The sequence below is a fragment of the Pacificimonas flava genome (assembly GCF_000342165.1).
GTDB classification, from domain to species: Bacteria; Pseudomonadota; Alphaproteobacteria; order Sphingomonadales; family Sphingomonadaceae; genus Pacificimonas; species Pacificimonas flava.
In genome coordinates this window covers 1-57264 of sequence record NZ_AMRV01000001.1, presented here as the reverse complement: position 1 = coordinate 57264, position 57264 = coordinate 1, and the positions used below count along the sequence as shown (strand labels likewise).

Here is a 57264-nt window from a genome sequence, read left to right as displayed (position 1 = left end):
CGACGATGATTGGGTCACGATGAGCCAAGCGGGGCTCGACCCGGTTCATGCCGGGCGTTTTACCGTTCACGTCGCGGCTGATCGCGATCAGGTTCCAAAGGAGAATATTGGGCTTCAGATCGAGGCCAGTCGTGCTTTCGGCACCGGCCATCATGCCACCACCGCAGGATGCCTGCGCGCACTTAGCAATGTAAAGGAGCCGCCGCAGAACATTCTCGACCTGGGCACGGGAACGGGACTTCTCGCAATCGCTGCAACGAAGCTGTTTCCGGCGGCGCGCGTTGCGGCAAGCGATATCGATCCGGTCTCGATAGAGGTCGGGCGCGAGAATCTGGACGTGAATGCGGTTCGCGAAGGTGACGATGCAGGCAGCGTCAAGCTTGTCGTCGCGGACGGGCTGGACGATGAGAATTTGGCGCGCCGAGCACCCTACGATCTCATCTTCGCAAATATTCTTGCCGGCCCTCTGATCGACATGAGCGGTAGCATTGCCGGCGTGCTTGCTCCCGGTGGATCGCTCATTCTGGCCGGGCTTCTCACCGATCAGGCTGGCGACGTCCTTGCAGCCTATGAAAAAGCGGGCCTGACCCCAACAGACCACGATCCCAATAGAGGGTGGCCCATTCTCGTCATGACCCGCATTTCCTGAAGGACCCGCTCGGTTGATCCCACCGCCTTTCAGCGCGGCCCCATAGCATGGGCCGCATGCGGCAGGTTACGGACGCCAGGCGTGAAACAGCGGCGAAGCCGAGATGCCGTTCATCGAACGGCGACCACGGCGAACACGCTGAGACGCACGACGCGCACGAGCGGCAAAACCGAAATTTGTCATTTGCCATCTCCTGTCTTCTTTGACCCCCAGGCACTGCGACCCGGCGGCGATGACAGAAAGATGACGTTTTCAGGTCAGATTTTGCAGGCGCAACTTTTGCAACAGCGCCATGCAATTTTAACATATCCACCAAAAGGAAAATTTCACACTCACGAAAGCAGATTAGCTGCGCGTGATCGTTACCATCTGCTTCCGGTAACCGTTCACGAAGCAGCTCTCCACGCGTGTCGGTTCGGACGCGCATGAAACCTGTATCCCTCGCTTCAGCATCTCCTCGACCAGGACGGTCAGTTGCAGCTCTGCCAGTCGGGCGCCCACGCAGCGGTGGATGCCATAGCCGAACGCCAGTTGGCGGCGGGCATTTTCGCGGTCGGCGATGAAACGATCGCCATCCTCGAACATTTCCTCGTCCCGGTTGGCGGACGCATACCACATGACCACCTTGTCGCCCTTGCGGATGGTCTTGCCGCGAATTTCGTAGTCTTCCAGGCACGTCCGCCGCATGTGCGCCAAGGGTGTCTGCCAGCGGATCAGTTCCTGAACGGCGTTCTTGATAACCTTCGAACCTTCGCCCTCCCCGCGAAGCTTCTCCCACTCTTCCGGCCACAAGTGCATGGTGCGCGCCACACCGGTCATGGAATTCCGGGTTGTGTCGTTCCCGCCCACGATCAGCAGGATCAGATTGCCGATGAACATCTTCTCCGGCATGTGAGCCATGGCTTCGGACTGTTGCATCATCGAGATGAGGTCGCGGCCGGGATCCTGCTGCTTCTTATATTCCCACAGCCCCGCGAAATACATGCCCATCTCGTACATGACGTTCATGCGCTCCTGGGCAAAGTCCTTGTCCCGCGCGGCGTTGATATCTCCTGCATAATCGGACCAGCGCGTCAGACGCCGGCGCTCTTCCCAGGGAAAATCGAACAGCAGTGCCAGCATGCCGGTCGTCAGTTCGATGGACACCACGTCGGTCCAGTCGAATGGCTCGCCAACGGGCAGGCTGTCCAGCACCACTCCCGTCCGCTCGCGGATTTCTGGCTCCATGAACGTCATCTCCGACGGAGTGAACTTCGGGGACACGGTTCGGCGCTGGGGCGTGTGCTCGGGGGGGTCCATGGCGATGAACATCGGCATCCGGTCCTCCGCCTCGATTTCCGGATCGGCGTCGGCGACGGTGATGCCGCTATACTGCCAAGAGGACGAAAACACCTTCGGCAGGGCCTCGATCTCGACAATGTCTTTATATTTCGTCGCGTTCCAAAAGGCTCCGTAGCCGCTGTCCATGGTATAGTGCAGAGGGTCGGTCGCCCGCATCTCAGCAAACATTTCCGGCCACCGTCGTTCCAGCCAGACCTCGGACATCGTAGGATCGAACGCCAAAGTCTGTTCCTGCGGTAAGCTAGCCATGTACGAATCCTCCCAAATTCTTGAATCATAGTATCACTCAAATTGTTCGGAGCCGCAATCCCCCCTGCGGACAGGATGGAAACCATGACGAAGATACGCACGAGCGCAGCAAATATAGATCCGCAAGGCGGGCTTCAGTTTGCCGTCAGGCTGGACGGCCGCGGCGGCGGACAGCTCCTCAGCTGGGAAGACATCCGCAGGTGGGAGCGCGCGCAGGGTCCCCTCTGGATCCATGCCGATGCGGGGGCCGCCGACGTCCGCGAATGGTTGGAAAGTGAGAGCGGGCTTACGCAGGTGACCATCGAGGCGCTCTTGGATCCAGAGGCCCGGCCCCGTGTGTTCGCCGGGCGATCGGGCTATGTCGCCATCCTTCGCGGCGTGAACATGAACGAGGGTGCGGAGCGGGAGGATATGGTCGCGATGCGGCTCTGGTCCGATGGCGACCGGGTCATCACGCTGCGCCACGACTATCTTCGAACGCCGCGTGTGGTGCTCGATCAACTGCTTGCAGGTCAGGGGCCCAAGGGGGCGGCGACGCTTTACGAACATCTGATCGATCGCCTGATCGACTATTTCGGCAGCGCGATCGACGAATATGAAACCCGCATCGAGGCGCTGGAAACCGCATTGCTGAAGGATCCGGACGTGGACCAGGTGCGCGGCGACCTTTCCGAGCTTCGGCAGGACATCGTGTCGGTCAAGCGCTATGTTTCGCCGCAGCGCAATGCGCTGGGACGACTTCTGTCGGAGCCGCCCTCATGGCTCCAGGATCATGATCTTCTCCTTTTGCGGGAAAGCGTCGATCAGTTCGAACGTTATATCGAGGAACTGGACGAGTTTCGCGAACGCGCCCTGGTGGTGAAGGATGATCTCACGAATCTTCAGAACGAGAAGATGAACCGGAACATGTATATTCTCTCAATCGTCGCCGCGATTTTCCTTCCGCTCGGATTTCTGACCGGCCTTCTGGGGATAAACGTCGGCGGCATGCCCGGCGTGGATGATGGCAACGCCTTCTGGTTGACCTGCTTCATCCTCGGCATCGTCATGATCGCTGAGGTGGCGCTGTTCCGCCGTCTCGGCTGGCTCTGAACACAGCCTAAACCTGCCGCGGCTGAAAGCTGTCTGCCCTCGCCATGTGCCACCACCGCGCGTATTTCGTGGCGTCAGGATCCTCGATCAGTGCACCCGGCTCGACGAATTCGTAGACCCGGTCGATATTCCGCATCTTCGCAACGCTCACGCGCTGGCGCAGGTGAAACGGGCGGAAGTCGCGATGATCTTCGATCCCGGCGGAGGTCATGATGTCCCGCAGCGCCCTGATGGTGTTCTGGTGAAACCGCGCGACGCGAAGTTCCTTGTCGGCGACGACAAGCCCCCTTTGCCGCGCCTCCGACGTGGTGGCGACGCCGGTCGGACACTGATCGGTATGGCATTTTTGCGACTGGATGCAGCCCAGCGAGAACATGAATGCCCGCGCGGCATTGCACCAGTCGGCCCCCAGCGCGAACTGCATTGCAAGCGTGACGCTGGAATGGACCTTGCCCGACGCTGCCAGCCGGATCTCGTCCTTCAAACCGCAACCCACCAGCATGTTGCGCGTCATGATCAGCCCTTCGCGAAGCGGCAGGCCGACATGATCCGACATTTCCTGCGGGGCGGCGCCCGTTCCCCCTTCCGCGCCGTCGACCACCATGAAGTCCGGCCGAATGCCGGTTTCCAGCATCGCCTTTCCAACGGCCATGATTTCATGGGGAAAGCCGACGCAGAATTTCATTCCGACCGGCTTTCCGCCAGCGAGGTCGCGCATCTTCGCCAGGAATTCCAACAATTCGATTGGCGTGGAAAACACCGTGTGCGCGGCGGGTGAATAAACATCTTCCCCGGGCGGGACGCCGCGAATTTCCGCAATTTCGTCGGTCACCTTGGGCCCTGGAAGCATCCCGCCCTTCCCGGGCTTCGCGCCCTGGCTGAGCTTCAACTCGACCATCTTCACCTGCGGGTCGGCCGATTTATCCCGAAACATTTCAGGATCGAAGTCACCATCCTTCGTACGCGATCCGAAGTACCCGGTTCCAAGCTCATAGACCAAGTCGCCGCCCTGCCGGTGATATGGACTGATCCCCCCCTCACCAGAATCATGGTAAAAGCCGCCACGCTTGGCGCCCTTGTTCAGCGCCTCGATCGCGCGCGACCCTAGCGAGCCGTAGCTCATCGCGGAAATGTTCAGGCAGGACGCGCTGTAAGGCCTGGAACATTGGGAACTGCCGACATCGACACGCGGGTCGGCCGGAGCCCCGATCTTTGGCGCCATGGAATGAGAAAGGATTTCATAGCCTTCCTCATAAACATCAAGTTCCGTGCCGAAGGGTTGTGAATCCTGCTCACCCTTCGCCCGGGCATAGACCAGCGCGCGCTGGTCATGGTTGAAGGGCCGCCCCTCCAGATCGCCCTCCACAAAATAAGCGCGGGTAAACGGCCTCAAGTCCTCGAAGAACCAGCGTGCCCGCGCCGCGAAAGGATAATTTCGCCGTAAGGTATGCCTCGGCTGGAGGAAATCGTAGATCGCGATCACCCACAGGAATAGATTGACCGCCGCGATAACGTAGAAGCCTGACCAGACCCCACCCGCCCAGCCGAACAGGACCGCCATGATGGGCGGAAAGATCAGGAACAGGTTGCGCCGTACGGGGTCATCGCGAAGAAGAGCATCGTTCGCGTCATCGCTATAGGTTCTGAACTTCATATGCCTCTAACGGCCAAACGGGCCCTTTGGTCCGCGGTGTCCGGCGCTGCGATCCATGCCGCGACCTCTCCCTGCCGGCGCACAGGTCAGTTTGCCTGCGATACGATGCTCAGCCAGGCTGCTTCGTCGATGATCTCCAAGCCGAGCGATTCCGCCTTCTTCAGCTTCGAGCCCGCCCCCGGCCCCGCCACGACAATGTCGGTCTTGCCGGACACGGATCCGGAAACTTTGGCCCCCAGCCGTTCGGCCTGCGCCTTCGCTTCGTCTCGGGAGATCGCTTCTAACGTACCGGTAAAAACGATCGTCTTTCCGCTGACAGAGCTTGGCTTGCTTTCAAAGACTTCATCCTGAATGTTCATCACGGATATCAGGTCTTGCACGACATCGCGATTATGCGTTTCAATCCAGAAATCGGCCAGGGCGGCGGCCACTTCGGGTCCTATGCCGGCGACGTCGATATCGGCAGCAAGCGATTCATTCAGCCGTTGTCTCGCCTTGTCGTCACCCTCACCCAGAGTGGGTTCGAACGCATTCTTTCGCTGAGCGAGCGCGTCGAGCAGCGCCTCAAGGTCCGACCATGAGCGATAGGCCCGGGCGAGGTCCCTCGCGGTAATTTCCCCGACGTGACGGATACCCAGGGCGAAGAGAAACCGGGAAAGGGGACGTTCGCGGCTTTCCTCGATCGACTCCAGCAGGTTCCTTACGGATTGAGCGCCCCATCCCTCCAGCGCAGAAATCTCCGTCTCGCGACCCGCCAGCCGAAAAATGTCCGCCGGACTTCCCAGCCAGCCGCGTTCGAAGAACAAACGAATGCTTTGCTCGCCAAGGCCGTCAATGTCGATCGCGCGCCGCTGCACGAAATGCTTCAGGCGCTCGACGCGCTGCGCTTCGCAGGTCAGGCCGCCCGTGCAGCGCCGGTCGACCTCTCCGGGTTCCCTTACCGCCATCGCATTGCAAACCGGACAATGCTCCCATGGCATGAAGACCGTTAAGTCAATATGATCACTCTCTTCAGTAACCACCTTCAATATCTGAGGAATGACGTCGCCCGCGCGCTGCAGTTCGACCAGATCGCCTTCCCGAACATCCAGGCGCTCGATCTCGTCCTCATTGTGCAGCGTCGCACTGGTGACGACCACGCCGCCGACCGTCACGGGTTCTAGCCGTGCGACCGGCGTCAGCTTGCCGGTACGACCGACCTGCACATCGATGCGCTCGAGCCGGGTCACGGCACGCTCGGCGGGAAATTTGTGCGCAATGGCCCAGCGCGGCGCCCGCCCGACCTGGCCCAGCCGGTCCTGCCAATCGAGCCGGTCGACCTTGTAGACCACACCATCGATATCGAACGGCAGATCGCCCCGTTTCAGGGCCGTGTCCTCGTACATGGCGAGCGCTGCGTCCACATCGCCGAGGACAGGCCCAGTCGTTTCGAAGCCGAGCCTCTCCAGCCAGGCCATGATCTCGGATTGCCGGGTTCCCGGCCGCGCGCTGATTTCCCCCCAGCCATAGGCAAAGAAGCGAAGCGGCCGCGATGCCGTGATGGACGCATCAAGCTGCCGTAAGGACCCGGCGGCCGAATTGCGCGGGTTGGCGAACACCTTCTCTCCGGCATGCGACTGCCGAGCGTTCAGTTCCGCGAAGTCCGCCTTTCGCATGTAAACCTCGCCGCGCACCTCCAACACGTCGGGTACGTTCTCGAGCTGGTGCGGAATATCGCGGATCGTGCGGACATTCTGTGTGATGTCCTCTCCGACGCGGCCGTCGCCGCGGGTGGCGGCTTGCACCAGCGCGCCCGTCTCGTAGCGCAGCGATATGGCCAGCCCGTCGATCTTCGGTTCGGCTAGAATCTCCACCGGCTCGTTATCTGGCAGCGACAGAAAGCGGCGGACGCGGCCGAGAAAATCACGCATGTCCTCTGCGGAAAAGGCGTTGTCGAGCGACAACATCGGCAGCGCATGCGTCACCTTCGTAAAGCGGGAGGACGGTGCCGCGCCTACCGCGCCAATGGCGGCTTCCGCACCCGCAATCTCAGGAAAGGCCTCCTCGATCGCCCGCGCCCGGGCGACCAGCGCGTCGTAGGCCGCATCCGTCATGATCGGATCATCGTCTTGATGATACGCGGTGTTGGCGGCCTCGATCTGCTCCGCGAGAGCTGCAAGTTCGCTGCGCGCGGCCTTTTTTGTTGCCGGCAATCGCTTTGGCTTCACTTCGCCTCGCTCCCCCGCATCATGCGCAGATAGGATGGCAGCAGCATTTCCCAGCTCGCCGTTCCGGGCGCGGTCATGTCGAAATGCCCGGAATTTTTGAGAACGAGCAGTTCGGCTGCGTCGCCGGCCCGAAGAGCGGCGCTGCGGTAGGCCTCCCCCTGATCGGGCGGCATGATCACCGACGATACGATGAGTTGCGGAACCCCCAGCGGAAGGAGCCCGGCTGGCGACCCCTGCTGGTAGCGCTGGGGCACCGCCTCCGGCAAGCCGCCCATCACGGCCTCGATCCCGTCGACGCCGCAAATCTCGGCAGCCGCCGTCCGGCCAGCCGCGAGGTCGGCGGGCCCGTCGAGAGACACAACCGCTTGTATGGGCAGCGGCCGATCGCCGCGTATCTCACTGTCTTCCGGCAGGCGGTGTCGACTTGCCAGAAAGAGCGCGGCGTGTGCGCCCGCCGAGTGGCCGATCGCCGTTACCTGCGACAGATCCAGGGGATAGCGATCCGCCAGAGCGCGCAGATGGTCTGCTGCCGCTCCCCAGTCCAGAAAGGTGCCCGGCCAGCCCGCTCCGGCATCCCCCATCTGCCGATATTCTATGTTCCAGGTGGCAATACCGTTCGCGGTCAGCGCGCTCGCGAGCGGCTGCATATATTCGCGCGTCGCACCGATGCTTTTCGTCCAGCAGCCGCCATGAACGACAATTGCAACAGGAAAGGGTCCCTCACCCGGCGGCAGACGCAATTCGCCCACCTGTAGCGGATCATCGCCATAGGCAATTTCCGCCGCAGGCAAGGTCGATGCCAAGGCTTTGACGTCCGCATGGCTGAGATTGGCCGCCCCCGCCGGTTCAGCCACGGCCGCACCGGCAGCGATCGCAAACGCCATCCATGGTTTCATTCCAGTCGTCCTTCACCCAAGCAGCCGCGCAGCCTGAGCCCGCGCCTCGTCCGTGACGGCGGTTCCGGACAGCATGCGGGCGATCTCCTCGGTGCGTGCCGTACCGGGCAGCGGCGCGACATTGGTGCGGGTCGCTCCGTTCTGAACCCGCTTCTCGATATGCAAATGGTGCGCCCCGCGCGCGGCGACTTGCGGGGAGTGCGTCACGGTCAGGACCTGCGCGTCCTCCGCCAGCCGCGCAAGGCGGGCGCCTATGGCACTGGCCGTCGCGCCGCCGACGCCGCGGTCGATTTCGTCGAAGATCATGGTGCCCGCCTCCGCCTGCCCGGCCAGCGCCACCTTCAACGCGAGGATGAAGCGGGACAGTTCGCCGCCGGACGCGATCTTCACGAGCGGGCCGAAATCCGCACCGGGATTCGTGCTGATTTCGAACGCCACGCGATCCGCGCCGACTGCACCCCGCTCGCCTTGCGGCAGCGGCGATATGGCCGTCTGGAACCGGGCAGCATCGAGTTTCAACGGTGCGAGTTCCGCGGCGACGGCGGCATCGAGACGCTCCGCTGCCGCAGTGCGCTTCTGCGACAGGATGGCAGCCGCTGTATCATAGGCTGTCGCCGCAGCTTTGACCGCCTGTTCAAGAGATGCAAGTTGCTCGCTGCCGCGCTCGATGCGCGTTCTCCTTTCCAGAAACTGGGAGAGGAGTTCGCTCAGCCTGTCGGCCTCCACCCTGTGCTTTCGCGCGAGACCCCGAAGGTCGAACAGCCGCGTCTCGACTGCATCCAGCCTCGCCTCATCAAAGGCAAGCGCCTCCCCAGCCGCCGCCAGCTTCGCCTCCGCCTCGTCGGTTTCGAGAAGCGCGCGGTCAAGCGCCTGCAGGCTTGCATCAAGCAGCGCATGCGATTCCGCAATGCGGCCGAGACGGCGGGCCGCCGCACGCAGCCGGGCCGCGCCCCCATCCGCCCCGGACAACTCTTCGGAGATCGCTGTCAGATCCTCGGCAACACGCTGGCCGGCCAGCATGCCTGCCCGCTCCTCGGCAAGCGCGGCCTCCTCGCCAGGCTCGGGCTGGAGCGCCTCGAGTTCGGCAATCGCATGATCGAGATACTCCCGGTCGCGGTCGGCGTCGGCTATTTCCGTACGCGCAGCCTCCAGCTCTGCGACCGAGACCTTCCAGAATTCATATGCGCGGGACGTGGCGCGAAGTTCCTCCTCATGCCGACCGAAGGTGTCGAGCAGGGCGCGATGACCGCGCGCATCGAGCAGCCCCCGCTCATCATGCTGGCCATGCACTTCGACAAGCAGCGCGCCGACATCCCGCAACAGGCCGGCGGCGGCTGGCTGGTCGTTGATCCAGGCACGGCTGCCGCCATCGGCGCGCACGGCCCTTCGCAGCACCACCTCGCCATTCTCCAGATCGATTTCATGGTCCCTGAGGAGCGCGTTCAAGGCATGGCCGGACGGGACGGAGAATGTCGCGGACACCATGGCGCGCCCTGCGCCCGCACGAACGAGCCCGCTATCGGCGCGGGCCCCGAGCGCGAGGCCGAGCGAGTCGAGGAGAATGGACTTTCCCGCGCCTGTCTCGCCCGTCAGCACGGTCAGCCCTTCGCCGAGTTCGAGGTCGAGGGCCTCGATCAGCAGCACATCGCGAATGGAAAGCGCGGTCAGCATCGCGCCTGTCCTACCGGCTTTTTCGCGCCGATGAAATCGGCTGCCGCCGGCCTTTCGCCGAACCCGATGTCCGGCGAGACCAGAGCGGGAGAAGCGAAATCACGCGCCGCCCGGCACCCCCACATGCTGCTCGATCAGATCATAGGAACGCTGATACCATTCGGAGCCGGGATAATTATGCCCCAGCACGGCCGCCGTTTTGCGGGCCTCGTCCGGAATGCCGAGCAGCAGATAGGATTCGACCAGGCGATGCAGCGCCTCCGGAACGTGGCTGGTCTGTTCGTACGTGCCTATGACGTTCTCGAACCGCTTGATGGCGGCGATATATTCGCGGCGCCCCATATAGAAGCGGCCGATGCTCATCTCCTTGCCCGCCAGGTGGTCCTGCGCCAGCTCCACCTTCAGCCGCGCATCGGCTGCATATTTGCTGTCCGGATAACGGCGAATCAGTTCCGTAAGCGCGGAAAGCGCCTGCTGCGTGATCTGCTGGTCGCGCTGAACGTCCTCGATCTGCTCATAATAGCTGATGGCGATCAGATAATAGGCGTAGGGCGCATCCTTGTTACCGGGATGCAAGGACAGGAAGCGCTGCGCCGCGCCGATCGCCTCTGGATATTGGCGGCCCGCATAATAGCTGAACGCGCTCATGAGCTGCGCGCGCCGCGCCCAGATCGAATAGGGATGCTGGCGTTCAACCTCATCGAATATGGCGGCTGCCCGCAAATAGCTGCCCCGGTCGAGCGTATCCTTGCCGAAATTATAGAGCGTGGCGACATCGCGAGCGACATAACTGCGATCAATCACGTCATTGTTGCGGCTGCCACCGCCGCAAGCGGCCAGCGCCAGCGCCGTACCGACGGGAAGCAGGAACAAGGGAAGGCGCGCACCGCGGCGCAGGGACGAAAACATCATTGTGCCGATCTACTCATCTCTGGCGCGTTCGCCAACCGTTACGCTAGCCCGGTGCGCGAACCCTTGCTAACGCCCCGACGTCATGCGGATTCTGACACTCTCCACCCTGTTTCCCAACCCCGTTCAACCGGGTCTGGGGGTCAATGTCGCGCGGCAGGTCGGGCGCATAGCCGGCACTGACGACATGCATCCGGTCGTGATCGCGCCGCTGCCCCGCTTCCCCATTCCGCTGCTGCGCAGTTTCGGCCCCGCGCCCTATGCCGGATTAGCCAGCGTTCCCGCCGAACGCCGAGAGGGCGAAAACCAGGTGGAGGTCCATCATCCGCGCTATGCCAGCGTGCCAAAGGCCGGCTGGCGTTGGCATGGCGAGGCGGTTGCCCGCGCTATCCTGCCGCTGGCCCGCAGCCTTCACGACCGGCAGCCCTTCGACCTGATCGCGTGCGAGTATTTCTTCCCGGATGCCTGGGTGGCCTTTCGCCTCTCCCGAGCCTTGCACCTGCCCTACACGGTCAAGGCCCGCGGCTCCGACATCCGCTATTGGAGGCACAGGGCACGCGCACGCCGGCAAATCGTTACGGCGGGGCGGTATGCGAAGGGGCTCCTCGCCGTCAGCATGGCGCTGAAGGACGACATGGCCGCAATGGGACTGCCGCGAGAAAGGATCGACGTCCACCATACGGGCGTCGATCTCGACCGCTTCACGCCGCAGGCCGCGCCCAAGGCCGAAACGCCGCTGCTGGTCTGCGCGGGAAATCTCGTTCCCCTGAAGCGGGTGCGGCTGATCATCGAGGCGCTGTCCGCTCTGCCCGAGTACCGCTTGCAGATCATCGGCGACGGCCCCCAATGTGCGGCGCTGGAGGCGCTGGCTGCGGCTCGCGGGGTCGCAGACCGCACCGAGTTCCTCGGACGTATCGATCACGCCGAGCTGCCGGCTCGCTTCGCAGCGGCACATGCGCTGGTCCATGCGTCCGAGAGCGAGGGGTTGGCGAACGTCTGGGTAGAGGCCCTCGCCTGCGGTACGCCCGTGATCACCACCGCCGTGGGGGGCGCGGCGGACGTCGTCACTCGAGGGGCGGGCGTCCTCCTGGATCCGGACACATCCCCTATGGAGATCGCGCGGGCCGTCCGCTCGGTGACCGCCGGCAACGCAAATGCAGAGGCCGCCCGGGCAGCCGCGTCACGCTTTTCCTGGGACAGCAATATCGAGATGCTGCGCGATCACTATGCCCGCGTCAGCGGAGCGGCAGGATAAGGGCGGCGATCGCCCGGTCCTCCGCCACGAGGAGATTATAGGTCCTCGCCGCCGCGCGCGAATCCATGACCTCCGGCCCCAGGCCGCGTTCTCGCAGCGCGGCGAGAACATCCATGTTCGGCCATGCCATCGCGGCGCCGCTGCCGATCAGAATGACGTCGCGCGGGGGATCGAGTTCGAGGATGGGCGCCAACACGCGCTCGTCCAAGGCTGCGATATCATCCAGCGCCACGTCCGCGATCCCGTCCGGCCAGATCAGGAAGGCGCCGGCCCGGGCCTCGCCGTCCGCCACGAAGCGGTCGCCGCGCAGGCCTGCGATCAGTTTGGCGCCGTCGGGAGCGTCGGCTTTCTGAAGACCCATGAACGCCGCCTAGGAGCGCGCGGACACGCGCTCGGCATTGCTGTCTTCCGGCGGCAGAAAGCTGCTGGGACCGACACCCAGCCAGATCAGCAGCGGGCCGGCGACATAAACGGATGAGTAGGTTCCAACGATGATGCCGATCAGCATGGCGAGCGTAAACCCGAACAGCACCGGACCGCCCCAGATGATCAGGACGACAAGCGCGATGACCATGGTCAAGCTGGTCATGACCGTTCGCGCCAGCACCTCGTTGATCGAGAGGTCCAGGAGCGGCGCCATCTCCATCTTGCGATACTTCCGCAGATTCTCCCGTATGCGGTCGTAATTCACGATCGTGTCGTTCAGCGAATAGCCGATGATGGTGAGCAAGGCAGCAATGATGTTCAGATCGAATTCGATCTGGAACCAGGCGAACACGCCCAGCGCCACTGCTACGTCATGCACGAGAGCGAAAAGCGCGCCGATACCGAACTGCCACTCGAACCGCAGCCAGATATAGGCGGCGACGGCGACCATGGCGAGAACGGATGCCAGCGTCCCGTCGCGAATCAACTCGTTCGATACCTTGCCGGACACCACCTCCTGCTTGCGCAGTTCGGCGCTGGGATAGACCTCGTTTATCGCACCCAGGATCGCGGTGACCTGCGCCTGCACGGCCTCCGGCGATCCGTCGGCCGGCAGCGGCATGCGGATCGCGACTTCCGAATCGCCGAACTCCTGCATGTTGGGGGCACCCAGGCCCAAAGCATCGACGCGTTGGCGCAGATCGTTGACATCCGGCGTTTCGTCGAACTGCACCTCCATCATCACGCCGCCCGCAAAATCGACGCCGAAATTGAAACCTTTCGTCACGACCGCGAACAGCGACAGCAGGATCAGAAGGACGCTGATACCGACGCCAATGAAACGCCATCGAACGAAGCCGATATTCGTATTATCGGGAACCAGCTTCAGCAGTTTCATATCGTAATCGCTTTCGGGCGCTTGGCGCGCAGCCACTGCGCCGCGAACAGGCGCGTGACCGTGACGGCGGTGAAGACACTGGTCACGATGCCGATGGTCAGCACAACGGCAAAGCCCTTGATCGGCCCCGAACCGAGCCAGAACATTACGGCCGCCGCGATGATGTTGGTGATGTTCGCGTCCCAGATGGTGCGGCTCGCTTCCTTGTAGCCGACATCCACGGCCTGCATCGACCGCTTGCCCTTTCGCAGTTCCTCACGAATGCGCTCGTTGATCAGCACGTTCGCATCAACCGCCGCGCCCACGGTCAGCACGAAGCCCGCAATGCCAGGAAGGGTCAGGGTCGCGCCAAGCGCACTCATCACCGCGACGATCAGGACCAGGTTGAAGGCAAGCGCGACGTTCGCATACCAGCCGAACCGGCCATAGGTGATCAGCATGAAGATCATGACCGCGGCCACCGAGATGATCGACGCGATCGTACCGGCACGGATCGAATCGGCACCGAGATCGGGACCCACGGTGCGCTCCTCGATCACCTGAAGCTCGACCGGCAGTTTGCCCGACCGCAGCAGAATGGCGAGCTCGTTGGCGCTTTCCACGGTAAAATTGCCGGAGATCACGCCCGAACCGCCAAGGATCGGCTCGTTGATGCGCGGGGCGGAGATTACGGTATCGTCGAGCACGATCGCGAACGGCTTGCCGGTGTTTTCCTGCGTTACGCGCGCGAACCGGCGGCTTGCCACGCTGTCGAAGCGGAAATTGACGACGGCCTGGCCGTTCTGAAAGGTCTGCTGCGCATCCACAAGCTGATCGCCGGAAATCAACGTCCTGCGTTCGACGGCGATGGGCGCGCCCTGATCGGGATAGGGCAGCACTTCGCTGCCCGGCGGTGCGCGGCCCTGGGCGAGGCTGGCCGGATCGGCCTCCACGTCCACCATCTTGAATTCCAGCTGAGCGGTCTTCCCCAAAAGGTCCTTCAGGGCCTGCGGATCGTCCAGACCGGGGACCTGCACGACGATCCGGTCGTCACCCTCGCGAAGAATCGTCGGTTCGCGCGTGCCGAGCTCATCGATGCGCCGGCGGATCACCTCCACGGCCTGCGTCATCGCACTGTCGACCGCCTGCGTCTTGCCGCCCGCTGTGGGCGTGAAGATGACGCGATTCGTATCCTCGACCGTCACATCATAATCGCGCGTGCCGGTAACGCCGACGGCAGAGGTCATCTGCCGCGCGATATCGACCGCCTGGTCCACGCGGCTCATGTCCCGAACGAGAAAGCTCAGCCGCTCGCCGCGCAGGGAAACGTCACCGATACCGATCGCCCCGCCCTCGGCGCGGCGCATCTCGGAGCGGACGTTGTTTTCGAGCGACTCCAGCCGAGTCTCGAAGAGGCTCTCCTCGTTCGCCTCCAGAAGGATATGGCTGCCTCCCCGCAGGTCGAGACCGAGGTTGACCTGCGCCTTTGGCAGCACATCCGGCCACGTCGCCACCTGGCTTTCCGGGAAGGCGTTCGGCAGCGCGAAGAGCGCCCCGAGGAACAGGACGAAATAGATGCCCCAGGTCTGCGTCTTCGAAAATTCAAGCACGAGCCGGTCGATCCGATCAGTCGTTGGCGGGCTTGGCGGCGTTCCGGGGGCGGACCTCCGACAGCGTACCCTTGACGACGGTCACCACGGTGTTCGGAGCGATCTCGACATCGACTTCTTGCTCCGTCACGCGCTTCACACGCCCGATCAGGCCGCCCGACGTGACCACGGTGTCGTTCTTCTGAACCGCGGAGATCATCTCGCGGTGCACCTTCATGCGCTTCTGCTGCGGACGGATCAGCAAAAAATAGAAGATCGGGATGATGAGCAGCAGCGGCATGATCGCATTAAGGAAGCCGCCTGCGCCCCCCGGCGCGCCCGACTGGGCGTAGGCTGGAAAGGAAAACATGAAATTCTCTTGGCTGTATCGTCGGGAGCGCTACTTAGGGCCGCAAAAGCGGAGGCGCAATGTTACAGTCGGACACGGAGACCCTAACGCGGATAGCAGCCGCCCTGGAGCGTCTCGCACCGGGCGGCGGCGATGCCGATCTGGCGGCGGCGCCGGCCTACATATGGTCCGTGCGCGGACTGGAAGCCGTGCACCGGATCGATGCGATGCCGCTGGACCGATTTGCCGCCGTAGACGAACAGCGCGCCGCCATCGCCGAAAACACGCAGCGTCATGCCGCCGCGAAACCGGCCCATGACGTCCTCCTCTGGGGATCGCGCGGCATGGGAAAGAGTGCGCTGGTCCGCGCCGCCGCCGCCGCCGCCGGAACGCCCCTCGTCCAGATCGAAGCCGACCGGATCGCCGACCTGCCGCATCTGTTCGCGCGGCTGGGCGAAGTCGACCGCCGCTTCATCGCCTTCGTCGACGATCTCGGCATTGATGAGGAGGCGAGCCTTCGGCATCTGCGCTCCGTTCTCGATGGCGGCGTTCGCGCCCGCCCGGACAATACGCGGCTCTACGTGACCTCGAACCGCCGCCATATCGTGAAACGCGATCTTGCGGACAATGAAGCCGCCGCCAGCGTCAACCCGCGCGACACGCTGGACGACAAGCTGGCGCTGGCCGAGCGCTTCGGGCTCTCGCTTGGCTTCCACAATTGCAGCCAGGACGATTATCTCGCCATCTGCCGCAGCCTGGCCGCGCCGCTCGGCCTGCCCGTGGACGATGCCGAAGCCATTCGCTTCGCACATCAACGCGGTGCGCGGTCCGGTCGTATCGCCGCACATTATGTGACCGAGCTCGCCGGACAATCCGGCAACGCCCGGTCACGCCTGGAAGGCTGATCAGCTTTCCGATTTCTCCGCGTCGTCACCTTCACTCGGCGCCGGGCGCTTGTCGAAGACCTCGTCGACAAGACCGAAATCCTTCGCCTCGGCCGAGGACATGAACTTGTCGCGCTCGACCGCGTTCTCGATCACTTCGATATCCTGGCCGGTATATTTCGCCATCAGCTCATTCATCCGGTGGCGGATCCGCAGGATCTCCTTGGCCTGAATCTCGATGTCCGTCGCCTGCCCCTGCGCGCCGCCGGACGGCTGGTGGATCATGATGCGCGCGTTCGTCAACGCAACGCGCATGCCGGGCTCTCCGGCCGAAAGCAGGAAGCTGCCCATGGAGGCGGCCTGACCGATGCAAACCGTGCCAACGCGCGGGCGGATGTATTGCATCGTGTCGTGAATCGCCATTCCCGCCGTGACGACACCGCCCGGCGAGTTGATGTACATGTAGATATCCTTCTTCGGATTCTCGCTCTCCAGATACAGCAGCTGCGCCGTGATCAGGGTGGCCATGTGGTCTTCAATCGGGCCGGTCACGAAGACGATCCGCTCGCGCAGCAGCCGCGAATAGATGTCAAAGGAGCGCTCGCCCCGGTTCGATTGCTCGATGACGATGGGAACGAGTGCGGAAAGCGGATCGTGCATGTGAAGCCTTCTTGTCGTTGGAGAAATGCGAGGCCAGCTTAGGTCGGGGTCCGCGGCGCGGCTGTCAATAGTGTCCCGGCAGCGCCAGCCGCGAAGCTCGTGTAGCGGAACGTCAGTGTCTCATTGGCGAGGGGAGCGAACTCCATCCCTCTCTGCACGCAGGCGAACGTGCCAGATAGGAGTCATCCCGGCGGAAGGCGAGTCCGCGCTAACCACCTTGAACCCTTTCTAAAGGGCTACGGATCGCAGCGGGGCCCCCACTTTCACCGGGATGATTTCTCAACTGATTTGCCCTTAGAGGGCATGCGAAGGTCAGCCCTCCTTTTTCGCGGCCTTCTTGGGTGCAGCTTTCTTCGCGGCCGGCTTCTTGGCAGCAGGTTTGGCGTCATCGCTCTTGGCGGCCGCCGCCTTCTTGGCAGGAGCCTTCTTGGCCGCCGGCTTTGCATCGGCCTTGTCGTCTTCGCCCTTCGCAGCGGCCTTCTTCGCCGCCGGCTTCTTGGCCGCAGGCTTGCTATCGGCCTCCGCGTCCGCCTTTTCGGCCTTCTTCGCGGGCGCCTTCTTCTTGGCGGCGGGCTTCTTGGCCTCCTTCGGCTCCGGGCTCTCGTCCTCGTCCTCAATAGCCGCTTCGAGGTCGGCTCGCGTCACCGTGCGCTCGGTGGTCTCCGCCTCTTCCAGCAGCTTGTCGACGACCTTGTCCTCGAACAGCGGCGCGCGAAGCTGCGCAGCGGCCATCGGGTTTTTCTGGAAGTATTCGAATACTTCCTTCTGCTGATTCGGGTAGCGCTGCGCTTCCTGCATGATCAGCTGGTTCATCTCCTGCTGCGTGACATTCACGCCGCGGGCATTGCCGATCTCGGAGAGGAGCAGGCCGAGACGCACTCGGCGCTCGGCGATGCGGCGGTAATCGTCCTTGTCCGCTTCTATCTCCTTCTTCGCCGCTTCCGGATCTTCGGCGTGGCTCGCCTCATGCTCCAGCTGCTGCCAGATCTGCTGGAACTCCGCCTCCACCATGGATGGGGGCACATCGAAATCGTAGCGTGCCGCCAGCGTGTCGAGCAGCTTGCGCTTCATGTGCGTCCGCGTGAGGTTCTGCAGTTCCTGGTTGAGGTTCTGGCCAAGCAGTTCCTTCAGCTGATCCAGCCCCTCCAGGCCAAGATTCTTTGCCAGTTCATCGTCGGCCTTCGGCTCCTCGGGCTTTCTCACCTCGTTCACCGTCACGGCGAACTCGGCATCGCGGCCCTGAAGATACTTGACGTTGTAATCGTCCGGGAATTTGACCTTCACCGTCTTCTGGTCGTTCGCCTTCACGCCGACCAGCTGGTCTTCAAAGCCCGGAATCAGACGGCCGGACCCGATTTCGATCGTCATGTCCTCGCCGGATCCGCCCTCGAACGGTTCGCCGTCCACGGTGCCAACGAAATCGATCGCCACCTGATCGCCCTCGGCCGCCTTGTAGCTCTTCGGCGCCGCCTTGAAGCTCTTCTGCTGTGCGGCGAAGCGGTTCAGCGCCTCGTTCAGCTCTTCATCCCCGGCTTCGACGTTCAGCTTTTCCAGCTTGATCGGGGCCAGCTCGCCGACTTCGACCTTGGGCAGCACCTCAAGATCCATGGTAAAGACCGTGTCCTTGCCCTCTTCGCCTTCCTTCAGGTCGACAGACGGCTGCTGCGCCGGACGCAGTTCCTTTTCCTTCAGAACCTGCTGAACGCCTTCCTGCACCGCGCTCTGCAGCGCCTCGCCGTGCAAGGCCTCGCCGTGCATTTTGCGAACGAGATTCTTCGGCACCTTGCCGGGACGAAAGCCGGGCATCCGGATATTCTTCGCAACATTGGCCAGCTGCGCATCGACGCGCGCCGCCATGTCCTCCTTCGGGATCGTCACGGTATAGGCACGGGTCAGGCCTTCGTTCTTGGTTTCCTCAATACGCATAAGGTCTTATCGGCTTTCTGTAATCTCGCTATGATCTCGGCTGTCCGGCGGGGTCGGCGGCGGCAGATGGTGCGGGCGAAGGGACTCGAACCCCCACATCTTACGATACTTGGACCTAAACCAAGCGCGTCTACCAATTCCGCCACGCCCGCGTGAAAGAAGCGCTGCGTGCTATATAAGGGCGAATTGCACTAGGCAAGGTGGCCGCTACAGGGCCGCACCGCCGCTGCCGCCATTCGGACAGATCGCTGCGATCAGAAACTCCACATTACCGGCCGGCCCGGTGATGGGACTGGTGGTGACACCGAGAACGTGCCAGCCGCAGCTTTCCGCGAGCCATCGCCGCACTTCCTCCTGCACACGCGTATGGACCGCAGCATCGCGGACGACGCCGCCCTTCCCCACCTCATGCGGCCCGGCCTCGAACTGCGGCTTGATCAGCGCAACCAGGCGGGCGCCGGGCGCGGCGAAGGACAGCGGCCTTTCGAGCACCTTCGCAAGACCGATGAAGCTGGCATCGCAAACGATGAGATCCACTGGTTCCGGAATCTCGGCGGGCGTCAGATTACGGGCATTGGTCTGTTCTTGAACGATCACGCGCTCGTCCTGGCGCAGCTTCCACGCAAGCTGGTTCGTACCCGAATCCACGGCATAGACCCGCGCCGCCCCGTTCGTCAGCAGCACGTCTGTAAACCCGCCCGTCGAACTGCCTATGTCGAGGCAGACGCGGTCGGCGGGATCGATGGCGAAATGGCGCAGCGCATGATCAAGCTTCATGCCGCCCCGCGACACCCAGGGATGATCCTTGCCGCGCACCTCCAGCGGGGCATCCAACGGCAGCATCTCGCCAGCCTTGGCGATCTTTCGCTCGGCGGAAAAGATGCTGCCGGCCATGATCAGCGCCTGCGCGCGCGTCCGCGACTCGGCAAGGCCGCGCTCCGCCAGCAACTGGTCGGCGCGGCGTTTCGCCCCCTTACCCTTCACCGGCTGTCAGGCCCTCGCTCCCGCCTCCACATGCGTGCTGTTGTGGCGCAGCGCCTCCAGCACCTTCCTGACGATTGCAGGCGCGTCGAGGCCGGCCTCTTCATATTGCCGTTTCGGATCGTCCTGATCCTGAAAGATGTCCGGCAACCGCATGGTGCGGATCTTCAGCCCCGCATCCAACAGCCCTTCATCCGATGCGAGGGTCAACACATGCGCACCGAGGCCGCCGATCGCGCCTTCCTCGACGGTCACGAGGACGTCATGTGTTGCCGCGAGCTTGCGGATCAGCGCAGTATCGAGCGGCTTCGCGAAACGCAGGTCGGCGACCGTGGTCGGCAACCCCTTCGCATCCAGTTCGTCGGCGGCAATCAGCGCCTCGCCCAGACGGGTGCCGAGCGAAAGAATGGCGACCTTCGATCCTTCACGAAGCACCCGCCCCTTGCCGATCTCCAGCCTCTCGGGCGTTTCCGGCAGCTCCACTCCGGTGCCGTTGCCGCGCGGATACCGAAAGGCAATGGGGCCATCGTCATACTCGGCGGCCGTGTGCGTCATGTGCACCAGTTCCGCCTCGTCGGCCGCGGCCATCACCACCATGTTCGGTAGGGTCGCGAGATAGGTAACATCAAAGCTGCCGGCGTGTGTCTGACCGTCCGCACCGACCAGACCGGCGCGATCGATCGCGAAACGCACCGGCAGGTTCTGGATGGCGACATCGTGCACCACCTGATCGAACGCGCGCTGCAGGAATGTCGAATAGATCGCCGCGAAGGGACGCATGCCCTGCGCCGCAAGACCGGCTGCGAAGGTCACGCCGTGCTGCTCCGCGATACCCACATCGAAGCTGCGTTCCGGAAAGTGCTGCGCGAACTTGTCGACGCCCGTGCCGCCCGGCATGGCGGCGGTGATGGCGCAGACCCGGTCGTCGCGCTCCGCCTCGGCGATCAGGGCCTTCGCGAACACGCCCGTATAGCTGGGCGGCCCCGCCTTTTTCGGTGCCATCTCGCCGGAGACGACGTCGAATTTCGTCACGCCGTGATATTTGTCCGCGCTCTGCTCAGCGGGGGCGTAGCCATGACCCTTCTTGGTAACGACATGGACGAGGATCGGCCCCTGCTCACTGTCCCGAACATTCTCCAGAACCGGAATCAGATGGTCGAGATTATGCCCGTCGATGGGGCCGACATAGTAAAAGCCCAGTTCCTCGAACAACGTGCCGCCGGTCGCCATGCCGCGGGCATATTCCTCCGCCTTGGAGGCAGCGTTGTAGAAACGCTTATGCAGGCGAGAGGCAAATTTCTTCGCCAGGCTTCTGAGGCCGAGATACTCGCTGGAAGAGACCATGCGCGCCAAATAGGCGCTAAGTCCGCCCACCGGCGGCGCGATGGACATGTCATTGTCGTTCAGGATGACAACCAGCCTGTTTCCGGCCTGTGCCGCATTGTTCATCGCCTCATAGGCCATGCCGGCCGACATGGCACCATCGCCGATGACGGCGATCGCCTTGCCGTCCCGTCCGCTCAGCTTGTTGGCGACAGCGAAACCCAAAGCGGCCGAGATCGACGTCGAACTGTGCGCGGCACCGAACGGATCATATTCGCTCTCGGACCGCTTGGTAAAACCGCTGAGTCCGCCGCCCTGCCGGATCGTACGCATACGGTCGCGGCGTCCAGTCAGGATCTTGTGCGGATAAGCCTGATGGCCGACGTCCCAGATCAGCCGATCTTCCGGCGTATTGAAGATATAATGCAGGGCCACGGTGAGTTCGACGACGCCCAGCCCGGCGCCGAGATGACCGCCGGTCTGGCTGACGGCATCGATCATTTCCGCGCGCACTTCGTCAGCGAGCTGACGCAACTGCTCAGTCTCCAGGTTCCGGAGATCTATCGGTGTAGCCACCGTGTCCAGAAGCGGCGTGTGCGGCCTGCCGGTCACAGAATTCCCCTAAAAATAACGTGTCAGCCGTCCGACCTAGCGCGGCGGCGAAACCTTGTCGAACGGCAACATGCCGCGTCCTACGCAGCGCAGTCGGCGCAGGTCCCGCGAACCTCCATCACCGGATGGTTCGGCTTGAAGCCGGTCCCGGCAGCTCGTGCACGCATCTCTGCCGCCAGCGCGTCGTCGTCGAGATGGGTAATGGCCCCGCAATCGTCGCAGATCAGGAAGATGCAATCGTGAAGGCATTCGGGATGCGCATTCGCGACATAGGCGTTCTGCGTCTCCACCCTCTTCACCACATTGGTCGCGACGAAAAGATCCAGGATCCGGTAGATGCTGTTCGGCGCGACACGCTTGCCGCGCGCCTTGGAAACGGCATCGGCTATGTCATAGGCGCTGGCAGGACCGTCCATGGCAGACAGGGCGCGAAACACCGCTGCGCGCATCTCCGTCCAGCGCTCACCGGAAGTCTCGAGCGTGGTGGCGGCGGCCTTTTCGAGGGCTGCGCCGCGATATTCTCGATGCTGTGTCTGTGTCATAATAAACAGATTATCGCTTACGGGCCGTGCCCCGGCAAGGGCCACCGGCCACGGCCACGACCCCCTTCAACGGGCGGTCCGACTCCATCGCAGGTTCATCGCATGAGCGATCCCGACGAGAATCACGCCGAGAACGGTCAGCAGCACCTCCCGCGGGCCATGGGCGGAAACGAGCGCGCCGGCCATCGCGCCGAGACCGAACCCGCCAATGGCAACGGCTTCCCATCGCCGGTGCCCGATCGCGCCGCCGACCAGGCCCGCAATGGCAAGCGGAATCGCGACGAGAAGTCCGACCTGGTGAACATTGTGACCAAGGAAAATGGATCCGGAGGCCGACATGAACGCGACAAGCAAGGCGCCAAACAGACAATGCACGAGGCAAAGCCCAGAAAGACCGATGGCGACTCGGTCGAGAAAGGCATTCGGACGCGGCATGGATCATTGAGATAATGTATCATCACCGGCTGGGCAAGATTGTTTCCCGTCATGCGATCTATGAGCGCACCGTGTCGACACAGCCGGCGCCTGCTTGGCACGTCGCACCGCTTGCGCATAGGAAGCGCCACATGACCATTCTTGCTTCTAGCTCGGCCGATGCGGGCCTCCTCTCCATTGACGAGGAAGACGACCGGTACCGTCCCCGCCTTCTCGCTGGCTGGCTAGCCGCCGTCGCCGCTCTCATCGTTCTGATGGTGGTCGTGGGGGGTATCACCCGTCTTACGGAAAGCGGCCTTTCCATTGTCGAATGGAAGCCCGTCACGGGCGCAGTGCCGCCGCTTTCCGACGCAGCTTGGCAACAGGAATTCGCCGACTATCAGACGTCCCCCGAATATCGCGTCAAAAATCGCGGCATGTCTCTGGCGGAATACAAGAACATCTACTTCTGGGAGTGGGCGCACCGCCTGCTCGGCCGGCTTATCGGGCTCGCTTTCGCCCTTCCCCTTCTCGTCTTCTGGCTGAAGGGGTGGGTGCCGCCGGGCTATCGCGGGCGTCTCGTTGCGCTTCTGGGCCTCGGCGGCCTGCAGGGGGTGATTGGCTGGTGGATGGTAACGAGCGGGCTGGCGAACGTCGCAGCCGTCAGTCACGTCCGGCTCGCGGTTCACCTCAATCTCGCGCTGTTCATCATTGCCTGTATCGTTTGGACGGCAAGCGACCTTCTTCGCGGCAAGGCGAGGCTGACCGGCTTCGCCGCCCTAGCCGGCGGGGTCCTTCTCGTCCAACTCGTGCTGGGCGCGTTCGTTGCAGGCCTCGACGCCGGCTATATCTATGCCGAATGGCCGATGATGGGCGGGGGTATTTTTCCGTCCTATGTCGATTGGTTGCAGCCCCTCTGGCGCAACATCGTCGACAATCCCGTTGTCGTGCAATTCGTGCATCGTTGGTGGGCCTGGCTGACCGCTGCGATCCTCGTGTTACTGGCGATCAAGGCGATGAAACGCGGTTCCCGCAAAACGCCGATCGCCCTCAAGACGCTGATCGCGTTGCAGATCATACTCGGCATCTCCACGCTGCTCAGCGGCGTCGAGATCTGGATCGCCGCGGCTCACCAAGGTGTTGCAGCCCTGATCGTATGGTGTACGGCCGCCTGCGCCCACCGGATCGGAGAAGCGCGATGACCAACAGTAACTTTCACAGCGCCGCCAGAAACGTCATCGGCGGGCCGCGCGCGGATTGCAGTCTCGATCCGCTGACCGGCTGGCGGCGCGATGGCCGCTGCGCGTCCGGCCCGGACGATCTCGGCAATCACTCCGTCTGCGTGCTGGTCACTGAAGAATTTCTCCAGTTCTCGAAAGCGGCAGGAAACGACCTGTCGACACCCCGGCCGGAATTGGGCTTTGCGGGATTGCGCCCGGGCGACTGCTGGTGCGTCTGCGCCGGCCGTTGGGAAGAAGCGCGCCGCGGCGGCGCTGCGCCGCTCGTCCGGCTCGACGCAACCCACGAACGAGCGCTGGAAGTTCTCGATCTGGGACACCTTCAAGCCCACGCTGCGGACACTGAAACCGAGTAAAGGTATCATTTTACCACAAGCGCAAATTGCCAAAATCCTTGACGGAATTGCGCGGTTTCGCCATATGGCGGCTCACAAAGCGGGCTGCTTCGCATCGACGCGGGCGGCCCGCCTTTTGTTTTCAAACGACAATTTGCTTGGGATCAGGCACATGTATTCAAAGACGACCGCCTCGCTGAAGGCTGGTGAGATCGAAAAGAAGTGGGTCATGATCGACGCGGAAGGGCTGGTCGTAGGCCGCCTTGCGTCGATTATCGCCAACCGTCTGCGCGGCAAGCACAAGGCCAGCTACACCCCGCACATGGACTGCGGCGACAATGTCATCGTCATCAATGCGGACAAGGTGCGCTTCACCGGCAACAAGCTGCAGGACAAGCGTTACTACCGCCACACCGGTTATGCCGGAGGTATCAAGGAAACCTCGCCGCAGAAGGTGCTGGAGGGCAAGTTCCCCGGCCGCGTTCTGGAGAAGGCCGTCGAACGCATGATCCCGCGCGGTCCGCTTGGGCGCCAGCAGATGCGGAACCTGCGCATCTTCGCCGGAACGGAGCACCCGCATGAGGCGCAGAGCCCCGAAATGCTCGACGTCGCCGCAATGAACCGCAAGAACAAGGTGGGCAAGTAAGTCATGGCTGAAGAGAAGAAGGGTCTCGAGGACCTGAAGGACCTGCAGAAGGAAGCCGCCCAGAAGCAGAAGGAGGCGCCCGCCGAGGCACAGGCCGGCTCTGCAGCGACGGCGACCGAAGCCGCGGATCAGGGCGCCGAGTCGTACGACCCCAACTCCGTCAATGCCGCGCCGCTGCGGGAAAAGCAGGTCGATCAGTACGGTCGTTCCTATGCCACCGGTCGCCGCAAGGATGCCGTCGCGCGCGTCTGGCTGAAGCCGGGTTCGGGCAAGATCACGGTCAACGGCAAGGATCAGGGCAAGTATTTCGCCCGCCCGACCCTGCGCCTGATCATCAACCAGCCGTTCGAGATCGCACAGCGCAAGGGCCAGTACGACATTGTCGCCACCGTCTCCGGCGGCGGCCTGTCCGGACAGGCGGGCGCGGTCAAGCATGGCATTTCGCAGGCGCTGACCCGTATGGAGCCGGAACTGCGCAGCGCGATCAAGCAGGCCGGCTTCCTGACGCGCGACAGCCGCGTCGTGGAGCGTAAGAAGTACGGCCGCGCAAAGGCACGCCGCAGCTTCCAGTTCTCGAAGCGTTAAAACTACCGGCCTTTGCCGCGAAAAGGGGCGGTCTCTTCGGAGGTCGCCCCTTTTTTATTCGCGCCTGGTGTCCTTCTCGAAATCGGAGCGGGCGGCCGTCTGTGTCGCTTCAGCAGGCGAAGGCGCCGACATGACAAGGTCGTATATGTCCGCTTCCCGGCCGATTTCCGCCGCGCCATAATCGCTGAAATGCGTCAGGTCGCGGTAGAGCGGCTTGCCATTCTTGCTGGTTCGGCATGTTCCGTTCGGGCACATGATTTCACCGAACCGCACGATAGCGACATCGCCCGAAAAGCGTTCGATGACATCTCGCGCGAGGGTCCAGCGAGGATCGACATCCTCTATTCTGAAATCGCAAGCATGCGCGGGTCGGTGTGTTGCGCGCGCCTTCACCACGCATTGCCCGGCATCATACGTCACGCGTGGCGGAGAGATGACCAGAATCGGCTCCGCTCCGTTTGCCCGCACGAAGGCGATCGTTCGGCGCAAGTGCCGTTCCAGCAGATCGGCCGAACTGTCCTGCCATGTTCCGTCCACGCGCACACGCGCCCCGGCCTCGACATTCCAGCGCCAGGGGGACGCGATGACGACCTTCAGCCCCGCCCCGTGCCGGCGAATATAATCCTCTGCATCGGCATTCGCCGCAGCGCATTCATCGGCCCATGCCGCAGGCTTGTCCCGATTCATCGGCACCACGCCGACGAGCGGCGGACAGGAATAGTAGGTCGCCTGGATCAACCGGGCATCCGGCTCGTCGCCAAGAATTGCGGGGACGCTGTGCGCGGCATGACTGTCGCCCCACACCAGGATCTTCGGCTGCTCCGCGGTGCGGCATACCGGCTTGTCTAAGGCATTTTCGCGGCATTCGGTGCTAAGGCCATAACTCGGTTTGATAAGCTCCTGCAAAGCAAGCAGTTGCGCATCCCCGGAGCGCTCCCCCCGCAGCGCTCCACCGCCGGCCAGCATGAGCGCCAAGAGAACCCCGCTTGCGGAGAAAATCATGCGCATCGAGACTGCCCCCTCCCCGCGCCGCTGCCGAAACGGCTGCTCGACGAAGCGATAGCTGAACCAGGCCAGAAGCAGCGACAGGATCGAAAGCCCGCCCATTTGCAGCATTGTCGGCTCCTTCAATGCGTAGAGGCGCATGAAAGCGAACAGCGGCTGATGCCATAGATAGGCGCTGTAGCTGATCAGCCCGATCCATATGAACGGCTTCAGGGACAGAATGCGAGCGGCGGCCGTCTCTTCACGGGCGAACAGGAGGATCAGCGCGACGCCGCCTACCGGAATGAGACCGATCGCAGATGGAAACGGCGTGCTGTCATCGAACAGAAAGAGACTCGCGACGATCAGCATCAGCCCCAACAGTCCCAGGGCGCCATTTCGCCACGATCCGTAACGATGCTGGGTCAGCGCGCAAAGAGCGCCCGCCATCAACTCCCATACGCGCGAGGGAAGAAGGAAGAAGTTGAGGCTTGGCGCTGCAACGGAGGCCCATTGGCTGACCGCAAGGCTGAGCATGAACAGGGCGACGACCGCTGCCAGTGTCGCCTTCCACCCGTGCCTCCACAGGAGCCAGAGCAGCGGAGGGAAGAACAGGTAGAACTGCTCTTCCACCGCCAGCGACCAGGTATGAAGGAGCGGCTTCAACTCGGAGGCCGCCCCGAAATAGCTTGTCTCGGTCCAGAACAGGATGTTCGATACGAAGAGCGCGACGGCGACGACGCTTTCGTAGAAATCCGTGCGCTGGCCCGGAAGCATCAGCCACTCCGCAAGCGGGATGCATGCCGCGACCACCAATGCGAGAGCGGGCAGGATGCGCCGCGCGCGCCGCTCATAGAAATCGATGATGGAAAAGCGCTCTTTCTCAAGGTCGCCCAGAACGATCGAACTGATCAGATATCCGGAGATGACAAAGAAGATGTCGACACCGAGAAACCCGCCGGAAAATCCAGGAAAGCCGGCGTGAAACGCAATGACCGGAATGACCGCGACGGCCCGAAGCCCGTCGACTTCCGCGCGATACTTCAATGAAACCCCCTTCGACATCGCCGCGCCATAACAACCAAAATGGATGAATTCGTTACCGGCGTCCTTTCCCAGCGGCTAGGGTGCAGGCTATGCAGGCGGTCCGATGGATAGAGCGATGCATCCGATTCCGGCATTTGGGAGGCTGATGGCGGCGCAGTTGCTGCTGATCCTGACGGCGCTGTTTGCGCTCATAACCGTCGGGACGCCCGCTGCGGCGGCCGCATCGGTGCAAAACGAGAACATGACGGTCTCTCTCGAGGCGGGACCGGCACATAGTGGTGCGCGGACGATCGCGATCGTCCTGACGCCGAAACCCGGCTGGCATACCTATTGGAAGAACCCAGGCGCTGCCGGCGTGGAGAGCCGGGCCGAATGGACGCTTCCGCCGGGGGCGACCGCCTCCGATCTTCGATACCCGGTTCCGGACCGGTTCGTCGTCGCCGGCATCATGAACTATGTTTTCAAGACGGAGCGCGCACTGCTCGTCGACATCGACGGTCTGCCGGCAAGCGGCGAGATTGGACTGACGTTCGACTATCTGGTCTGCGACGATGAGATCTGCGTGCCGGAATCCGCAAATCTGGCAGCCAATCTTTCGGACATCGGGGTGGAGGCAGGGCGGATCGGGCGCTGGCAGGCCGATCAGCCGACCGCCCATGACGGAGATGCGCGCGTCGAAGTTCAGGGCGACCGGCTGCGGCTGTCGCTCGCGGTGCCGCAGATCAGCGCGGTAAGCGACGCGTATTTCTTTCCCGCCGTCGACGGAGTTGTGGACTATAGCGCGCCGCAGACGGCATCGATCGCGGGCGATCGAATCGTGATAGAGACGGCGACCGGGTTCAATCCAGATGCCGACTCGGTGCCCGGCGTCGTCAAACTGATGCTGGAGGGCGGGGAGACGCTGGGTCTTGCCGTTGACGCCGAACCCGGCAGCGTCGAGGCAGCGGGTACGCCCCTTCTCGGCGGCGCGGATGAGACCGACCCGGCATCCGGTACTGGCGCTGGCCCGGCCACTGCACCGGCTCCGCCCCTGCCCCTCATCTTTCTCGCCGCGCTTGCCGGAGGGCTTCTCCTCAACATCATGCCGTGCGTGTTTCCGATCCTCAGCCTGAAGGCGCTCAGCCTTGCAAAGGGCGGCGTCTCTGAAAGGGCGGCGCGGAGCGAGGCGTTGTTTTACTCGCTGGGCGTCATCGGCGCGGTACTGGCGCTCGGGGGTGCGCTTCTTGCGCTGCGTGCCGGCGGCAGCACGGTTGGCTGGGCCTTCCAGTTGCAGGATCCCAGAATTGTCGCCGCGCTCCTGCTTCTCGTGACGGCGATCGCGCTCAATCTGGCAGGGCTTTTCGAACTGCCGGCAATTGCGGTCGGCGCAGACGGCTTGGCCGCGAGCGGGGGCCGCAGCGGCGCCTTTTTCACCGGCATTCTTGCCGCCGTCGTGGCGACGCCCTGCACCGGCCCCTTCATGGGCGCCGCGCTTGGGGCGGCGCTCGTCCTGTCGCCGCTTGCAGCAATGATGATTTTCGGCGGCCTGGGTCTCGGCCTCGCCCTGCCGTTTCTCGTGATCGGCTTCGTTCCGGCACTGCGTCGCCGTCTGCCGAGGCCCGGCGCCTGGATGGAAAGACTGCGGCGCCTCCTCAGTATACCGATGTTCGTGACCGCGGTCGCGCTCGCGTGGGTTCTTGGTCAGCAGGCCGGCGCCGACGGCCTCAGCATCGGTATTGCCGCCGCCGTCCTTCTCGGCCTTGCGCTCTGGTGGCTCGGCGGCGCGCGCCGGAAGCTTATCCCCGCCGCCGCGTCCGCCGCAGTCTTCCTGACGGTCCTTGCGGTGCCCACGACACTCTCGAATGTCGGCAGCGCAGACGCAGCGGAGGGCACAGTGCTGGCCGCTGCTCCCTATTCGCCCGCTGCGCTCTCGGACCTTCAGGCTGCCGGGGACCCGGTGTTCCTGTATTTCACCGCCGATTGGTGCATCACCTGCAAGGTCAACGAGCGGGGCGCGCTTTCCAGTGCTGCCGTCGCGGATCACTTCAAGAGCCGGGGCATCCGAACGCTGGTCGGCGATTGGACCCGCAGCGACCCGAAGATTACGGCGTTCCTGACCAGCCACGGACGCGCGGGCGTTCCGCTTTACATCTATTACGACCGGGAAGGACGCGAGACGATCCTGCCCCAGATCCTGTCCGCGGACGACCTTCTCGCTTTGGGGAGTGGTCAAGATGCCTGACGTGGGTTCATCCTTTCGTTCCGGAACGCTAAGCTCGTTCAGGGGACAATGATGGGAGGATAGAATGTTCAAGTCATTCACCGCCGCCGCCCTGGTGGTCGCGGCCGTCAGCATGCCGGCCTTCGCTCAGCCGCAGGTCGGCGCAGCCGCGCCGGACTTCCGTGCCAAGACGGCAAGTGGAGAATCCGTGAAGCTCTCGGATTATCGCGGCAAGACCGTCGTGCTGGAATGGACCAACAAGGGCTGCCCCTTCGTCCAGAAGCACTACAAGTCCGGCAATATGCAGAACTTGCAGCAGCAGGCCGAAGCCGACGGCGTCGTCTGGCTGACCGTGAACTCGTCCGCGCCCGGCAAGCAAGGCTATGTCGATGGTGAGGCGGCCAATGCGGAGATGAAGGAATACAAGACCAGCCCGACAGCCTATCTGCTCGATCCAAAGGGAACCATCGGCCGCGGCTATGGCGCCACAGCCACGCCGCATATGTATGTGATCGATAAGGAAGGCGTCCTGCAATATATGGGCGCCATCGACGATATCCCGACAGCGAAGATCGAGGACGTGAAGGGCGCGCAGAATTATGTAAGCGGCGCGCTGGCCGCGCTGGCTGCTGGAAAATCGCCTGACCCGGCCGCAACTCGGTCCTATGGATGCAGCGTGAAATATCCGGGCTGATCCGCCCGGGGCATCCGGACCAGGGGATATTGTGACAGACAGGACGTTCAAGGTCGCCGTGCTCGGCGCCTCCGGCTACACGGGCGCGGATTTCGTCAGGCTCGCCAGTCGGCATCCACGGCTGGAGATTGCCGGGCTCGGCGCGAACGCCAAGGCGGGGCAGAACATGTCGGATATCTGGCCGCATTTCCTGCCCCTGCGGCCGCTGCCGGTTCTGCAGCCGGCGGAGGAGATCGACCTTGAGGCCATGGATGTCGTGGTCGGCTGTCTGCCGCACGGCGCCAGCGCAGAGATCCTGTCGCGGATCGAAGGACCGCGCATCATCGATCTGTCGGCGGATTTCCGTCTGCGAAGCGCGGAGACCTATGCCGACTGGTATGGCGGACCGCATCCGGCGCCGGCGCTGCTGCCGGACGCGGTCTATGGCCTTAGCGAGTTTGCGCGGGATCGGCTCCCCTCGGCCCGGATCGCCGCCTGCCCCGGCTGCTATCCCACCGCGGCCCTGCTTGCGCTGCTGCCGGGCCTGATGGCGGACATGATCGCGCCCCGCAATATCTCGATCATGGCACTCTCTGGCGTTACCGGTGCCGGGCGTGCGGCGAAGGAGGCCAATCTGTTCGCGGAGGTGGCGGAGGCCGTGCATCCCTACGGCCTTGGCGGCCATCGGCACATGCCGGAGATCGAGCAGGAACTGTCCGCCGCAGCGCGCGCCGCCGTCACGGTCAGCTTTGTCCCGCATCTGATTCCGATGAACCGGGGCGAGCTGGAAACGATCACCGTCGAACTGGCCCCCGGCCGTTCCGCCCAGGAGCTTCGCGGCGCCATGGTGGACCGGTACGAGGACGAGCCGTTCGTGCACGTCCTGCCGGAGGGGACGGCACCCGCCACCCGCATGGTACGCGGGTCCAATCATGCCGTCCTCAACGTCTTCGCAGACCGGGTGCCGGGGCGCGCCATCATCGTCGCGGCGATCGACAATCTGGTGAAGGGGTCGTCCGGACAGGCGCTGCAGAATCTGAACCTGATGCTGGGCCTGCCGGAGACGATGGGGCTGGAACAGGGGCCGCTTTTCCCATGATCATCCCCTTCGCCGGCAAGACGCCGCGCATCGCGGAGGGGTGCTTCATCGCGCCCGGCGCGCAGCTGATCGGCGACGTCGACATCGACGAGGGGGCGAGCGTCTGGTACAATTGCGTGCTGCGCGCCGAGGGGCCGCCGATCCGGCTGGGCGCGAGGTCCAATGTCCAGGACGGCAGCGTCCTTCACATCACCCGCCGCAACCAGGGCACGATCATCGGTGCGGACTGCCTGATCGGGCATATGGCGATGGTCCATGGCTGCACCCTACACGATCACAGTTTCGTCGGCCTGGGCGCGATCGTCATGGACGACTGCGTCATCGAAACCGATGCCATGCTGGCGGCGGGCGGCATGCTGACACCCGGCAAGACCATCCCCACTGGCGAGCTGTGGGGCGGGCGCCCCGCCAGGTTCATGGCGAAGATGAGCCCGGAGCAGATTGCCAGAAACCGCCGCGGCTGCGCCGAATATGCCAAGCTGGCGCAGGCCCACCGCGCGGCCCTGAAGGACGCCGGCGAAAACCCCCGCTAGCCCAAGGGAACGGACACCCCCTTCAATCGCTTCTGCTTCAATGCCCTAGCGAAAGGAATGTCCGTCCCATGTTAAAACTTGCCCTCATCTTCCTTATTGCCGGATTGGTGCTCGGCGCGCTCGGTTTCGGCGGCATTGGCGGCGCCTTCGTCGGCATCGCCAAGATCCTGTTCTTCATCGCCATCGCACTGTTCGTCATCTTCCTGATCCTTGCCTTTCTGGGCGGGAAGAAGGTGAAGGACACGATCGGCTAGAGATGCACCGTCCGCAGCGTCAGCCCGGCTGGCGCTGCGGTTTGGGCAGCGTGCGCACCGGCGAAATCCCGAGCCCGTCGCTGCCCTCGCCCGCGCCCAGCCGGCGCAACACCTTGCCACTGGCAAAATCGATTTCCGCAATACGCCCATCGGCGGTTTCGGCCGCATAGAGGCGCGAGCCGTCCGGCGACCAGATCAGCGTCACCTGCTGGCTCGCCTCCTCGCCGCTGACCGGGATCGTCCGCACGACCTTCCGCGCCGCGACGTCGATGATGCTGATGCTGCCATCCTTCAGATTGCTGGTGGCCGCCCATTTCCCGTCAGGCGAAATGGCGATGCGGATCGGCATGGCGCCGACGTCGATGCTGGCAAGACGCTCCCCCGTCATGGCGTCGAGCACATAGACCGTGTTCGACGCCCGGTTCGCGACCCAGAGTTCGCTGCCGTCGTTCGACAGGTCCAGCCCCTCCGGCTCGTCCGCCGCCGTGAAGTCGGTCAGTTTCTTGCCCGCCGCAAGGTCGATGACCGTTACCGTGCGGCTGCCGAGATTGGAGACATAGGCGCGTCCCCGCTCCTCATCGACCACGACCATGTGACTGGTTTCCTGATCCGTCGGAATGGCGGATGCACGGCCGCAATCCGGCGTGAACAGCGTCAGCGTCCTGCTGCCCTCCGTCGTTGCGAGGATGCCGCCCGACTGCGTCCAGACGATGCCATGCGGACGCGCATTGGGCGCCAGATTGCACGTGCCGATCTTCTTCATCCGCTCCACATCGAACAGATCGACCGTCGTTTCGCCGTAATTGACCACGAAGGCGCGACGGCCGTCCGGCGAGACCGCGATCTCGTGCGGCATGTCGCCGGTCGGCAGCCGCGCCGCCTCCTTCCCCGTTTCAAGGTCGATGAAGCTGACCGTATCCTCCGCTTTGTTGCCGACGAGAAGCGTCTGGGCAGCGGACGGGGCGGCGCCCGTTATGGTGGCGGCAAGCGCGCCGATGAGCGCGGCGGAAGCGAGAAGCGTGTTTTTCATGTGCAGGACCTTAGCAGCAGTCGCCCGGCCGGTCAGGAGGCGAAACGTAACGGCCGGGCGCTGGAAGTTGACAGGTTTTCTATGAGGCAAAGTTGACAGTCTGGACACTCACCGCGCGGGCGCGCGCGTGAGGCTGTCCCCGCGCGCGCCCATCGCCGTCCCTATTTCTCCCCCTTCGTCTTTCCCCAGCTGCGCGCGGCTGTGTAGCCGAGATAGCCCGTGCCGAAGAGGACGTAGAGCGGTTCGGGAATGCCGTTCAGATACGCCGTCATCCCGCGCGCGATCGCCTCTGCCGTCGCAGGCTGCACCGCGCTGATCAAACCCATGGGAATGGCCCAGAGGAGAAGCGCGTACATGACGTAGAGGAAACTCGGCCGCGCCCGCGACGTCCACGGGTCGGCGGACTGCGCCTCCACCACGATGGCGGACAGTTCCGCACGCACCCGCTCAAGATCCTGCTGGTTCTGCATGCGCAGCAGTTCCAACTTGGCCCGGTCGCGGGCCTCAGGGTCGGGAATCACCTTGTCGATCAACCCGGCAATCGGGCCGATCAGGCTGCCGAGGACGCTCATGCCCGGCCTCCCTCGGCCGCATTGCCCAGACGGTTCGCCAGCCAGCCGTAAACGAAGCTCTCGTTCGCGGCGCGGGCCTCCGCAAGCTCGATGTAGCGGGCACCCTGCAGCGCATCGAGGGCGCGAAGCAGGACCGCTTCGCCGGATGGTCCCCGCCGGGTGCGAAAGGCGCTGAGCGCGGCGAGCGTGGCCGCGTCGACCTGCCGTGTCAGCGGGATGTCGGCCCAGTCGCGCCCCTGCCGGTTGAGGGCGTTCAGGGCGCGTTGCAGAAAGGCGGCGGCAACGGCCGGGCCCATGTTGACGCCTGTGTCAAAAAGCTCCTCCGCAACGCGCGGCACGATCTTCGCAACCTGATCGAAGGCGGGTGCGGTCCAGTAGCGGGTTTCGTAGATCTCGTAGGCCAGAGCGCGCGGGAAGGAACGCATGGGGCCGTGATAGCCATTGGCCGCCGCCGTTGCGGCGGTGATACCGAATTTGGTCGGGCCGCCGCGGTCGTGCGGATGGTTGGCATAGCCGCCCTCCCGCTCGACAAGCTCGGTGATCAGGCGGTCGATTTCTCTTGTCATCGTCAGTGCTCCCGTTTCGAGGAGCACGAGTAGTAAACACAGGATTTCCTATTTTGGAAGCCGGCGGCAGGGCGGGTGGTGGACCCCTGCCTTCGCAGGGGTGACGAGGTTTTCTGGGGAACGGCTGTCCGGACCTTTGGGGGACAGCTGTTCGGGCCCTTGGGGGACGGCCGTGCGGGCCTTTAGGGGGACGGCTGTCCGGCCTTTGGGAGGACGGCTGTCCGGCCTTGGGGGGACGGCTGTCCGGGCCTTTGGGGGGACGGCTGTGCGGGCCGTGGCTGGAAAACCGGACGTGCGTGCGACTGCGGTATGGGGGAAGGACTGGTCGGAGCGACAGGATTCGAACCTGCGACCCCCACACCCCCAGTGTGATGCGCTACCAGGCTGCGCTACGCTCCGACCGAGCCCGCGGCTCTAAAGACCGCGGGCGATTTGTGCAAGTCCGCTTCTCCGAACGGCGGAGGAAAAGCGGATCAGCCGCCGAGACGCTTGAGGAGCGCGCGCGCCTGACCGGCCTCCGCGAACTGTGCATTGCCGTTCAGCGACTGGCGAACCGCCTGCAACGCCTCCGACCGCTGGCCATTGGCGAGATAGGCCTGCGCCAGGTGGTAGCGGATTTCCGGATTGCCGGGCACGGTCGAGGACGCACGGCGCAGGAGCTTCAGCGCCAGCGCCTTGTCGCCGCCCGTCCTGAGCAGCGCCCAGGCATAGGTATCGGCAATCGCCGGATTGGCCGGCGCCATGTCATAGGCCAGCTTCGCCACCGGCACCGCGCGCGGATCCTTGATCTGCAGATAGGCGTAGGCGAGGTTGTTGAGGACGCCCGGATCGCGGTTGCCGATGACCTTGCGCAGCGATTCGTAGTTCGCCGCCGCCTGGCGGTACTGGCCGGCGTTCAGCTGCAGCTCCGCGATCGAGCCGAGGGAACCCGGATCCTTCGGATTTTCCTTCTTATAGGCTTGCAGGATCTTGATCGCATCGGCGTCGCGGCCAAGCTCGCTGTAGGCCTGCGCGATGGCGCGCGCCGTCGACAGGTCGAAGGTCTTCTTGCGCGCGGCGGACAGGGCGGCGAGCGCGTCCTTTGGCCGGTCGGCAAGCAGATAGGCGCGGCCGAGTGCGACCTCCGCCACGTTGGAATCGGGCTGCTCGTTGCGCAGGCGAACGGCCCATTCCCGCGCCTGATCGATGCGCCCCTCCCGCGCCTCCAGAGCGATCAGCTCCAGATAGGCGGGCGTCGTATTCTCGCCGGTGATGGTCAGCGCGCGCTGGAACGCACGCCGGGCATCGTCGGTCTCACCGTTCGCCTGCAGCGCGCGGCCAAGAAGGATGCGCGGCAGCAGCCGGTCCGAATCGACAGACACCATGCGGTCGAACAGGGACACGAGCTGATCCTGACGGCCGCTCGCCTCGTAAATGCGCGCCGCCGCGAGCAGCGCCGCGGAATTTTCCGGGAAGTCGCGAAGCAGGGACGACGCCTCGTTCTGCGCCCTGTCCGGCTGATTCGCGGCCAGATAGGCATCGGCCAGCGCGATACGCGGAGCCGGCGCATCGCGGTCGACGGAGGTCGCCTGTTGCAGCCACTCCAGCTGTTCGCGCCGGTCGCCCTGCTGACCGGCGATCTCCGCCAGCGTCATCAGCGCGCGCGTGTCGCGATTGTTGTCGTTGACGACCTTTCGCAGCTCGTCCTTGGCGGCGCCCGTATCGCCCTTGGCGATCAGGATCTGGGCCAGATTGCGCCGCGCCTCCGCATAATCGGGCTTCTTGTCGAGCGCCGTGCGGAACGCCTGTTCGGCCTTGGCCCGGTCCCCCTGGCCGATCAGCGCGCCGCCCAGCAGATTGTACCCGATGGGAAGCTGCGGATGCGCCTTGATGATCCGCTGGGAGGCGGCCTCGGCTTCCCCGAAGTCCGCGTCCTTCATGTTGATCAGCGCCAGCATCATCAGGCCGGACAGCGACTCCTGGTCCTTGTTGAGGACATCCTGCACCGTGCGTTCGGCAAGTTCGGTGTCGCCCTCCATAAGCTGGGTCATGGCGAGCTGGTTCTGCACGGACGAATCGCCGGACATCTCCTCCGCCTGCTGAAGATAGGCCTGCGCCTGCTGGGCGTTGCCGGTTCGCGCCATGGCGGCGCCGGCAATGGCATAGGTGCGCGCGTCGGCGGCATCGGCGTCGAGGATGGGCTGGATGGTGTTCAGCGCCCCCTCCGCATCGCCCTTCTGCATCTGTGCGGAGGCGTAGAGCTTTCGCGCGGTGACGCTGTTCGGCACGCGTCCGACGAGGCGGCCCAGGAAATCGTTCGCCGTGTCGACATTGCCGGCATCGAGCGCAAGCAGTCCCTGCAGCATCATGGCGGGCGCGAACTCGTTCACCATGCCGCGCGTCTGCTGCATGAGCTGGCGCGCCTTGTCGGTGTTGCCCTCCCGCGTTTCCAGAACCGCCTCTAGGTACAGAGCCATGGGATGGTTGTTCACGAGGCCGTTGATACGCTCCAAATCGGCCCGCGCCTCTTCGTCGCGGTTGAGGTCCCCGAGCGTGGCGGCGCGCTCCAGCAGCCCCTCCAGACTGTTGCGATCCACCTCCACCGCACGGTTGAAATAGGGAAGCGATGCCTCCAGCCCCTCGCTGCGGCGCGCGATATTGCCCATGGTGATGAGCGACTGGATATGACCGGGCCGCTTTTGCAGCGCGGGCTGCAGCAGGGCCTTCGCCTCGTCGGCCTGTCCCAGGGCGAGCAGGAAACGCGCAACGACGTTCACCGTGTCGAGATCGTCCGGGGACAGGGCAAGCGCGCGGTTGAACTCGCGCTCGGCCGTTTCAAGGTCGCGATTGCCGGCGGCGACCTGTCCCCGCAGGCGCGCGGCATAGCCGGCGAATTGCGGCTCGAAATCGGTGCTGTCCAGAATCTGCGAGGCCTGATCGGCCTTGCCCTGGAGCAGGAGGGCATGCGCCATCAGGTGCTGAACCTTGGACCGGGGCGTGCCGTCCTCAATCGCGGTTTCGAGTTCGGTCTGCGCCTCCACCCCGTTGCCGAGCGCGAGCGCGGTCCTCGCCATCATGATGCGGGCGAGCGCGTTGTTCGGATTCGCCTTCAGCGCGTTCAGAAGCTGGATCCGGGCCGTGCGGTAATCGCCCGCCTGATAGCTGCGAAAGCCGTTTTCATAGGCATCCGAGGCCGCGGATTGTTCATCCGCCCAGGCCGGCGACACAGTAAGCGGCACCGCCGCGCCAAGGACGAGCGCCGTGCCCGCCAGTTTCAATCCGCGCATGCGCGCACCCGCTTTCTTGTCAGACATTGCCATATTCCTCCCCCGCTATGACGTCCCGGCATTACCACAGCATTTCAGCACCGGGCTTTATCGCCCGGTCGCCGTCCGGTCGCCGCCCGGCCTCACGACACTTCAATAGCATATTGTTTTAGAAGATCATAAAGCGTCGGACGACTGATCCCGAGCAATTTCGCCGTTCCCGATATATTGTTGTCCGCCCGTGCGAGCGCCATCTTGATCGCCTTCCGGTCGGCCTCCTCACGCGCCTGACGCAGGTTCAGCGGCTCGTCGTCCTCCGCCTCTCCCAGATCGAGATCGCCGGCGGCCACCCGTGATGCATCCGCCATGATGACTGCGCGCTTAATGCGGTTCTCCAGCTCCCGAACATTGCCCGGCCAGGGCCAGTCCTCGATGGCGGCGAGCGCGGCGGGTTCGAAGCCGGAGAGCTTCCGGTTCATTTCGGACGAAAATTTCCGAAGGAAATGATGCGCGAGAAGGACGGGATCGCCCGGACGCTCCGCGAGCGACGGGATGCGCACGACGACCTCGGCGACGCGGTACCAGAGATCCTCACGGAAGCTGCCGGCGGCGATCATCTCCTCAAGATTCTGGTGCGTCGCGCAGACGATGCGGACGTCGACGGGGATCTGCTTGCGGCCGCCGATGCGCTCGATGACGCGCTCCTGCAGGAAGCGCAGCAGCTTCACCTGCAGCGGCAGCGGGATGTCGCCCACCTCGTCCAGGAACAGCGTGCCGCCCTCGGCCAGCTCGATCTTGCCCTCGGTGGTCTTCGCCGCGCCGGTGAACGCGCCCTTCTCGAAGCCGAACAGCTCCGCCTCGAGCAGGTTCTCGGGGATGGCGGCGCAGTTGATGGCGACGAAGGGCGCCTTCGCGCGCGGGCTCGATTCGTGCAGGCCGCGAGCGAGCAGTTCCTTGCCGGTGCCGCTGGCGCCGAGCAGCATGACGGAGACATCCGTCGTCGCCACACGCTCAATCATGCGGCAGACCTTCTGCATGGGATCGGCGGCGGTGACGAGGCCGCCAAGCTCCGTATTCGCCTGAGCGCTGGCGAGGGCGCGGTTCTCCTCCTCGATCTCGTAGAGGTGAAAGGCGCGGCCGACGATGAGGCCGAGGGCGTCGATGTCCACCGGCTTCTGGTAGAAATCGTAGGCGCCGCTGGCGATGGCGCGCAGCGCACTTTCGCGGGCGCCGTGGCCGGACGCGACGATGATCTTCGTGTCGGGTTTTGCCGCCAGCAGCTCCTCCAGCGCGGCGAACCCCTCGCTGGTGCCGTCCGGGTCGGGCGGCAGGCCGAGGTCGAGCGTGACGACGCGCGGTTCGTGCAGGCGCATCATGTCCATCGCCTCCTTGCGGCTGCCCGCAATGACGACCTCATAGTCCTCATAGGCCCATTTCAGTTGGCGCTGCAGCCCCTCATCATCCTCCACGACGAGAAGCACCCGGTCGTTCCTGGCCTTCATTCTTGCGCCCCGCTTTCGGTTGTGGCGCGGATGGGAAACCGCACGATAAAGCTAGATCCTTCTCCCGGCCGGCTGAGCACCTCCAGCGTGGCCCCCTCTCCCTTCAAGAGCTCGCGCGCCTCGTAGGCGCCGATGCCGAACCCCGCGGGCTTGGTCGAACGGAACGGCTTGAACAGTTCCTCTCGCACGAACTCCGCCGTCATGCCGGTGCCGCGATCGTCGACGATCAGCGTGACCGCCCCGGCCTCGTTCCGCAGGCGGATATGCACGGGCGCCCCCTCCGCACTCGCATCAAGGGCGTTCTGCACGATATGTTCAACCGCCTGCTCGATTTTAGCGCCGTCGCCTTCGATTTGAAGCGGATAATCGTCCGCGTCGAGAACGACGTTGGCACCGGCCCGCACCTTGGCGCGCTGAAGGCCGGACGCCATGGCGCGAAGGTCGAAGGTCTCGCTGGTCCGCGGCGCCCCCTGCGTCTGGCCGAGGCGCACGAGCAGATCGTTCATCTTTCCGACCGAGCTTTTCAGCGTGGCCACCATGTCGCTGCGGAAATCCGGATTGTCGGCATGGCGCTCCGCATTGCGGGCGAGCAGGCTGAGCTGCGACACCAGGTTCTTGATGTCGTGCATGATGAAGGCGAAGCGGCGGTTGAACTCCTCGAACTTGCGCGATTCCTCCAGGCTGGCGAGCGCGCTCTGCTCCGCGATGTAGCTGGCGCCCTGGCGGCCGACGGTGCGCAAGATATCGAAATCCTCCCAGTCGAGGTCGCGGGCGGCGCGCGGCTGTTCCAGGAGGATGACGCCGATCGGTTCCTCCAGATGTATGAGAGGTACGAGCAGCCACAGTCCCGGATGCGCGGCCATGTCGGGCGCGAAGCGCGCGGACACGTCCCCCTCCGCCACGAGAATGCGCCCCTCCTCCGTCATCAGCCGGCGCAGTTCCGGCGGCAGGGAGAACCCCTCCGGCGTCAGCGACCGGAAGTTCCACTGCGCGGCGGGTTCGAACCGGTCGGCGCCGCCCAGGCGAAAGAGAATGCCGCCGGGCGAATCGACGATGCTGGCGATGGCCTGGATCACCCGCTCGCTAAGGCTGCCGAAACCCGGACCGGATCGCGCCACGGTGGCGATGAACCGCAGCCACTCCTCCCGGTAGTCATATTTGTAGGCGAAGAAATGTTTGTTGATCTTCACCCGGATCCAGGCGCGCGCCCGGCCCGAAAGAAGCACGATGCCGCCAATGACGACCGCAGCGAAGACGAGGAGGATCTGGAGGAGACGTCCCCAGTCACCGCCGACGAAGCCGAGCAGATAGGCCGCGATCGACATGCCGATGAGGTAGATGCCGATGGCGCCCAGCGCGAAGGTCTGGAACGCCGCCTGCCGGGACAATTGCATGGAAAGATTACGGTTGCGCACGGCCGCGATCAGGAAAAGCGGCGTAACGAGCGCATTGGCCGCGCCGCGCGCATCGAAGAAGGCGATGGAGAGCGCCGGGTCGAGAAGCGCCAGCGTCGACCAGTTGAGGTCGTAGGCGAAGAGGCCGGCAAGCGCGAGGCAGAGCGTGCTGAGACTCCAGCGATTGGCGGGCGCGCTTGAAACGTATAGGTTGTGGGTAAGGACGAGGCCGCCAATCGCGACCGCCACGCGGGACAGGTCGACGAGGAACGGCAGCGGCGCGGTGAGCCCATATCCCGCAGCCGTCACCAGATCGAGCGCGAGCTGCAACGCGATCAGCGCGTAGAGCGACAGGATGACCTGACGGCTGGGATTGCGGCTTTCGTCCGCCCAGCTTGCCTTCATCATGACGCCGATGAAGACGATCCAAGCGCCGCTGCGCAGCGTCTCCCCCAGCGTCAGGACGAGCGCATAATGGCCGCCCGTGGTGATCGCATAGGCCAGCGCCGCGGCCCAGAGTGCATGGACGCCGGCCGCCAGCGCCAGCCATGTTGTCAGGCTGCGCTGCTTGCCGATCAGAAGGACGAGGATCGCAAGCAGCGTGTAGGATGCCGCGGCAATCCAGTGGCTGAAAATCGCGGTTTCGCCCGTCAACGCACCCCGTCCTGCCAGATGACGACGCGCATCGTCTGGATAAGAATGACAAGGTCGATGAACAGCGAATAATTCTTAATGTAGTAGAGGTCGTATTCCAGCTTGTGGCTCGCATCCTCCATGCTGGCGCCATAGGGATAGTTGAGCTGCGCCCAGCCCGTTATCCCCGGCTTCACGATATGGCGTTCGTTATAGAAGGGGATCTGCTCTGCCAGCTCCTTCACGAACACGGGCCGTTCGGGCCGCGGGCCGACAAAGGACATATCGCCCTTCAGCACGTTGAAGATCTGCGGGATTTCGTCGATCCGGGTCTTCCGCAGCAAACGGCCCACCGGCGTCACGCGCGGATCGCCGGCGGCCGCCCATTTCGCGCCGTCACGCTCCGCATCCTGAACCATGGAACGGAATTTCGCGATGGAGAAGGTCCGGCCGAACTGTCCCACACGCTCCTGCCGGTAGAAGACGGGACCGGCGCTGGTGGTTTTTACGGCGATGGCGGCAAGCACCAGAATGGGCGAGGTCAGAAGCAGCAGGACCGTGCTGGAAACGATGTCGAAAATGCGCTTCGAGGCGACTGACCATCCCGAACTGCCGAGAAACCCGTCAGAAAAGATGAGCCAGGAGGCGCTGACGCTGGCGAGATCCACGCGGCCCGACATGCGTTCGAGAAAACTGGTCTTCTCCGACACCCGAACGCCGGAGAGCTTCGCCTCCAGAAGCTGCCTCGCCGGCAGCGCGCCACGCCGTTCGTCGAGCGCGAGGACGATCTCCTCGACATCGTTGCGCAGGCAGAAATCCGAGAGGGACTCGAGGTCCGACAGCATTTTCGCGTCCGATACGATGCGCTGCCCGGTGCCCAGCGCGAAGTGTTCGACAACCCGGAAACCGGACGTGTCCCTGTTCTCCAGCTCACGCAGGCGTGCGCCGCGGCTGCCCGCGCCGATGATGACGATCGGTTCGCGAAAGCTGCGCCAGCCGATGACCCACTGGAAGACGGCGCGCGTCGCCACCAGCGCGAACAGCGTCATCAGGATCGCGTAGAACAGCACACTGCGCCACAGGTTCAGCGTCGGAAAGATCAGCATGATGACCGAAAGGATCAGCACGGTGAGGACCAGCGCGAGCATGATCCGAGCGCTGGTCATGCGCAGCGTCCGGAAGGACGAAAGCTGATAGGCGCCGACGCCAAGGAGCATGACGTAAACGGTCGCCGTATAGGTCAGCAGTTCCGGAAGCTGCGAGGTCAGCGGTTCCGCCCCGCCGATCTGCGACACGCGCAATTGCCAGGCGAACAGCGCAGACAGGAAGACGAGGACCGTCTCGATCAGACCGAGGATCAGCAGCGACCTGGGAAAATAATGGCGAAATAAGCGGATCAAATGGCGGCGTCCCGTAATGCTTCGTTTCGCGCCGGTGTGAACTCCCCTCTCTCGTCCCTCGCCGGCGCGCGTGTCCGAATCGGCCGCTCGCAATCCCCCTGGGGAACGGCGCTGCTTGTGGACATTCGCGAAAGCCCATATCCGCAAACTCTTAACGCGTCACTAGGATCGAAACCATGATTGCGAAGAGAGCGGGAAGCCGATGACCGAAAGCAGCGCGAGCGAAGACGGAGAAATGGGCGGTGCGACACGGGCAATCGGCGCCGACATCTGGCCGGTCATCCTATCCGGCGGCAGCGGCACGCGGCTGTGGCCGCTGTCGCGAACGGAGCGGCCGAAGCAGATGCTGACACTGGGACAGGACCAGCCGATGATCCTGGCGACGGCGGCCCGCGCGGTGGGCGCGGGCTATCACGATCCGATCGTCGTCGCCGGAGAGGCGCACCGGGAACTGGTCGAGAAAGCCTTTGAAGGCGCGCCATTGTCGGCGCTGATCCTGGAGCCGGCGGCGCGCAACACCGCCCCCGCCATCGCCATGGCCGCCCATCATGTCGCGGCCGCGGATCCCGAGGGCCAGATCCTGGTCATGCCCTCCGATCATCTGATTCGCGACGAGGCAGCCTTTCGCCGGGCGGTGGACAGCGCCCGCGAGCTGGCGACGGACGGCTGGCTGGTCACCTTTGGCATACAACCCGATCATCCGGAAACGGGTTACGGCTATATCGAGGCGGGGGAGCCACTGGGCGCCGCCGGACGCCGCGTCGCCACCTTCCGCGAAAAGCCGGACCGCGAAACGGCGGAGGACTTCCTGAGAAGCGGCGGCTTTTACTGGAATGCCGGAATCTTCCTGATGAAGGCGCGCGCCTATCTGGACGCGCTGGCCGCGCATGAACCGCGCATTGCCAGCGCCTGCGTCGAGGCCTTCGAAGCCTCCGGCGCGGCCGGCAAGGTGGTACGGCCGGGCTATGACGCATTCTTCCGCTGCGCCTCGCAATCCATCGACTATGCCGTCATGGAGCCGGCCGAGAAGAAAGCGGTGGTTCCGGTCGATATGGGCTGGTCGGACATCGGATCGTTCGCGGCCCTGCACGAAGTGCTGGCGCAGGACGAGGACGGCAATGTCGCGGTTGGCGATGCGCTGGTGGAGGACTGCCGCGGATCGCTGCTGTGGTCGGACGGCCCGCTGATCGGCGCGGTCGGCCTCGACAATCTGGTGGTCGTGGCGGCGGAGGACTGCGTCGTCGTCCTGCCTCGTGAGCGGGCGCAGGACGTGAAGGCCATCGTCGAGAAGCTGAAGGCGGCGGGCCGCAGCGAGACGGAGCGCGTGACACCGCGCTGAAACCGGCCCCCGTAAAGAAAGTTTCGGCGGCGGGCATGGGCGGCGTTGAACTGCGCGCGCCCTGCCGTTATAGCGCCGCCTTCCGGCCGGCACACGGCGCTTTTGCGGGCACGTGGGTGAGTGGCTGAAACCAGCGGTTTGCTAAACCGCCATACGGGGTTGACCCGTATCGAGGGTTCGAATCCCTCCGTGCCCGCCACCGTCCCACCCTCCCAACTTAGACGGGTCTTCGCTGCCGGCGGCGGCTGCGCGGGATTCCAGGCCTGACACGAGCCCCGGTGCCCGCTAGTCAGTCGGCCGGAACGTGGTGAGGGAGGATCTTGCGAATGACGATGCGCGCCGGGCTTGAGGTCGACGATACGCTCTGCCGGTTTGTGGAGGCCGAGGCGCTGCCCGGGTCGGGGATCGAGGCGGATGCGTTCTGGAGCGGGCTGGAGAGCCTGCTTACCGACCTGTCGCCGAAGAATGCGTCCATGATGGAGCGGCGTGCGGATTTGCAGCGGCGGCTCGACGACTGGTTCGCCGCGCGGAAGGGCAAGGATGTGGGCGGCGCCGAGGCGCGGGCGTTTCTGGAGGAGATCGGCTATCTGGTGCCGGAACCGGCGCCGTTCCGCATCGAGACGGCGAATGTCGATGCGGAGCTGTCGACGCTGCCGGGGCCGCAACTCGTCGTGCCGATCACCAATGCGCGCTATGCCCTGAACGCCGCGAATGCGCGGTGGGGCAGCCTGTACGACGCACTTTACGGCACGGACGCGCTGGGGAGCGCGCCGCCGGCCGGCGGCTATGACGAGGCACGCGGCGCAGAAGTGATCGCGCGGGCGAAAGCGTTCCTGGACGACACCTTCCCTTTGGCGAGCGGACGTCATGCGGATGTCGAGACCTACCGGATCGAGGAGGGCGCGCTCGTGCCGGCGCTGCGGGATGCCGGGCAGCTTGCCGGCTGGCGCGGCGCGGCGGACGCGCCGGAGGCGGTGCTGCTGGTCAACAACGGCCTGCACGTCGAAATCCTGATCGATCGCGCGCACCGCATCGGCAGGGACGACCGCGCCGGCGTGGCCGACCTGATCGTCGAAAGCGCCGTCTCCACCATCTGCGACTGCGAGGATTCGGTGGCGACGGTGGACGGCGAGGACAAGACGCTGGCCTATCGTAACTGGTTGGGCCTGATGAAGGGTACGCTGGCCGCGAGTTTCCACAAGGGCGGCGAGACGCTGGAGCGCACGCTGGAGGGGGACCGGGTCTACACCGCGCCGGATGGAGGCGCGCTTGTCCTGCCCGGCCGCTCCGCCCTGCTGGTGCGGAATGTCGGGCACCATATCCAGACCGGGATTGTGAAACTGGACGGAGAGACGGTGCCCGAGACGTTCGTGGATGCGGCCGTCACGGCGCTGTGCGCGCTGCACGACCTGAACGGCAAGGGCCCGCACCGCAACAGCCGTGCGGGCAGCGTCTATATCGTGAAGCCAAAGCTGCACGGACCGGAGGAGGTCGCGCTGGCGTGCGAGCTGTTCGGCCGGGTCGAGGATCTGCTGGGTCTGGCGCGCGGCACGCTGAAGATCGGCGTCATGGACGAGGAGCGGCGCACCAGCGCCAATCTCGCCGCCTGCATCCACGCCGCGCGCGAACGGCTGGTCTTCATCAACACTGGCTTCCTCGACCGGACGGGCGATGAGATCCACACGGTGATGGCCGGCGGGCCGGTGCTCAGAAAGGACGAGATCAAGAAGGCAGCTTGGATCGACGCCTATGAAGCGCGCAATGTCGGCATCGGCCTCGCCTGCGGGCTGAAGGGCAAGGCGCAGATCGGCAAGGGCATGTGGGCCGCCCCCGACCGCATGGCGGACATGATGCGCGAAAAGATCGGGCATCCGAAGGCCGGCGCCACCTGCGCCTGGGTCCCCTCCCCCACGGCCGCGACGCTGCACGCGCTGCACTATCACCAGCTGGATGTCATGGCGCGGCAGGACGAACTGGCGGCGGAGCCAGTGACCGGGCGCGTGGATGATCTGCTGACGCCGCCGCTTGCCGCCGGCCGCAACTGGACGGAGGAGGAGGTTCGGCGCGAACTGGAGAACAATTGCCAGGGCATTCTCGGCTATGTCGTGCGCTGGGTCGATCAGGGGGTCGGCTGCTCGAAGGTGCCGGACATCGAGGATGTCGGGCTGATGGAGGACCGGGCGACGCTGCGCATCTCCTCCCAGCATATCGCCAACTGGCTGGCGCACGGCGTGGTCACAAGGGATCAGGTCGAGGAGACGCTGCGGCGCATGGCGGCGATCGTCGACCGGCAGAACGAGGGCGACGCCGCCTATCGCCCCATGGCCTCGACGTTCGACGGGCCGGCCTACAAAGCCGCGCAGGCCTTGATCTACGACGGGGAGACGCAACCTAATGGGTACACCGAATTCCTGCTGACAGAATGGCGCCAAGCCGCGAAAGGAGCCGCATAATTCCATGAAGACAAGAGCCGCCGTCGCCTTCGAGGCGAAGAAGCCGCTGGAAATCGTCGAGCTGGACCTGGAAGGCCCCAAGGAGGGCGAGGTGCTGGTCGAGATCATGGCGACCGGCCTTTGCCACACCGACGCCTACACCCTGTCCGGCACCGATCCGGAGGGGAAATTCCCCGCCGTGCTGGGTCATGAGGGCGCGGGTATCGTACGCGAAATCGGCGCGGGCGTCACGAGCGTGAAGCCGGACGATCATGTCATTCCGCTCTACACGCCGGAATGCCGCACCTGCGAATATTGCCTGAACCCGAAGACGAACCTGTGCCAGCGCATCCGCTCCACACAGGGTCAGGGCCTGATGCCGGACGGCACCAGCCGGTTCCGCTACAAGGGCGAGACCATCTATCATTATATGGGCACCTCGACCTTCTCGAACTTCACCGTGCTGCCGGAGATCGCGGTCGCGAAGATTCGCGACGACGCGCCGTTCGACACGAGCTGCTATGTCGGCTGCGGGGTGACGACCGGGGTCGGCGCGGTGGTGAACACGGCGAAGGTGGAACCGGGCAGCCGCGTCGTCGTCTTCGGCCTGGGCGGCATCGGCCTGAACGTCATACAGGGCGCGAAGATGGCGGGCGCCAGCCAGATCGTCGGTGTCGACATCAACCCCGACCGCGCCGAATGGGGCCGCAAGTTCGGCATGACCGACTTCCTGAACCCGAAGGACGGCGGCGATATCGTCGAGCGAATCGTCAACCTGACGGGCGGCGGCGCGGACTACAGCTTCGAATGCATCGGCAATACGGACGTGATGCGCCAGGCGCTGGAATCCTGCCACAAGGGCTGGGGCGAAAGCATCATCATCGGCGTCGCCGGCGCGGGCGAGGAGATCGCAACCCGCCCGTTTCAGCTCGTCACGGGCCGCAGCTGGCGCGGTTCGGCATTCGGCGGCGCGCGCGGGCGCACGGACGTGCCGAAGATCGTCGACTGGTACATGAACGGCCAGATCGAGATCGACCCGATGATCACCCACAAGCTGTCACTTGAGGAGATCAACAAGGGCTTCGATCTGATGCATGAGGGGACATCGATCCGCGCCGTCGTGGTTTATTGAGCGAAGCCGGACCGGACACGAAAAAGAAGGGGAAGCGGAAATGTTCAGTCACGTCATGGTCGGGTCCAACGACATCGACCGGTCTCGGGCTTTCTACGACACGCTGTTCGAGGCGCTGGGCGGCAAGCCCGGCCGCGTCGATCCGAAGGGCCGCATCATGTACCTGCACGGCGGCTCCGTCTTCATGGTGACGAAACCCATCGACGGAGAGCCGGCGACGAATGGCAACGGCATGACCATCGGTTTCGCCGCCGACAGCCCGGAACAGGCCGACGCCTGGCACGAGGCGGGCCAGAAAGCCGGCGGCAGCGCCATCGAGGATCCGCCCGGCGTGCGCGAAGGCGCGGGCGTGAAGCTGTACCTCGCCTATCTGCGCGATCCGGACGGCAACAAGATCTGCGCCATGCACCGCATGACCTGACGGAGATCGATGTGAGATCCCGGCCGTGACCGCGGAACCCGCCTGCATATTGACGCTGACCTGCAAGGACGGCGTCGGGATCGTCGCGGCCGTCAGCGGTGTGCTGGCGGATCGGGGCGGCTTCATTCTGGACAGCCAGCAATATGCCGACCTGGAGACGGGGCGCTTCTTCATGCGCGTCGTCTTTCAGGCGGCCGGCGGCCGGACCCTGCCGCCGATCGAGACGCTGCGCGCGGCAATGATGCCGGTGGCCGAACGCTTCGGCTTCGACTGGTCGCTGACCGCGATGGACGATGCGCCGCGCGCGGTGGTCGCCGTATCGCGCGGGCTGCACTGTCTGGCCGACCTGCTTCTGCGCCAGAGCGCCGGGACTCTGGGCATGCGCATCGCGGCCGTCGTCGGCAATCACGATGTCGGACGCGAGTTGACGGAATGGCACGGCATCCCGTTCCACCATCTGCCCGTCACGGACGACACCCGGGCGGCGCAGGAGGCGGATATCCAGCGCGTGATGGCGGAGGCCGGCGCCGACTATCTGATCCTCGCCCGCTACATGCAGGTGCTGTCGCCGGACCTGACGCGGGCGCTGGCGGGGCGCTGCATCAATATTCACCACAGCTTCCTGCCCGGCTTCAAGGGCGCGAAACCCTATCACCGGGCACACGAACGCGGCGTCAAGCTGATCGGCGCGACCGCCCATTTCGTGACCGAGGATCTGGACGAGGGGCCGATCATCGAACAGGCCGTCGAGCGCGTCGATCACCGCGCGAGCGTCGAGGATCTGATCCACACCGGGCGGGATATCGAAGCGCAGGTCCTCGCCCGCGCCGTAGACTGGACCGGCCGCCGCCGCGTCCTTCTGAACGGCCAGCGGACGGTGGTGTTTCGGTAGCGGACAGGTCCTTCTTCGTTCTCTGCCCTGCTCGTGAGCCTTCGAAGGCTGCGGCCAAGGCTGGTCCGTGGTGCGCGCATGGACCCCTGCCTACGCAGGGGTGACGAAAAATGTGCACTCGTTTCCAAGACCACACCTCGTCACCCCTGCGGAGGCAGTCCATCGTCAGGGGTGACGGAAAGATGCACGCGTCCTGGCAGCGCGCGCCGCCAAGCGGAACCACCGATGCTCGGCATGGCCGGCAGACGCGCGGTCGGTCAAGCCGTCACGCTCTCGTCTTTCTCCCCCTCTTTACCTCGTCGCCCCTGCGAAAGCAGGGGGTCCATCGTCGGGAGTGCGAGAAAAACGGCGGCAGGCAGACGGGCGGCCGAGCAAGCCGTCACGCTCTCGTCTTCCTCCCCTCATGACCTCATCACCGCTGCGGAGGAGCCATCGCCGGGGGTGACGAAAAGAAGCATGGTCGCCGCAGCGCGCGCCGCTCACCGGAATCCCCCTATGCTCGGCATGTCGGCAGGCGGACACGCGGCCGATCAGGCCTTCAGGCCCTCGTCTCCCCCTCATCGCCTCGTCACCCCTGCGAAGGCAGGGGTCCATCGAGGGTGTGATCTCGCGTAATCGGATACGGTCGGCTGGGAGGAATCGCCCGCTGCCCCTTGCGCGGGGCGCTGCCCGTGACGAAGGCGAGCCTCATGCGTTAGGGACGCGCCGAATGGAACGCCGGCGCGGCGTGGCCGCTGTCGGGCAGCAGGGCCGCCTGCGCCGCGGAAACAGGGAAGAAGGAACCGGACATGGAAACCGTATCGACGAACAAGAGCCATGGCGGCACGCAGGGCGTCTACACGCACGCCTCCGACGCCACGGGTACGGACATGACCTTCTCCGTCTTCGTGCCGCCGCACGAAAAGGGCGCGGCGCTGCCGGTGCTGTGGTATCTGTCGGGCCTGACCTGCACCCACGCGAATGTCACGGAAAAGGGCGAGTACCGCGCCGCCTGCGCCGAGCACGGCATCATCTTCGTCGCGCCGGACACGAGTCCCCGCGGCGACGACGTTCCCGACAAGGATCAGTACGATCTGGGCAAGGGCGCAGGCTTCTATGTCGATGCGACCGAGGCGCCCTGGGCCGGGAATTACCGCATGAAAACCTATGTCGAGGAGGAACTGCCCGGCCTGATCGGCGACATCTTTCCCGCGGACATGGAACGGCAGTCGATCATGGGGCATTCGATGGGCGGTCACGGCGCGCTGACCATCGGGCTGCGGCATGCGGATCGGTTTCGCAGCATCTCCGCCTTCTCCCCCATCGTCTCGCCCCTGTCCTGTTCCTGGGGGCAGGAGGCGCTGCGTCTGTATCTGGGCGATGACGAGGATGCGTGGCGCGCCCATGACGCCTCCGCGATGATCGCGGACGGCGCCCGCCATCCGCATCTGCGCGTCGATCAGGGGACCGACGATCAGTTTCTGGAGGAGCAGCTGAAAACCGGCTTTCTGCGGGACGTCTGCAAGGAGCTGGGGCAGGACCTGGAGCTGAATCTGCGCGCCGGCTACGATCACAGCTATTATTTCATCTCCACCTTCATGGCGGAGCATGTCGGCTGGCATGCCGAACGTCTGAAAGAGGGACGCCGCTAGAAATCCGTCACGAAATCGAGATGAGGGTTAGCGTGCTCCGGCCGAATTGGCGGAGCCGCCCTCTTCCGCATCGCCGTTCCCGTCGGCATCGCCGTTTTCGCTCGCATCGCCTGCTTCGTCCCGGTCCTGCGTTTCGAACAGCGCGGCGACAGCCTTCAGGATTTCGGCTTCGGTCGACGGCTTCTGAACGACCTGCGCGCCGCCGAACTCGCTGGCGATCTGATCCGCGTCCGTCGATCCGGTATGGAAGATGAAAGGAATGCCGCGCGCCTGAAGCTCCCGCGCCAGTTCCCGCCCATCCTTGCCCGCCATGTCGATGTCGATGATGGCCGCGTCCGGTTCGAAAAAGTCGCCATCGATGACGGACATGCACGCCGCCATGCGGTCGCAGATGCGAATGCTGTGCACACCGGAATAGCGCAGCTTCACCTCCAGCCCCATGGCCGGGATGACCTGATCCTCCGCCACCAGGATGTTCTTGCCCTGTAACAAGGACTTGATGCGTTCGGTGTCGCTCATAGGCACCCCCTTAGAGCCGTTTTCGTGACAATCAACTGAACAGGATCGCCCGGCGCCGGACGGCGGTTCCCTGCAGCTGGAGATGGAAAGCCTCTTCTAACGACACAAGGTAAAGTTTGTTTAATCGCCTCCCGCATTCGGACTATTGCCGCACCGACCACAAACGTGGGAAGGATCCCATATGGCCGATGCGGATATTGCGGACCTGGTGGCACGCGCAGAGCGGGCGGCAAGCGCGCTTGGCCAGTCGCTGACCACCATTTCCCGAAAAATCCTGAACGACGGCAAGGGGATCGCGCGGCTTGCGGCCGGCGGTCAGCTGACCGTCAAGACGCTGGCGGCGGCGCGCAAACGCCTCGCGGAACTGGAAGGACAGGATGTGACGCAAAAGACCCTGACCCATCTCGACCGGCTGGAGGCCGAGAGCATCCACATCATGCGGGAGGTGGCGGCGACCTGCGAAAATCCGGTCATGCTCTATTCGGTGGGCAAGGATTCCGCCGTCATGCTGCACCTGGCCATGAAGGCATTCTACCCCTCGAAACCGCCCTTCCCGCTGATGCATGTCGATACGGGGTGGAAATTTCGCGAGATGATCGCCTTTCGCGATGCGGAGGCGGAGCGGCTGGGTCTCGACCTGATCGTGCACCAGAACCAGGAAGGCCTGCGCGACGGCGTCGGCCCGTTCACGCACGGGTCCGCGGTCCACACCGACGTCATGAAGACACAGGCGCTGAAACAGGCGCTGACCCAGTATGGGTTCGATGCGGCGTTCGGCGGGGCGCGGCGCGACGAGGAGAAAAGCCGGGCGAAGGAGCGCGTCTTCTCCTTTCGCAGCGCACAGCACCGCTGGGACCCGAAGAACCAGCGGCCGGAGCTGTGGAACATCTACAATACGCATGTCCACAAGGGCGAGAGCATGCGGGTCTTTCCGCTGTCCAACTGGACGGAACTGGATATCTGGCAATATGTCTACAAGGAGGAGATCCCCCTCCCCTCCCTGTATCTCGCAGCGCCGCGGCCGGTGGTGGAGCGTGACGGCGTGCTGATCATGGTCGACGACGACCGCATGCCGCTGGACGATGGAGAGGTGCCGCAAGAGCGCATGGTCCGCTTCCGCACCCTCGGCTGCTACCCGCTGACGGGCGCGGTGGAGAGCCAGGCGGCGACGCTGCCCGACGTCATCCAGGAAATGCTGCTGACCACCACATCCGAGCGGCAGGGACGCGTCATCGATTCGGACGCGGGCGCCTCCATGGAGCTGAAGAAGCAGGAAGGGTATTTCTGATGGCGGACCATGCAGCCGGCAGCACATCCTATCGTCCCGACGCGCAGATCGCCTCCGACATTCTCGGCTATCTGGACACGCACGAGAAAAAGGGGCTGCTGCGCTTCCTGACCTGCGGCAGCGTCGACGACGGCAAATCGACGCTGATCGGGCGCCTGCTCTACGACACGAAGATGATCTACGAGGATCAGCTGGCGGCAGTCGAACGCGATTCACGGGTGTCCGGCACGACGGGCGACGCCCCCGACCTGGCGCTGCTGGTCGACGGACTGGCGGCGGAGCGCGAACAGGGCATCACCATCGACGTCGCCTATCGCTTCTTCTCGACGGAAAAACGCAAGTTCATCGTCGCCGATACGCCGGGGCACGAACAATATACGCGCAACATGGCGACGGGTGCCTCCACCGCCGATGTCGCCGTCATCCTGATCGATGCCCGGCGGGGCGTGCAGGTGCAGACGCGGCGCCATGCCTTCATCGCCTCCCTCCTCGGCATTCGCCACGTGGCCGTTGCGGTCAACAAGATGGACCTCGTCGGCTTTTCGCAGCGCGTCTTCAACGACATCGAGGAGGAGTTCCGCGACTTTGCCGGCACGCTCGGTTTCGACGATATCGCGATGATTCCCATGAGCGCGCTGACGGGCGACAATGTGACGGCGAGAAGCGATGCCATGCGCTGGTACCGCGGCGATACGCTGCTCGGCTATCTGGAATCGATCGAGGTGCACCGGGAGGATGCGGATGCGCCCTTCCGCCTGCCCGTGCAGTGGGTGAACCGCCCCAATCTCGATTTTCGCGGCTTTTCCGGCACGATCGCTTCGGGGCGCGTGCGACCGGGGGACGAGGTGATCAGCATCCCGTCGGGGCGGCGCAGCCATGTGGCCCGCATCGTCACGGCGGACGGCGACCTGGAGGCGGCGCGCGCGGATCAGGCAGTGACGCTGGTGCTGGAGGACGAGATCGATTCCAGCCGCGGCGACATCCTGTGCGCACCCGCCCACCCCGCGGCCCAATCGGACCAGTTCCAGGCGAAGCTGCTGTGGATGTCGGAGACGGCCATGCTGCCGGGCCGGCAGTACCGGCTGAAAACCGGCAACAAGACCGTCGGGGCCTCAATCACCGCGCTGAAGCACCGGATCGACGTCAACGATTTCTCGGAAGAAGCGGCGAAGGTTCTGAAGCTGAACGAGGTGGCGGAATGCAACCTGTCGCTGGCGCAGCCCATCGCGTTCGACCCCTATGCGGAGAACCGGCGGACGGGCAGCTTCATCCTGATCGACCGGCAGACCAACGAGACGGTCGCGGCCGGCATGCTCGACTATTCGCTGCGGCGGGCGCAGAACGTCGTCTGGCAGGATCTGAACGTCGGCCGGCGCGAGCGGGCGGGCCAGAAGATGCAGCGGCAGGCGGTGCTGTGGTTCACCGGTCTGTCGGGCGCGGGCAAGTCCACCATCGCCAATCTGGTCGAGCGGCGCCTGTTCGACATGGGCCGCCACACCTATACGCTGGACGGCGACAATGTGCGCCACGGCCTGAACAAGGATCTGGGCTTCACCGATGCCGACCGGGTGGAAAATATCCGCCGCGTGTCGGAGACCGCGAAGCTGATGGCGGATGCGGGGCTGATCACGCTGGTCAGCTTTATTTCGCCGTTCCGATCCGAACGGCAGATCGCGCGCACGCTGATGCCCGACGGGGAGTTCATCGAAATCCATGTCGATACGCCGCTGGAGGTGGCCGAGGAGCGCGACGTGAAGGGCCTCTACGCCAAGGCGCGCGCGGGCAAGATCAAGAACTTCACCGGCATCGACAGCGCCTATGAGCCGCCGCTGCACCCGGAAATCAAGGTGAACACCGTCGCCATGACCGCGGAGGATGCGGCCACCGCCATCGTTGACTATCTGGAGGCAAACGGCTTTCTGACCAGCGAGTGAGGAGCCGGGCGGCACCGCCCCGAGGAGGAACGCGCGCATGGCCGACTACGACGTCTTCAACGGCGATGCGGACGGCATCTGCTCGCTGATCCAGCTGCGCCTGGCCGAGCCGAGAGACGCGGCGCTGATCACCGGCGTGAAGCGCGACATCGCACTGCTGTCGCGCCTGTCGGCCGCGCCCGGCGACCGCATCACCGCGCTCGACATCTCCATGCGCACCAATGGAGAGGCGCTGCGCCGGCTGCTGGACCAGGGCGCGGCGGTCTTCTACGCCGATCATCACAATGCGGGGGAAATCCCGGACCACCCGGCGCTGGACGCGGCCATCGACACGGGCAGCGACATGTGCACGGCGCTGATCGTCAGCGACCGGCTGGGCGGCGCATATGAACGCTGGGCGCTGGCTGCGGCGTTCGGCGACGGACTGGCGCACGTCGCGTCCGCCCGCGCGCGAAGCGCCGGCCTGACTGAGGCGGAGATCGAGACGCTGGCGCGGCTGGGCACGCTCCTCAACTATAACGGCTATGGCGCGTCGGTCGGCGATCTGCACTTTCCGCCGGATGCGCTTTACGGCCACGCCGCGCCCTTTGCCTGCCCCTTCGCCTTCATCGCGGAGCGGCCGGATATCTATGCGCGGCTGGATGCGGGATACCGGGAGGATATGGACGCAGCAGAGGGGGCGGCCGTGATCGACGAAACGCCGCGCACCTTCGTCATAGAGCTTCCCGACGCCGCTGCGTCTCGCAGGGTTTCCGGCGTCTTCGGCAACCGCCTGGCGGAAACGGTGCCCGGCCGCGCCCACGCGATCCTGACCGCGAGCCCTGGCGGCTATGTCGTCAGCGTACGCGCCCCGCATGAGCGGCGGGAGGGCGCCGATACGCTGTGCCTGCAGTTCGAAAGCGGCGGCGGCCGCGCGGGTGCGGCGGGCATCAACCATCTGCCGCGAACCGACCTCGACCGCTTCGTCGCGGCCTTTCGCACCGCATTCGGCGGCTGAGAACGCGCCGGCCCTAGCCGGCGATGACGGGGCCGCGCAGGCGCTGCCAGCGCTCGGCGGCGGCAGCCTCTGCCTCCGCCTGCCGGCGAAGCGCGATATGGTTGTCGAGGCGCACGCCGAAGAAAACGGCGATGAAGCAGTTGAGCGACATGTGCATCGCCTCTGCCGCGAAGGCCATGACGCCGCCTGCGATGCAAATGAGGACGACGACCGGAAACAGCCGCCGGTACAGCACGTCGCCAAACGTGACTCGGATCATGATTTTGGCCCCGAACGCTAGGATTCGAAGCCCCTTCATAAGCCGGAGCGCGTAAACAGCCGGTTGGCCGGCATGGTTAATTCCGCCCCCCGCGGCAGAGGGCCGCAGCGGGCAAGGCCGGGGCGGCCGCATGGTTAGCGGCCGCCCGGATAACAGGGTTAGCGGCAGGTGACGCCGTCATCGTCCTCCGACTTGCCGATATAGGCGCCGGCCGCGCCGCCCAGGATCGAACCGAGCAGCTTCGACCCGTCAGGCGCGAGGACATTGCCCAGCGTGCCGCCGGCCAGGCCGCCGATTATGAGGCCGGCGGTGCCGTCGTCGCGCTTGCAATAATAGCGGCCGTCGCTGCCGCGCCACACGCGGTCGTTCGCGTCGAGACGGCGGGCGCGGTAATCGCCCTTTCGGTAGTGGCGCGCCGCGTCCCAGTCGCGGTCGCGGTCGTGGTCCTTGGCACGCTTGCCATGCGCCTTCGCCCAGGGCGGCGGATCGGCGGCCGCCGGTGCGGCGATGGGAAGAGCCAGCGACGCCGCCGCGGCGGCGAGAATGAGGGTACGCATATTCACACTCCTTTTTCTTAACCTGTGTAGGAATACGCGCGGCGAACTGGCAGGAGCCTGAACGGTTTACAACGCGCGGTGAACCGGTGCGAGACGGCGATGAAGCGATGCTGGCCACGGGCAAACGGCGATTCTAGACTGGCGCCATGACACACAGACCCCTCGCCTCGCTGCTGCTGACCGCCGCCCTGCCCCTCTCGCTGGCGCTGGGCGCCTGCGGCAGCGAACCGCCCGCCGGGAATACGGAGGACCGGAGCGGTCTGTCGGAGCCCTCGGTCACCACACCCACGGGCGCGCCGATCCCCACCGAACCGGCGGACGCCCCGGCCGAGGCGCCGCCGCCGGACGCGCCGCCCGTGCGGCCGGAGCATGCGGACCGGCCCGCCCTGATCCCGCCCGCGCCGGGCGAGGAGGGCGGGCTGCCGGCGGGCCGCACGCCGCTTGAGGAGGGAGACATCGAGCCGGGCGGGGCCGAGGACGCCGCGCAGGTGGTGCAGCGGTACGGCGCTGCCTTGGAACAGGACGATTTCGCCGCCGCCCATGCCCTGTGGGGCGATGGCGGCAAGGCCAGCGGCATGAGCGCGGCGGAGTTCGCGGACTCCATGGCCCAGTATGAGGAAATCTACGTGATGACCGGCGCCCCGGGCCGCCCGAAGGGCGCGGCAGGCTCGCTCTACGTGACGGTGCCCATGCAGATGTACGGGCGGCTGCAAAGCGGCGACACGTTCAACAGGATCGGCCCCGTCACCCTGCGCCGCGTCAACGACGTCCCCGGCTCAACCGGAGCCCAACGCCGCTGGCACATCAGCGATACGGATTTGAAAGCGAAGGGGACGGTGCGGGTGGAGGGGGAGTAATTATGCCGAAAATCTTAAATGCGCTTTTTGAGAAGCAGGCTTTACGACATGGATATTCTGGCGAGGCCGGGTTGAGCGTATTTTCCGCGCTGTCTATGGCGCTGTAATGTCGACGTTGCATCTGATCCCGACCGACCTCCTCGATCTTTACCATGTCAACGAGTGGCGAAATGCAACGGGAATTTTACAGACGGCCTGTCCCGAAGAGTGGAGCGACATTCTAGCCGTCCTTCGTGGTTTCACCCTCTTGAAGTCTGAGGTCATCACAAAGGGCGGACGCAAATCACCGATTGCCAATAGAATAGATAGTCATTTTTACAACTTAGGGTGGCAGGAAAAGAGGTTTAACACGGCAATAAGCGTCGACGACCGCGAATATGAAAGTCCCACACACTCCGTCGATTGTTTCAAGGGCCGGGTTGGCGTGGAGGTCGAGTGGAATAATAAAGATCCGTTTTATGATCGGGATCTAAATAATTTCCGACTTCTCTTTGACCTCAGAGTTATAGACGTAGGCATTATTATCACCAGAGCGAGTGAATTACAGGCTGTTTTCAAAAAACT

At 64.5% G+C, this 57264-nt stretch carries 51 protein-coding genes and 3 tRNA genes (1 of these 54 only partly in view); 25 read left to right on the top strand and 29 right to left on the bottom strand.

Annotated elements, in window-relative coordinates; genetic code table 11:
* Positions 1–649, top strand: the 3' portion of a protein-coding gene (locus tag C725_RS00270; RefSeq protein ID WP_160165690.1) for a 50S ribosomal protein L11 methyltransferase. It extends 194 nt beyond the left edge of the window; only the last 649 of its 843 coding nucleotides appear in the window; its start codon lies off the left edge, out of view; the stop codon is at positions 647–649.
* A 345-nt stretch (positions 650–994) separates the two neighbouring features.
* On the opposite strand, the gene C725_RS00265 is transcribed toward C725_RS00270, so the two are convergent.
* The gene (locus C725_RS00265) at positions 995–2239 is read right to left on the bottom strand and encodes a cytochrome P450 (RefSeq protein WP_008599419.1); all 1245 of its coding nucleotides are present in this window, start codon (positions 2237–2239) and stop codon (positions 995–997) included.
* 84 nt (positions 2240–2323) lie between these two features.
* On the opposite strand from C725_RS00265, the gene C725_RS00260 reads away from it, so the two are divergent.
* A complete protein-coding gene (locus C725_RS00260) occupies positions 2324–3331 on the top strand; it encodes a zinc transporter ZntB (protein WP_160165689.1) in 1008 nt (335 codons plus the stop codon).
* Between the two features lie 7 nt (positions 3332–3338).
* On the opposite strand, the gene C725_RS00255 is transcribed toward C725_RS00260, so the two are convergent.
* From C725_RS00255 to C725_RS00235, 5 genes are all read right to left on the bottom strand, one after another.
* The gene (locus C725_RS00255; protein WP_008599416.1) at positions 3339–4985 is read right to left on the bottom strand and encodes an FMN-binding glutamate synthase family protein; all 1647 of its coding nucleotides are present in this window, start codon (positions 4983–4985) and stop codon (positions 3339–3341) included.
* Between the two features lie 86 nt (positions 4986–5071).
* Entirely contained in the window at positions 5072–7177 is a 2106-nt protein-coding gene (ligA, locus tag C725_RS00250) for an NAD-dependent DNA ligase LigA (RefSeq protein ID WP_038280940.1), read from the bottom strand.
* 11 nt (positions 7178–7188) lie between these two features.
* Complete coding sequence (locus C725_RS00245; RefSeq protein ID WP_008599413.1) at positions 7189–8088, bottom strand: alpha/beta hydrolase family protein; 900 nt, start codon at positions 8086–8088, stop codon at positions 7189–7191.
* Positions 8089–8100: 12 nt separating this feature from the next.
* Positions 8101–9759 carry a DNA repair protein RecN gene (gene recN / locus C725_RS00240; RefSeq protein ID WP_008599412.1) on the bottom strand — a complete coding sequence of 553 codons (1659 nt, stop codon included), beginning with the start codon at positions 9757–9759 and terminating at the stop codon, positions 8101–8103.
* A gap of 99 nt (positions 9760–9858) precedes the next feature.
* A complete protein-coding gene (locus tag C725_RS00235) occupies positions 9859–10671 on the bottom strand; it encodes an outer membrane protein assembly factor BamD (RefSeq protein ID WP_008599409.1) in 813 nt (270 codons plus the stop codon).
* Positions 10672–10753: 82 nt separating this feature from the next.
* Between C725_RS00235 and C725_RS00230 the strand changes: the two genes are divergently transcribed.
* Complete coding sequence (locus C725_RS00230; RefSeq protein ID WP_008599408.1) at positions 10754–11923, top strand: glycosyltransferase; 1170 nt, start codon at positions 10754–10756, stop codon at positions 11921–11923.
* Here the strand turns inward: C725_RS00230 and C725_RS00225 are convergent.
* From C725_RS00225 to yajC, 4 genes are read right to left on the bottom strand one after another with little or no spacing between them, the layout of a single operon-like run.
* Positions 11904–12284, bottom strand: a complete 381-nt coding sequence (locus C725_RS00225) for an Mth938-like domain-containing protein (protein ID WP_008599407.1) — start codon at positions 12282–12284, stop codon at positions 11904–11906. The genes C725_RS00230 and C725_RS00225 overlap by 20 nt on opposite strands.
* 9 nt (positions 12285–12293) lie before the next feature.
* Positions 12294–13247, bottom strand: a complete 954-nt coding sequence (gene secF / locus C725_RS00220) for a protein translocase subunit SecF (protein ID WP_008599406.1) — start codon at positions 13245–13247, stop codon at positions 12294–12296.
* Positions 13244–14836 (bottom strand): protein translocase subunit SecD, encoded by a 1593-nt coding sequence (gene secD / locus C725_RS00215; protein ID WP_008599405.1) that lies wholly within the window; start codon positions 14834–14836, stop codon positions 13244–13246. Before secD ends, secF begins: the two co-directional genes overlap by 4 nt.
* Positions 14837–14852: 16 nt before the next feature.
* Positions 14853–15185: a preprotein translocase subunit YajC gene (yajC, locus tag C725_RS00210; RefSeq protein WP_008599404.1), complete on the bottom strand. Its 333-nt coding sequence runs from the start codon at positions 15183–15185 to the stop codon at positions 14853–14855.
* 59 nt (positions 15186–15244) lie between these two features.
* Here yajC and C725_RS00205 point away from each other — a divergent pair, with 59 nt between their 5' ends.
* Complete coding sequence (locus C725_RS00205; RefSeq protein WP_008599403.1) at positions 15245–16069, top strand: ATP-binding protein; 825 nt, start codon at positions 15245–15247, stop codon at positions 16067–16069.
* Here C725_RS00205 and clpP read toward each other — a convergent pair whose 3' ends face one another.
* The 7 genes from clpP to C725_RS16915 form a co-directional block, all read right to left on the bottom strand.
* Positions 16070–16708: an ATP-dependent Clp endopeptidase proteolytic subunit ClpP gene (gene clpP / locus C725_RS00200; RefSeq protein ID WP_008599402.1), complete on the bottom strand. Its 639-nt coding sequence runs from the start codon at positions 16706–16708 to the stop codon at positions 16070–16072.
* Between the two features lie 312 nt (positions 16709–17020).
* A complete protein-coding gene (gene tig / locus C725_RS00195; protein WP_008599401.1) occupies positions 17021–18634 on the bottom strand; it encodes a trigger factor in 1614 nt (537 codons plus the stop codon).
* Positions 18635–18701: 67 nt separating this feature from the next.
* Positions 18702–18786: transfer RNA gene (locus tag C725_RS00190), tRNA-Leu, on the bottom strand.
* Between the two features lie 55 nt (positions 18787–18841).
* Positions 18842–19618 carry a TlyA family RNA methyltransferase gene (locus C725_RS00185; RefSeq protein WP_008599400.1) on the bottom strand — a complete coding sequence of 259 codons (777 nt, stop codon included), beginning with the start codon at positions 19616–19618 and terminating at the stop codon, positions 18842–18844.
* A gap of 6 nt (positions 19619–19624) precedes the next feature.
* The gene (gene dxs / locus C725_RS00180) at positions 19625–21550 is read right to left on the bottom strand and encodes a 1-deoxy-D-xylulose-5-phosphate synthase (protein ID WP_038280938.1); all 1926 of its coding nucleotides are present in this window, start codon (positions 21548–21550) and stop codon (positions 19625–19627) included.
* A gap of 80 nt (positions 21551–21630) precedes the next feature.
* Positions 21631–22092, bottom strand: a complete 462-nt coding sequence (locus tag C725_RS00175) for a Fur family transcriptional regulator (RefSeq protein WP_008599398.1) — start codon at positions 22090–22092, stop codon at positions 21631–21633.
* A gap of 66 nt (positions 22093–22158) precedes the next feature.
* Positions 22159–22527, bottom strand: coding sequence for a MerC domain-containing protein (locus C725_RS16915; protein WP_008599396.1), 369 nt, complete (start codon positions 22525–22527; stop codon positions 22159–22161).
* A 14-nt stretch (positions 22528–22541) separates the two neighbouring features.
* Here C725_RS16915 and C725_RS00165 point away from each other — a divergent pair, with 14 nt between their 5' ends.
* The 4 genes from C725_RS00165 (at position 22542) to rpsI (ending at position 25310) form a co-directional block, all read left to right on the top strand.
* A complete protein-coding gene (locus C725_RS00165; RefSeq protein ID WP_008599395.1) occupies positions 22542–23708 on the top strand; it encodes a COX15/CtaA family protein in 1167 nt (388 codons plus the stop codon).
* Positions 23705–24100 carry a DUF2237 family protein gene (locus tag C725_RS00160; protein ID WP_008599394.1) on the top strand — a complete coding sequence of 132 codons (396 nt, stop codon included), beginning with the start codon at positions 23705–23707 and terminating at the stop codon, positions 24098–24100. The genes C725_RS00165 and C725_RS00160 overlap by 4 nt, the downstream gene beginning before the upstream one ends.
* 151 nt (positions 24101–24251) lie before the next feature.
* Positions 24252–24725, top strand: a complete 474-nt coding sequence (gene rplM, locus C725_RS00155) for a 50S ribosomal protein L13 (RefSeq protein WP_038281100.1) — start codon at positions 24252–24254, stop codon at positions 24723–24725.
* A 3-nt stretch (positions 24726–24728) separates the two neighbouring features.
* Positions 24729–25310: a 30S ribosomal protein S9 gene (rpsI, locus tag C725_RS00150; protein WP_008599392.1), complete on the top strand. Its 582-nt coding sequence runs from the start codon at positions 24729–24731 to the stop codon at positions 25308–25310.
* Between the two features lie 54 nt (positions 25311–25364).
* On the opposite strand, the gene C725_RS15580 is transcribed toward rpsI, so the two are convergent.
* Positions 25365–27341, bottom strand: a complete 1977-nt coding sequence (locus C725_RS15580) for an acyltransferase family protein (RefSeq protein ID WP_078056067.1) — start codon at positions 27339–27341, stop codon at positions 25365–25367.
* Positions 27342–27486: 145 nt separating this feature from the next.
* On the opposite strand from C725_RS15580, the gene C725_RS00140 reads away from it, so the two are divergent.
* The 5 genes from C725_RS00140 to C725_RS00120 all read left to right on the top strand — a co-directional run bounded on the left by C725_RS00140 (position 27487) and on the right by C725_RS00120 (position 32100).
* Entirely contained in the window at positions 27487–29562 is a 2076-nt protein-coding gene (locus C725_RS00140) for a protein-disulfide reductase DsbD family protein (RefSeq protein WP_038281096.1), read from the top strand.
* 64 nt (positions 29563–29626) lie between these two features.
* Positions 29627–30235, top strand: coding sequence for a redoxin domain-containing protein (locus C725_RS00135; protein WP_008599389.1), 609 nt, complete (start codon positions 29627–29629; stop codon positions 30233–30235).
* 31 nt (positions 30236–30266) lie between these two features.
* Positions 30267–31313 carry an N-acetyl-gamma-glutamyl-phosphate reductase gene (gene argC, locus C725_RS00130; protein ID WP_008599388.1) on the top strand — a complete coding sequence of 349 codons (1047 nt, stop codon included), beginning with the start codon at positions 30267–30269 and terminating at the stop codon, positions 31311–31313.
* The gene (locus C725_RS00125) at positions 31310–31846 is read left to right on the top strand and encodes a gamma carbonic anhydrase family protein (protein WP_008599387.1); all 537 of its coding nucleotides are present in this window, start codon (positions 31310–31312) and stop codon (positions 31844–31846) included. The genes argC and C725_RS00125 overlap by 4 nt, the downstream gene beginning before the upstream one ends.
* A gap of 68 nt (positions 31847–31914) precedes the next feature.
* Positions 31915–32100 carry a DUF1328 family protein gene (locus C725_RS00120; protein WP_008599386.1) on the top strand — a complete coding sequence of 62 codons (186 nt, stop codon included), beginning with the start codon at positions 31915–31917 and terminating at the stop codon, positions 32098–32100.
* 19 nt (positions 32101–32119) lie between these two features.
* On the opposite strand, the gene C725_RS00115 is transcribed toward C725_RS00120, so the two are convergent.
* From C725_RS00115 to C725_RS00080, 8 genes are all read right to left on the bottom strand, one after another.
* Positions 32120–33130 carry an amine dehydrogenase large subunit gene (locus C725_RS00115; protein WP_008599385.1) on the bottom strand — a complete coding sequence of 337 codons (1011 nt, stop codon included), beginning with the start codon at positions 33128–33130 and terminating at the stop codon, positions 32120–32122.
* Between the two features lie 161 nt (positions 33131–33291).
* The gene (locus C725_RS00110; RefSeq protein ID WP_008599384.1) at positions 33292–33702 is read right to left on the bottom strand and encodes a holin family protein; all 411 of its coding nucleotides are present in this window, start codon (positions 33700–33702) and stop codon (positions 33292–33294) included.
* A complete protein-coding gene (locus tag C725_RS00105) occupies positions 33699–34268 on the bottom strand; it encodes a glycoside hydrolase family 108 protein (protein ID WP_008599383.1) in 570 nt (189 codons plus the stop codon). The genes C725_RS00110 and C725_RS00105 overlap by 4 nt, the downstream gene beginning before the upstream one ends.
* Positions 34269–34590: 322 nt before the next feature.
* A tRNA-Pro gene (locus C725_RS00100) sits at positions 34591–34667 on the bottom strand.
* A gap of 74 nt (positions 34668–34741) precedes the next feature.
* Positions 34742–37534: an XrtA/PEP-CTERM system TPR-repeat protein PrsT gene (gene prsT, locus C725_RS00095; RefSeq protein ID WP_420804912.1), complete on the bottom strand. Its 2793-nt coding sequence runs from the start codon at positions 37532–37534 to the stop codon at positions 34742–34744.
* A gap of 122 nt (positions 37535–37656) precedes the next feature.
* Positions 37657–39015, bottom strand: coding sequence for a PEP-CTERM-box response regulator transcription factor (prsR, locus tag C725_RS00090; RefSeq protein WP_008599380.1), 1359 nt, complete (start codon positions 39013–39015; stop codon positions 37657–37659).
* Positions 39012–41063: an XrtA/PEP-CTERM system histidine kinase PrsK gene (gene prsK / locus C725_RS00085; RefSeq protein ID WP_008599378.1), complete on the bottom strand. Its 2052-nt coding sequence runs from the start codon at positions 41061–41063 to the stop codon at positions 39012–39014. The genes prsR and prsK overlap by 4 nt, the downstream gene beginning before the upstream one ends.
* Positions 41060–42442, bottom strand: coding sequence for a TIGR03013 family XrtA/PEP-CTERM system glycosyltransferase (locus tag C725_RS00080; RefSeq protein WP_008599376.1), 1383 nt, complete (start codon positions 42440–42442; stop codon positions 41060–41062). The genes prsK and C725_RS00080 overlap by 4 nt, the downstream gene beginning before the upstream one ends.
* Positions 42443–42644: 202 nt before the next feature.
* Between C725_RS00080 and C725_RS00075 the strand changes: the two genes are divergently transcribed.
* The 7 genes from C725_RS00075 (at position 42645) to fghA (ending at position 50289) form a co-directional block, all read left to right on the top strand.
* Positions 42645–43781, top strand: coding sequence for a mannose-1-phosphate guanylyltransferase/mannose-6-phosphate isomerase (locus C725_RS00075; protein WP_008599375.1), 1137 nt, complete (start codon positions 42645–42647; stop codon positions 43779–43781).
* Positions 43782–43887: 106 nt separating this feature from the next.
* Positions 43888–43980: transfer RNA gene (locus C725_RS00070), tRNA-Ser, on the top strand.
* 127 nt (positions 43981–44107) lie between these two features.
* Entirely contained in the window at positions 44108–46234 is a 2127-nt protein-coding gene (locus C725_RS00065) for a malate synthase G (RefSeq protein WP_008599374.1), read from the top strand.
* Between the two features lie 4 nt (positions 46235–46238).
* The gene (locus C725_RS00060; RefSeq protein WP_008599373.1) at positions 46239–47345 is read left to right on the top strand and encodes an S-(hydroxymethyl)glutathione dehydrogenase/class III alcohol dehydrogenase; all 1107 of its coding nucleotides are present in this window, start codon (positions 46239–46241) and stop codon (positions 47343–47345) included.
* A gap of 40 nt (positions 47346–47385) precedes the next feature.
* Entirely contained in the window at positions 47386–47766 is a 381-nt protein-coding gene (locus tag C725_RS00055) for a VOC family protein (protein WP_008599372.1), read from the top strand.
* A gap of 25 nt (positions 47767–47791) precedes the next feature.
* Complete coding sequence (gene purU, locus C725_RS00050) at positions 47792–48658, top strand: formyltetrahydrofolate deformylase (RefSeq protein ID WP_008599370.1); 867 nt, start codon at positions 47792–47794, stop codon at positions 48656–48658.
* Between the two features lie 788 nt (positions 48659–49446).
* Positions 49447–50289: an S-formylglutathione hydrolase gene (gene fghA, locus C725_RS00045; RefSeq protein ID WP_008599368.1), complete on the top strand. Its 843-nt coding sequence runs from the start codon at positions 49447–49449 to the stop codon at positions 50287–50289.
* Positions 50290–50316: 27 nt separating this feature from the next.
* Here the strand turns inward: fghA and C725_RS00040 are convergent, their stop codons facing one another.
* Entirely contained in the window at positions 50317–50808 is a 492-nt protein-coding gene (locus tag C725_RS00040) for a response regulator (protein ID WP_008599367.1), read from the bottom strand.
* A 181-nt stretch (positions 50809–50989) separates the two neighbouring features.
* On the opposite strand from C725_RS00040, the gene cysD reads away from it, so the two are divergent.
* The 3 genes from cysD to C725_RS00025 are packed head-to-tail and all read left to right on the top strand — an operon-like array spanning position 50990 to position 55027.
* Positions 50990–52096 carry a sulfate adenylyltransferase subunit CysD gene (cysD, locus tag C725_RS00035; RefSeq protein WP_008599365.1) on the top strand — a complete coding sequence of 369 codons (1107 nt, stop codon included), beginning with the start codon at positions 50990–50992 and terminating at the stop codon, positions 52094–52096.
* A complete protein-coding gene (gene cysN, locus C725_RS00030; RefSeq protein ID WP_008599364.1) occupies positions 52096–54030 on the top strand; it encodes a sulfate adenylyltransferase subunit CysN in 1935 nt (644 codons plus the stop codon). The genes cysD and cysN overlap by 1 nt, the downstream gene beginning before the upstream one ends.
* A 37-nt stretch (positions 54031–54067) precedes the next feature.
* Complete coding sequence (locus C725_RS00025; RefSeq protein ID WP_008599363.1) at positions 54068–55027, top strand: hypothetical protein; 960 nt, start codon at positions 54068–54070, stop codon at positions 55025–55027.
* Positions 55028–55040: 13 nt separating this feature from the next.
* On the opposite strand, the gene C725_RS00020 is transcribed toward C725_RS00025, so the two are convergent.
* Both C725_RS00020 and C725_RS00015 read right to left on the bottom strand, forming a co-directional pair.
* Entirely contained in the window at positions 55041–55286 is a 246-nt protein-coding gene (locus tag C725_RS00020; RefSeq protein WP_008599362.1) for a hypothetical protein, read from the bottom strand.
* A 158-nt stretch (positions 55287–55444) separates the two neighbouring features.
* Positions 55445–55843, bottom strand: coding sequence for a hypothetical protein (locus C725_RS00015; RefSeq protein ID WP_008599361.1), 399 nt, complete (start codon positions 55841–55843; stop codon positions 55445–55447).
* 146 nt (positions 55844–55989) lie between these two features.
* Here C725_RS00015 and C725_RS15075 point away from each other — a divergent pair, with 146 nt between their 5' ends.
* Both C725_RS15075 and C725_RS00005 read left to right on the top strand, forming a co-directional pair.
* Entirely contained in the window at positions 55990–56700 is a 711-nt protein-coding gene (locus C725_RS15075; RefSeq protein ID WP_008599360.1) for a hypothetical protein, read from the top strand.
* Between the two features lie 106 nt (positions 56701–56806).
* Positions 56807–57264: BglII/BstYI family type II restriction endonuclease (locus C725_RS00005; RefSeq protein ID WP_038280932.1), on the top strand; the 458-nt coding region annotated here is incomplete at its 3' end.

Bases quoted from the DNA above. Each gene is read 5' to 3' on its own strand.
- C725_RS00265 (WP_008599419.1), bottom strand. From the start codon at position 2,239: ATGGCTAGCTTACCGCAGGAACAGACTTTGGCGTTCGATCCTACGATG.
- C725_RS00260 (WP_160165689.1), top strand. From the start codon at position 2,324: ATGACGAAGATACGCACGAGCGCAGCAAATATAGATCCGCAAGGCGGG.
- C725_RS00255 (WP_008599416.1), bottom strand. From the start codon at position 4,985: ATGAAGTTCAGAACCTATAGCGATGACGCGAACGATGCTCTTCTTCGC.
- C725_RS00245 (WP_008599413.1), bottom strand. From the start codon at position 8,088: ATGAAACCATGGATGGCGTTTGCGATCGCTGCCGGTGCGGCCGTGGCT.
- recN (WP_008599412.1), bottom strand. From the start codon at position 9,759: ATGCTGACCGCGCTTTCCATTCGCGATGTGCTGCTGATCGAGGCCCTC.
- C725_RS00235 (WP_008599409.1), bottom strand. From the start codon at position 10,671: ATGATGTTTTCGTCCCTGCGCCGCGGTGCGCGCCTTCCCTTGTTCCTG.
- C725_RS00230 (WP_008599408.1), top strand. From the start codon at position 10,754: ATGCGGATTCTGACACTCTCCACCCTGTTTCCCAACCCCGTTCAACCG.
- C725_RS00225 (WP_008599407.1), bottom strand. From the start codon at position 12,284: ATGGGTCTTCAGAAAGCCGACGCTCCCGACGGCGCCAAACTGATCGCA.
- secF (WP_008599406.1), bottom strand. From the start codon at position 13,247: ATGAAACTGCTGAAGCTGGTTCCCGATAATACGAATATCGGCTTCGTT.
- yajC (WP_008599404.1), bottom strand. From the start codon at position 15,185: ATGTTTTCCTTTCCAGCCTACGCCCAGTCGGGCGCGCCGGGGGGCGCA.
- C725_RS00205 (WP_008599403.1), top strand. From the start codon at position 15,245: ATGTTACAGTCGGACACGGAGACCCTAACGCGGATAGCAGCCGCCCTG.
- clpP (WP_008599402.1), bottom strand. From the start codon at position 16,708: ATGCACGATCCGCTTTCCGCACTCGTTCCCATCGTCATCGAGCAATCG.
- tig (WP_008599401.1), bottom strand. From the start codon at position 18,634: ATGCGTATTGAGGAAACCAAGAACGAAGGCCTGACCCGTGCCTATACC.
- C725_RS00175 (WP_008599398.1), bottom strand. From the start codon at position 22,092: ATGACACAGACACAGCATCGAGAATATCGCGGCGCAGCCCTCGAAAAG.
- C725_RS16915 (WP_008599396.1), bottom strand. From the start codon at position 22,527: ATGCCGCGTCCGAATGCCTTTCTCGACCGAGTCGCCATCGGTCTTTCT.
- C725_RS00165 (WP_008599395.1), top strand. From the start codon at position 22,542: ATGTATCATCACCGGCTGGGCAAGATTGTTTCCCGTCATGCGATCTAT.
- C725_RS00160 (WP_008599394.1), top strand. From the start codon at position 23,705: ATGACCAACAGTAACTTTCACAGCGCCGCCAGAAACGTCATCGGCGGG.
- rplM (WP_038281100.1), top strand. From the start codon at position 24,252: ATGTATTCAAAGACGACCGCCTCGCTGAAGGCTGGTGAGATCGAAAAG.
- rpsI (WP_008599392.1), top strand. From the start codon at position 24,729: ATGGCTGAAGAGAAGAAGGGTCTCGAGGACCTGAAGGACCTGCAGAAG.
- C725_RS00140 (WP_038281096.1), top strand. From the start codon at position 27,487: ATGGCGGCGCAGTTGCTGCTGATCCTGACGGCGCTGTTTGCGCTCATA.
- C725_RS00135 (WP_008599389.1), top strand. From the start codon at position 29,627: ATGTTCAAGTCATTCACCGCCGCCGCCCTGGTGGTCGCGGCCGTCAGC.
- C725_RS00125 (WP_008599387.1), top strand. From the start codon at position 31,310: ATGATCATCCCCTTCGCCGGCAAGACGCCGCGCATCGCGGAGGGGTGC.
- C725_RS00120 (WP_008599386.1), top strand. From the start codon at position 31,915: ATGTTAAAACTTGCCCTCATCTTCCTTATTGCCGGATTGGTGCTCGGC.
- C725_RS00115 (WP_008599385.1), bottom strand. From the start codon at position 33,130: ATGAAAAACACGCTTCTCGCTTCCGCCGCGCTCATCGGCGCGCTTGCC.
- C725_RS00110 (WP_008599384.1), bottom strand. From the start codon at position 33,702: ATGAGCGTCCTCGGCAGCCTGATCGGCCCGATTGCCGGGTTGATCGAC.
- C725_RS00105 (WP_008599383.1), bottom strand. From the start codon at position 34,268: ATGACAAGAGAAATCGACCGCCTGATCACCGAGCTTGTCGAGCGGGAG.
- prsT (WP_420804912.1), bottom strand. From the start codon at position 37,534: ATGCGCGGATTGAAACTGGCGGGCACGGCGCTCGTCCTTGGCGCGGCG.
- prsR (WP_008599380.1), bottom strand. From the start codon at position 39,015: ATGAAGGCCAGGAACGACCGGGTGCTTCTCGTCGTGGAGGATGATGAG.
- C725_RS00075 (WP_008599375.1), top strand. From the start codon at position 42,645: ATGACCGAAAGCAGCGCGAGCGAAGACGGAGAAATGGGCGGTGCGACA.
- C725_RS00065 (WP_008599374.1), top strand. From the start codon at position 44,108: ATGACGATGCGCGCCGGGCTTGAGGTCGACGATACGCTCTGCCGGTTT.
- C725_RS00060 (WP_008599373.1), top strand. From the start codon at position 46,239: ATGAAGACAAGAGCCGCCGTCGCCTTCGAGGCGAAGAAGCCGCTGGAA.
- C725_RS00055 (WP_008599372.1), top strand. From the start codon at position 47,386: ATGTTCAGTCACGTCATGGTCGGGTCCAACGACATCGACCGGTCTCGG.
- fghA (WP_008599368.1), top strand. From the start codon at position 49,447: ATGGAAACCGTATCGACGAACAAGAGCCATGGCGGCACGCAGGGCGTC.
- C725_RS00040 (WP_008599367.1), bottom strand. From the start codon at position 50,808: ATGAGCGACACCGAACGCATCAAGTCCTTGTTACAGGGCAAGAACATC.
- cysD (WP_008599365.1), top strand. From the start codon at position 50,990: ATGGCCGATGCGGATATTGCGGACCTGGTGGCACGCGCAGAGCGGGCG.
- cysN (WP_008599364.1), top strand. From the start codon at position 52,096: ATGGCGGACCATGCAGCCGGCAGCACATCCTATCGTCCCGACGCGCAG.
- C725_RS00025 (WP_008599363.1), top strand. From the start codon at position 54,068: ATGGCCGACTACGACGTCTTCAACGGCGATGCGGACGGCATCTGCTCG.
- C725_RS00020 (WP_008599362.1), bottom strand. From the start codon at position 55,286: ATGATCCGAGTCACGTTTGGCGACGTGCTGTACCGGCGGCTGTTTCCG.
- C725_RS00015 (WP_008599361.1), bottom strand. From the start codon at position 55,843: ATGCGTACCCTCATTCTCGCCGCCGCGGCGGCGTCGCTGGCTCTTCCC.
- C725_RS15075 (WP_008599360.1), top strand. From the start codon at position 55,990: ATGACACACAGACCCCTCGCCTCGCTGCTGCTGACCGCCGCCCTGCCC.